Annotated in this window: 58 protein-coding genes, 1 tRNA gene and 1 pseudogene (1 of these 60 running past the window's edge); 26 read left to right on the forward strand and 34 right to left on the reverse strand. The window is 67.1% G+C overall.

Annotation, left to right across the window (positions count from 1 at the left end; all coding sequences use genetic code 11):
- The 6 genes and pseudogenes from Q8S38_RS08390 to Q8S38_RS08415 all read right to left on the reverse strand — a co-directional run.
- A pseudogene (locus Q8S38_RS08390) lies at positions 1–110 on the reverse strand (VOC family protein); the annotation flags it as partial.
- A 96-nt stretch (positions 111–206) separates the two neighbouring features.
- Positions 207–692 (reverse strand): bacterioferritin, encoded by a 486-nt coding sequence (gene bfr, locus Q8S38_RS08395; protein ID WP_305679971.1) that lies wholly within the window; start codon positions 690–692, stop codon positions 207–209.
- A gap of 99 nt (positions 693–791) precedes the next feature.
- Positions 792–1,079, reverse strand: coding sequence for a (2Fe-2S)-binding protein (locus tag Q8S38_RS08400; RefSeq protein ID WP_305679972.1), 288 nt, complete (start codon positions 1,077–1,079; stop codon positions 792–794).
- Positions 1,079–1,639: an iron response transcriptional regulator IrrA gene (irrA, locus tag Q8S38_RS08405; RefSeq protein ID WP_371125859.1), complete on the reverse strand. Its 561-nt coding sequence runs from the start codon at positions 1,637–1,639 to the stop codon at positions 1,079–1,081. The genes Q8S38_RS08400 and irrA overlap by 1 nt, the downstream gene beginning before the upstream one ends.
- A 198-nt stretch (positions 1,640–1,837) precedes the next feature.
- Positions 1,838–3,424 (reverse strand): DHA2 family efflux MFS transporter permease subunit, encoded by a 1,587-nt coding sequence (locus tag Q8S38_RS08410; protein WP_305679973.1) that lies wholly within the window; start codon positions 3,422–3,424, stop codon positions 1,838–1,840.
- A gap of 158 nt (positions 3,425–3,582) precedes the next feature.
- Complete coding sequence (locus tag Q8S38_RS08415; RefSeq protein WP_305679974.1) at positions 3,583–4,791, reverse strand: HlyD family secretion protein; 1,209 nt, start codon at positions 4,789–4,791, stop codon at positions 3,583–3,585.
- Positions 4,792–4,934: 143 nt separating this feature from the next.
- Between Q8S38_RS08415 and Q8S38_RS08420 the strand changes: the two genes are divergently transcribed.
- Positions 4,935–5,600 carry a TetR/AcrR family transcriptional regulator gene (locus Q8S38_RS08420; protein WP_305679975.1) on the forward strand — a complete coding sequence of 222 codons (666 nt, stop codon included), beginning with the start codon at positions 4,935–4,937 and terminating at the stop codon, positions 5,598–5,600.
- Between the two features lie 6 nt (positions 5,601–5,606).
- On the opposite strand, the gene Q8S38_RS08425 is transcribed toward Q8S38_RS08420, so the two are convergent.
- Together Q8S38_RS08425 and Q8S38_RS08430 are read right to left on the reverse strand one after the other, a co-directional pair.
- Positions 5,607–6,536: a DMT family transporter gene (locus Q8S38_RS08425; RefSeq protein WP_305679976.1), complete on the reverse strand. Its 930-nt coding sequence runs from the start codon at positions 6,534–6,536 to the stop codon at positions 5,607–5,609.
- Positions 6,537–6,698: 162 nt separating this feature from the next.
- Positions 6,699–7,733: an aspartate-semialdehyde dehydrogenase gene (locus Q8S38_RS08430; protein ID WP_305679977.1), complete on the reverse strand. Its 1,035-nt coding sequence runs from the start codon at positions 7,731–7,733 to the stop codon at positions 6,699–6,701.
- A gap of 541 nt (positions 7,734–8,274) precedes the next feature.
- On the opposite strand from Q8S38_RS08430, the gene Q8S38_RS08435 reads away from it, so the two are divergent.
- Positions 8,275–9,309 (forward strand): hypothetical protein, encoded by a 1,035-nt coding sequence (locus Q8S38_RS08435; RefSeq protein WP_305679978.1) that lies wholly within the window; start codon positions 8,275–8,277, stop codon positions 9,307–9,309.
- Between the two features lie 143 nt (positions 9,310–9,452).
- On the forward strand, positions 9,453–9,758 hold the full coding sequence (locus tag Q8S38_RS08440; protein WP_305679979.1) for a hypothetical protein: 306 nt from the start codon (positions 9,453–9,455) through the stop codon (positions 9,756–9,758).
- Positions 9,759–9,894: 136 nt separating this feature from the next.
- On the opposite strand, the gene Q8S38_RS08445 is transcribed toward Q8S38_RS08440, so the two are convergent.
- Positions 9,895–12,288, reverse strand: coding sequence for a transketolase-like TK C-terminal-containing protein (locus Q8S38_RS08445; RefSeq protein ID WP_305679980.1), 2,394 nt, complete (start codon positions 12,286–12,288; stop codon positions 9,895–9,897).
- Positions 12,289–12,535: 247 nt separating this feature from the next.
- On the opposite strand from Q8S38_RS08445, the gene Q8S38_RS08450 reads away from it, so the two are divergent.
- The 3 genes from Q8S38_RS08450 (at position 12,536) to serA (ending at position 15,321) form a co-directional block, all read left to right on the forward strand.
- On the forward strand, positions 12,536–13,516 hold the full coding sequence (locus Q8S38_RS08450; RefSeq protein ID WP_305679981.1) for an SPFH domain-containing protein: 981 nt from the start codon (positions 12,536–12,538) through the stop codon (positions 13,514–13,516).
- 12 nt (positions 13,517–13,528) lie between these two features.
- On the forward strand, positions 13,529–13,975 hold the full coding sequence (locus tag Q8S38_RS08455) for an NfeD family protein (protein WP_305679982.1): 447 nt from the start codon (positions 13,529–13,531) through the stop codon (positions 13,973–13,975).
- 89 nt (positions 13,976–14,064) lie between these two features.
- Positions 14,065–15,321: a phosphoglycerate dehydrogenase gene (serA, locus tag Q8S38_RS08460; RefSeq protein WP_305679983.1), complete on the forward strand. Its 1,257-nt coding sequence runs from the start codon at positions 14,065–14,067 to the stop codon at positions 15,319–15,321.
- A gap of 9 nt (positions 15,322–15,330) precedes the next feature.
- Here serA and Q8S38_RS08465 read toward each other — a convergent pair whose 3' ends face one another.
- Genes Q8S38_RS08465 through Q8S38_RS08475 form a run of 3 tightly spaced genes read right to left on the reverse strand, consistent with a single transcriptional unit; the run spans position 15,331 to position 17,728 of the window.
- Positions 15,331–15,537, reverse strand: coding sequence for a hypothetical protein (locus Q8S38_RS08465; protein ID WP_305679984.1), 207 nt, complete (start codon positions 15,535–15,537; stop codon positions 15,331–15,333).
- Between the two features lie 59 nt (positions 15,538–15,596).
- A complete protein-coding gene (locus Q8S38_RS08470; RefSeq protein ID WP_305679985.1) occupies positions 15,597–16,961 on the reverse strand; it encodes an ATP-binding protein in 1,365 nt (454 codons plus the stop codon).
- Complete coding sequence (locus tag Q8S38_RS08475) at positions 16,958–17,728, reverse strand: response regulator (RefSeq protein ID WP_305679986.1); 771 nt, start codon at positions 17,726–17,728, stop codon at positions 16,958–16,960. Before Q8S38_RS08475 ends, Q8S38_RS08470 begins: the two co-directional genes overlap by 4 nt.
- A 165-nt stretch (positions 17,729–17,893) precedes the next feature.
- On the opposite strand from Q8S38_RS08475, the gene Q8S38_RS08480 reads away from it, so the two are divergent.
- From Q8S38_RS08480 to Q8S38_RS08495, 4 genes are all read left to right on the forward strand, one after another.
- Complete coding sequence (locus tag Q8S38_RS08480) at positions 17,894–18,169, forward strand: hypothetical protein (protein ID WP_305679987.1); 276 nt, start codon at positions 17,894–17,896, stop codon at positions 18,167–18,169.
- Between the two features lie 101 nt (positions 18,170–18,270).
- Positions 18,271–18,951, forward strand: coding sequence for an SGNH/GDSL hydrolase family protein (locus tag Q8S38_RS08485; RefSeq protein WP_305679988.1), 681 nt, complete (start codon positions 18,271–18,273; stop codon positions 18,949–18,951).
- A gap of 93 nt (positions 18,952–19,044) precedes the next feature.
- Positions 19,045–20,052 carry an LLM class flavin-dependent oxidoreductase gene (locus Q8S38_RS08490; protein ID WP_305679989.1) on the forward strand — a complete coding sequence of 336 codons (1,008 nt, stop codon included), beginning with the start codon at positions 19,045–19,047 and terminating at the stop codon, positions 20,050–20,052.
- Between the two features lie 70 nt (positions 20,053–20,122).
- A complete protein-coding gene (locus Q8S38_RS08495; protein ID WP_305679990.1) occupies positions 20,123–20,929 on the forward strand; it encodes a transglutaminase-like domain-containing protein in 807 nt (268 codons plus the stop codon).
- 64 nt (positions 20,930–20,993) lie between these two features.
- On the opposite strand, the gene Q8S38_RS08500 is transcribed toward Q8S38_RS08495, so the two are convergent.
- The 5 genes from Q8S38_RS08500 to Q8S38_RS08520 all read right to left on the reverse strand — a co-directional run bounded on the left by Q8S38_RS08500 (position 20,994) and on the right by Q8S38_RS08520 (position 24,897).
- Positions 20,994–21,236 carry a hypothetical protein gene (locus Q8S38_RS08500; RefSeq protein ID WP_305679991.1) on the reverse strand — a complete coding sequence of 81 codons (243 nt, stop codon included), beginning with the start codon at positions 21,234–21,236 and terminating at the stop codon, positions 20,994–20,996.
- A 139-nt stretch (positions 21,237–21,375) separates the two neighbouring features.
- Positions 21,376–22,230 (reverse strand): metal ABC transporter permease, encoded by an 855-nt coding sequence (locus tag Q8S38_RS08505; RefSeq protein ID WP_305679992.1) that lies wholly within the window; start codon positions 22,228–22,230, stop codon positions 21,376–21,378.
- On the reverse strand, positions 22,227–23,087 hold the full coding sequence (locus tag Q8S38_RS08510; protein WP_305679993.1) for a metal ABC transporter permease: 861 nt from the start codon (positions 23,085–23,087) through the stop codon (positions 22,227–22,229). Before Q8S38_RS08510 ends, Q8S38_RS08505 begins: the two co-directional genes overlap by 4 nt.
- Entirely contained in the window at positions 23,084–23,977 is an 894-nt protein-coding gene (locus tag Q8S38_RS08515) for a manganese/iron ABC transporter ATP-binding protein (protein WP_305679994.1), read from the reverse strand. Before Q8S38_RS08515 ends, Q8S38_RS08510 begins: the two co-directional genes overlap by 4 nt.
- A 29-nt stretch (positions 23,978–24,006) precedes the next feature.
- Entirely contained in the window at positions 24,007–24,897 is an 891-nt protein-coding gene (locus Q8S38_RS08520; RefSeq protein WP_305679995.1) for a metal ABC transporter substrate-binding protein, read from the reverse strand.
- 151 nt (positions 24,898–25,048) lie between these two features.
- Here Q8S38_RS08520 and Q8S38_RS08525 point away from each other — a divergent pair, with 151 nt between their 5' ends.
- Positions 25,049–25,498: a Fur family transcriptional regulator gene (locus Q8S38_RS08525; protein ID WP_305679996.1), complete on the forward strand. Its 450-nt coding sequence runs from the start codon at positions 25,049–25,051 to the stop codon at positions 25,496–25,498.
- A gap of 106 nt (positions 25,499–25,604) precedes the next feature.
- On the opposite strand, the gene Q8S38_RS08530 is transcribed toward Q8S38_RS08525, so the two are convergent.
- Positions 25,605–26,567 (reverse strand): glutathione S-transferase family protein, encoded by a 963-nt coding sequence (locus Q8S38_RS08530; RefSeq protein WP_305679997.1) that lies wholly within the window; start codon positions 26,565–26,567, stop codon positions 25,605–25,607.
- A gap of 155 nt (positions 26,568–26,722) precedes the next feature.
- The gene (locus Q8S38_RS08535; RefSeq protein ID WP_305679998.1) at positions 26,723–28,309 is read right to left on the reverse strand and encodes an OpgD/OpgG family glucan biosynthesis protein; all 1,587 of its coding nucleotides are present in this window, start codon (positions 28,307–28,309) and stop codon (positions 26,723–26,725) included.
- 321 nt (positions 28,310–28,630) lie between these two features.
- On the opposite strand from Q8S38_RS08535, the gene Q8S38_RS08540 reads away from it, so the two are divergent.
- Positions 28,631–29,194: a glyoxalase superfamily protein gene (locus tag Q8S38_RS08540; protein WP_305679999.1), complete on the forward strand. Its 564-nt coding sequence runs from the start codon at positions 28,631–28,633 to the stop codon at positions 29,192–29,194.
- 7 nt (positions 29,195–29,201) lie between these two features.
- Here the strand turns inward: Q8S38_RS08540 and vapC are convergent, their stop codons facing one another.
- Entirely contained in the window at positions 29,202–29,591 is a 390-nt protein-coding gene (gene vapC / locus Q8S38_RS08545) for a type II toxin-antitoxin system VapC family toxin (protein ID WP_305680000.1), read from the reverse strand.
- On the reverse strand, positions 29,588–29,800 hold the full coding sequence (locus Q8S38_RS08550; protein WP_305680001.1) for a type II toxin-antitoxin system VapB family antitoxin: 213 nt from the start codon (positions 29,798–29,800) through the stop codon (positions 29,588–29,590). Before Q8S38_RS08550 ends, vapC begins: the two co-directional genes overlap by 4 nt.
- A gap of 566 nt (positions 29,801–30,366) precedes the next feature.
- Here Q8S38_RS08550 and Q8S38_RS08555 point away from each other — a divergent pair.
- The 7 genes from Q8S38_RS08555 to Q8S38_RS08585 all read left to right on the forward strand — a co-directional run bounded on the left by Q8S38_RS08555 (position 30,367) and on the right by Q8S38_RS08585 (position 38,028).
- Positions 30,367–31,512, forward strand: a complete 1,146-nt coding sequence (locus Q8S38_RS08555) for a type III PLP-dependent enzyme (protein ID WP_305680002.1) — start codon at positions 30,367–30,369, stop codon at positions 31,510–31,512.
- A gap of 231 nt (positions 31,513–31,743) precedes the next feature.
- Entirely contained in the window at positions 31,744–32,280 is a 537-nt protein-coding gene (locus tag Q8S38_RS08560; protein ID WP_305680003.1) for a GNAT family N-acetyltransferase, read from the forward strand.
- Positions 32,281–32,480: 200 nt separating this feature from the next.
- A complete protein-coding gene (locus Q8S38_RS08565; RefSeq protein WP_305680497.1) occupies positions 32,481–33,326 on the forward strand; it encodes a carbohydrate ABC transporter permease in 846 nt (281 codons plus the stop codon).
- A complete protein-coding gene (locus Q8S38_RS08570) occupies positions 33,323–34,177 on the forward strand; it encodes a carbohydrate ABC transporter permease (protein WP_305680004.1) in 855 nt (284 codons plus the stop codon). The genes Q8S38_RS08565 and Q8S38_RS08570 overlap by 4 nt, the downstream gene beginning before the upstream one ends.
- Positions 34,178–34,188: 11 nt before the next feature.
- Positions 34,189–35,520: an ABC transporter substrate-binding protein gene (locus Q8S38_RS08575; RefSeq protein ID WP_305680005.1), complete on the forward strand. Its 1,332-nt coding sequence runs from the start codon at positions 34,189–34,191 to the stop codon at positions 35,518–35,520.
- A 110-nt stretch (positions 35,521–35,630) separates the two neighbouring features.
- On the forward strand, positions 35,631–36,458 hold the full coding sequence (locus Q8S38_RS08580; RefSeq protein ID WP_305680006.1) for a phosphodiesterase: 828 nt from the start codon (positions 35,631–35,633) through the stop codon (positions 36,456–36,458).
- Between the two features lie 133 nt (positions 36,459–36,591).
- Entirely contained in the window at positions 36,592–38,028 is a 1,437-nt protein-coding gene (locus Q8S38_RS08585; protein WP_305680007.1) for a homospermidine synthase, read from the forward strand.
- 117 nt (positions 38,029–38,145) lie between these two features.
- On the opposite strand, the gene Q8S38_RS08590 is transcribed toward Q8S38_RS08585, so the two are convergent.
- The 4 genes from Q8S38_RS08590 to Q8S38_RS08605 all read right to left on the reverse strand — a co-directional run bounded on the left by Q8S38_RS08590 (position 38,146) and on the right by Q8S38_RS08605 (position 41,877).
- The gene (locus Q8S38_RS08590) at positions 38,146–39,516 is read right to left on the reverse strand and encodes an MFS transporter (protein ID WP_305680008.1); all 1,371 of its coding nucleotides are present in this window, start codon (positions 39,514–39,516) and stop codon (positions 38,146–38,148) included.
- Positions 39,517–39,653: 137 nt separating this feature from the next.
- Complete coding sequence (locus tag Q8S38_RS08595; RefSeq protein ID WP_305680009.1) at positions 39,654–40,325, reverse strand: LON peptidase substrate-binding domain-containing protein; 672 nt, start codon at positions 40,323–40,325, stop codon at positions 39,654–39,656.
- Between the two features lie 19 nt (positions 40,326–40,344).
- On the reverse strand, positions 40,345–41,244 hold the full coding sequence (trxA, locus tag Q8S38_RS08600; RefSeq protein ID WP_305680010.1) for a thioredoxin: 900 nt from the start codon (positions 41,242–41,244) through the stop codon (positions 40,345–40,347).
- Between the two features lie 81 nt (positions 41,245–41,325).
- Positions 41,326–41,877, reverse strand: coding sequence for a prolyl-tRNA synthetase associated domain-containing protein (locus tag Q8S38_RS08605; RefSeq protein WP_305680011.1), 552 nt, complete (start codon positions 41,875–41,877; stop codon positions 41,326–41,328).
- A gap of 223 nt (positions 41,878–42,100) precedes the next feature.
- Here Q8S38_RS08605 and Q8S38_RS08610 point away from each other — a divergent pair.
- A tRNA-Gly gene (locus Q8S38_RS08610) sits at positions 42,101–42,175 on the forward strand.
- Positions 42,176–42,457: 282 nt separating this feature from the next.
- On the opposite strand, the gene Q8S38_RS08615 is transcribed toward Q8S38_RS08610, so the two are convergent.
- Positions 42,458–43,225 (reverse strand): SDR family oxidoreductase, encoded by a 768-nt coding sequence (locus Q8S38_RS08615; protein WP_305680012.1) that lies wholly within the window; start codon positions 43,223–43,225, stop codon positions 42,458–42,460.
- Positions 43,226–43,234: 9 nt separating this feature from the next.
- Positions 43,235–44,434: a mandelate racemase/muconate lactonizing enzyme family protein gene (locus Q8S38_RS08620; protein ID WP_305680013.1), complete on the reverse strand. Its 1,200-nt coding sequence runs from the start codon at positions 44,432–44,434 to the stop codon at positions 43,235–43,237.
- Positions 44,435–44,640: 206 nt separating this feature from the next.
- Between Q8S38_RS08620 and Q8S38_RS08625 the strand changes: the two genes are divergently transcribed.
- The 6 genes from Q8S38_RS08625 (at position 44,641) to Q8S38_RS08650 (ending at position 49,478) form a co-directional block, all read left to right on the forward strand.
- Positions 44,641–45,396 (forward strand): GntR family transcriptional regulator, encoded by a 756-nt coding sequence (locus tag Q8S38_RS08625; protein ID WP_305680014.1) that lies wholly within the window; start codon positions 44,641–44,643, stop codon positions 45,394–45,396.
- A gap of 42 nt (positions 45,397–45,438) precedes the next feature.
- Positions 45,439–46,425 (forward strand): 2-hydroxyacid dehydrogenase, encoded by a 987-nt coding sequence (locus Q8S38_RS08630; protein WP_305680015.1) that lies wholly within the window; start codon positions 45,439–45,441, stop codon positions 46,423–46,425.
- 72 nt (positions 46,426–46,497) lie between these two features.
- On the forward strand, positions 46,498–47,301 hold the full coding sequence (locus tag Q8S38_RS08635; RefSeq protein ID WP_305680016.1) for a transporter substrate-binding domain-containing protein: 804 nt from the start codon (positions 46,498–46,500) through the stop codon (positions 47,299–47,301).
- A gap of 122 nt (positions 47,302–47,423) precedes the next feature.
- Positions 47,424–48,113 carry an amino acid ABC transporter permease gene (locus Q8S38_RS08640; RefSeq protein ID WP_305680017.1) on the forward strand — a complete coding sequence of 230 codons (690 nt, stop codon included), beginning with the start codon at positions 47,424–47,426 and terminating at the stop codon, positions 48,111–48,113.
- Positions 48,113–48,766 (forward strand): amino acid ABC transporter permease, encoded by a 654-nt coding sequence (locus tag Q8S38_RS08645; protein WP_305680018.1) that lies wholly within the window; start codon positions 48,113–48,115, stop codon positions 48,764–48,766. The genes Q8S38_RS08640 and Q8S38_RS08645 overlap by 1 nt, the downstream gene beginning before the upstream one ends.
- Positions 48,747–49,478, forward strand: a complete 732-nt coding sequence (locus tag Q8S38_RS08650; RefSeq protein WP_305680019.1) for an amino acid ABC transporter ATP-binding protein — start codon at positions 48,747–48,749, stop codon at positions 49,476–49,478. The genes Q8S38_RS08645 and Q8S38_RS08650 overlap by 20 nt, the downstream gene beginning before the upstream one ends.
- 42 nt (positions 49,479–49,520) lie before the next feature.
- Here the strand turns inward: Q8S38_RS08650 and Q8S38_RS08655 are convergent, their stop codons facing one another.
- The 7 genes in view from Q8S38_RS08655 to Q8S38_RS08685 are tightly spaced (at most 51 nt apart) and all read right to left on the reverse strand, a layout consistent with a single transcriptional unit that may run on beyond the window.
- Positions 49,521–50,483, reverse strand: a complete 963-nt coding sequence (locus tag Q8S38_RS08655; protein WP_305680020.1) for a dihydrodipicolinate synthase family protein — start codon at positions 50,481–50,483, stop codon at positions 49,521–49,523.
- A gap of 23 nt (positions 50,484–50,506) precedes the next feature.
- A complete protein-coding gene (locus Q8S38_RS08660; RefSeq protein WP_305680021.1) occupies positions 50,507–51,277 on the reverse strand; it encodes an SDR family NAD(P)-dependent oxidoreductase in 771 nt (256 codons plus the stop codon).
- Between the two features lie 21 nt (positions 51,278–51,298).
- Positions 51,299–52,084, reverse strand: a complete 786-nt coding sequence (locus tag Q8S38_RS08665) for an SDR family oxidoreductase (RefSeq protein ID WP_305680022.1) — start codon at positions 52,082–52,084, stop codon at positions 51,299–51,301.
- 49 nt (positions 52,085–52,133) lie between these two features.
- The gene (locus Q8S38_RS08670; RefSeq protein ID WP_305680023.1) at positions 52,134–52,940 is read right to left on the reverse strand and encodes an aspartate dehydrogenase; all 807 of its coding nucleotides are present in this window, start codon (positions 52,938–52,940) and stop codon (positions 52,134–52,136) included.
- Complete coding sequence (locus tag Q8S38_RS08675) at positions 52,937–53,764, reverse strand: alpha/beta fold hydrolase (protein WP_305680024.1); 828 nt, start codon at positions 53,762–53,764, stop codon at positions 52,937–52,939. Before Q8S38_RS08675 ends, Q8S38_RS08670 begins: the two co-directional genes overlap by 4 nt.
- Positions 53,761–54,075 (reverse strand): NIPSNAP family protein, encoded by a 315-nt coding sequence (locus Q8S38_RS08680; protein ID WP_305680025.1) that lies wholly within the window; start codon positions 54,073–54,075, stop codon positions 53,761–53,763. The genes Q8S38_RS08675 and Q8S38_RS08680 overlap by 4 nt, the downstream gene beginning before the upstream one ends.
- A 51-nt stretch (positions 54,076–54,126) precedes the next feature.
- Positions 54,127–54,773, reverse strand: the 3' end of a protein-coding gene (locus Q8S38_RS08685) for a TRAP transporter large permease (protein WP_305680026.1). Its footprint extends 667 nt past the window's final position; the window shows 647 of its 1,314 coding nt (coding positions 668–1,314); its start codon lies beyond the right edge, outside the window — the gene reads right to left on this strand; it ends in the stop codon at positions 54,127–54,129.

The raw sequence follows: 54,773 nt of genomic DNA on the forward strand, positions 1-54,773 counted from the left end.
GGCGGCTGTCCCAGGGCCTCGAGTACCGCCGCATAGAATGTCGCGGACCGCTCGAGGTCCGCAACGTTGATGTGTACGTGATCAATCAGTCGTCCAAGATGAAACTGCATGAGGGCTACCTCCTGATCCGTTCAATGTGAACAAATCAGGAACAGGGGTCAACCACTTTGCCCACCGGGCTTACCCCGCCGCGCCGTCCCGCCGCATCACTCGGCCTTGTCGGCGGATTCCGAATTCAGCTGGCCGTACTTTTCGACGCCGATGGCGTTGAGCAGCTGCAGCTGGCTCTCGAGGAAGTCGATATGGCCTTCCTCGTCCTTCATCAGAGCCTTAAACAACTCCTCGGACGGGTAGTCGCCGACCTCGCGGCTGTAACCGGCGGCCTCCTGATAAAGGGCACGCGCCTCGATTTCCGCCTTGAGGTCGCATTCGATGACCTCCTTGACGTTCTCGCCGATGCGCAGGGCGTCCAGCGTCTGCAGGTTCGGGAAGCCTTCGAGGAACAGGATCCGGTCGACGAAGCGATCGGCATGGACCATCTCCTCGATCGATTCCTTCTTCCAGACCTTGGCCATCTCCTTCAGGCCCCAGTTGTCCAGCATGCGGTAATGCAGCCAGTACTGGTTGATGGCGGTCAGCTCCGAGCGAAGCCCCCTGTTGAGATATTCGATGACCTTCTTGTCACCCTTCATGGCGATGGCTCCGCGTTACATTAGAATGATGCTAATGTAGGACAGCGCAGTGGAGAAGAAAAGCCCAAAAGCTGAGGCGGCAGGCCGGCGCCGCGACGCTCAGGCGGCGGCGCGGTCGTTCTCGACGACGACGCCGTCCATCATCTGCCCCACGGCGATGTGGACCGAGCACTCGATCTCGCGCGCGGCGCAGGAGCCGCATTGCGTCATGCAGGCCGCGCGCGCCTCGGCGAGGATGGCGCGGACCTCGCGGGCGCAGCGCCCGCAATCGGGGCTGCAGCCCAGGCAGTCATAGGCCTCTCCCGCCGTCCGCGGCCCCGAGCCGTCAGGGGCGATGGTGCCCTTGATCTGCCGGCAGGACAGGACGTTGCAGGAGCAGACGATCATCAGTGACCGCCCGCCGCCAGACGGCCCTCGAGGCTGCGATGCTCGGTGGTCCGGGCCTCGATCTCCTGCCCGTCGGCGTGGCGCAGGCGCACGATGACCTCGACCGAGGAGATCATCATGCCCTCGGGCGCCTCAGGCAGGCCGGCGACCTGGATCGTCGAGCCGGGGATGTCGACGACCGTCTCGTCGTCCTCATTGTAGAAATGATGGTGCTCGGAGACGTTGGTGTCGAAGAAGGTCTTCGGGCCGGAGACCGAGACCTGGCGCAGCAGCCCAGCCTCGGAGAACTGGCGCAGCGTGTTGTAGACGGTGGCGAGCGAAAGCGGCTCGCGGGCGCGCAGCGCCTCCTCATAGAGCATCTCGGCGCTGACATGGCGGTCACCCTTGGCGAAGAGCAGCCAGCCCAGCGCCATGCGCTGCCGCGTCGGCCGCAGTCCCGCCGTCCGCAGGCGTGCCTTGACGGCGTTGATCGGGCAGGACGCAGGGGTTTTCTGGGGCCAGGGGATATGGTCCACCATGGCCCGCTGCGGAGCCAGATCCTTCGGGGACAAAACGCTCATCGAAGACGCCTTCTACTGTGCCGGCTTTTCGGCTCGTAGTTTAGAAAACATCTAAACTACTGATATTGCTATTATATTTGTCGCATATGCCGGTCGCTGTCAATCGCGTCGGCCTGCGTCATCCCGTCGTCGCGACCCTCATGCACAGGCGAGAGACCTGCGGCGCCGCCGCCGGAGCGTCATGCCCAGCACGGCCGCTCAATGCCCTCCCCCGGCGCCCGGCGCAGCCGCCGGCGGCTTGCGCAGGAACAGCGCCAGCAGCACGAGGCTGCAGAAAATCACCGTCAGCCCAAGGAAGACGTCGCCGAAGGCCATGATCAGCGCCTGCTTGTGGGCGCGCTGGTTGATCAACGCGAGCGCCATGGGCTCGGCGGCCGCGCCATAGTCGAGGAAGCGCTGCATCATCTGCGCGATCGCCTCCTCCGCCGCCTGCCGACCGGCCGCGACGCTCTCATGCAGCCGGGCGATGTGCAGGTCGGTGCGGGTGTTGAGCATCGTGTTGATCAGCGCCAGACCGACCGCCCCGCCAAGATTGCGGGTCAGGTTGTAGAGGCCCGAGGCGTTCTTGAGCTGCGCCGGTGGCAGGGTGCCGAGCGCCAGGTTGTTGATCGGCACCATGCACAGCATCAGCGAGACGCCGCGCAGGATCTGCGGGACCAGCAACTCGTGGAAATCCCAGTCCGCCGTGATCCCGGTCGCGATATAGGTGCCCAGCGCAAACCCGGAAAAGCCGATCATCATCTGCACGCGCGGATCGATCTTCGTCGAGAGCTTGCCGGCGATCGGCGCGGTCAGGAACATGAACAGGCCGGTGACGAACATGGTCTGGCCGATCTGCAGCGAGTCATAGCCCCGGATGCGCCCGAGATAGACCGGGTAGAGATAGGTCAGCCCGTAGAGGCCGATGCCCATGCAGAAGGAGAACAGCGAGCCGAAGGCGAAGTTGCGGTTGGTGAAGGCGTAGAGATCGACCAGCGGGTCGTCCCGCGTCAGAGCGCGCCAGAAGAACAGCACCGCGCCGAAGACCATGACGACCGAGAAGAACACGATCTCGTGGCTCTCGAACCAGTCCAGCCGCGTGCCTTCCTCAAGCACATATTCTAGGCTGCCGAGAAAGCCCGCCATGCCGATCAGGCCGAGCCAGTCGAAGCGCTTCAGCAGACCCTTCTGCGGCTGGTCGAAGTCGATCAGGATCCAGGCCGCGATCGAGACGCAGATGCCGGGCACGACATTGACGAGAAACAGCCAGTGCCAGGAGAAGGCGCTGCTGAGATAGCCGCCAATGGTGGGGCCGATCGTCGGCGCCAGCGTCGCCACCAGCCCGATGATCGGCGAGACCACGGGACGCTTGGAGGGCGGGAAAATGGTGAAGGCGGCCGCGAAGACGCCGGGAATCATCCCGCCGCCGATGAAGCCCTGCACGGCGCGCCACAGGATCATCTCCCCGATGGAGGACGACATCGCGCACAGCACGCTGGCGATGGTGAAGCCCGCCGCCGCGACCGAGAAGAACACGCGTGTCGAGAACGCCCGGCTGAGATAGCCCGACAGCGGAATCATGATCACTTCCGCGATCAGATAGGCCGTCTGCACCCAGGCGATCTCGTCCGACGAGGCCGACAGCCCCGCCTGGATCTCCGCCAGCGAGGCCGAGACGATCTGGATGTCGAGGATCGCCATGAACATGCCGAAGACCATCGCCACGAAGGCGAAGATCCGGCGCATCGGAATGGCGTCGTCGGCCGGTGCTGCGCCGGCCGGGCTGGTCAGGGTCGCGGTGGCCATGGCGGCCTTTCCTTCTCGTGAACCTCCTCGTCATCCCGGACAAGCCGCGTCAGCGGCGCCGATCCGGGATCCATGCCGGAGCGCTTCCGGCGAGGCTCAGGAATGGGTCCCGGGTCTCCCTTCGGTCGCCCGGGACGACGTCGCGGTTGGAGTTGAGTTCAGCGCCCGCTCGCAGGCCGCGGATCGATCTTCACCACCACCGACATGCCCGGCCGCAGCACATGGCGCGCCGTGGCCTCGGGCGCGAGCGCGATGCGAACCGGCACGCGCTGGACGATCTTGGTGAAATTGCCCGTCGCATTGTCCGGCGGCAGCAGGGTGAAGACCGAGCCGGTGCCGCCGCTGATGCCGCTGACACGCCCCTCGAAGACCTGGCCCGGCAGCGCATCGACGGTGATTGAGGCCTTGTCGCCGATCTTCAGCGGCCCGACCTGCGTCTCCTTGAAGTTGGCGTCGACATAGACCTGATCCAGCGGCACGATCGACATCAGCCGCTTGCCGGCGCTGACGAGGTCGCCGAGCTGGACATTGGTGTTGGCGACGAGCCCCGAGATCGGCGCCGCGACGCGGGTGAAGCTCAGGTCGCGCTCCGCCTTCTGCTCGGCGATCTTCAATTCGTCCGCCTGCCTAGCCGCCTCGACCCGCTGCGCCTTCAGAACCTCGACATTCGCCTGCGCGGCGGCCACGCCGGCCACCGCGCTGCCCAGTGAAGCCTTCGCCTGGTCGCGGGCGGCAACCGCGGCGTCCAGCGTCGCCTGCGACCCGTAGGACTTGGCCGCGAGGCTGTTGGCGCGCTCGAAATCGGCGATCGTGCGGGTGACGCCGGCCTGGGCGGAGGTCTCCTGCGCCTGGGCCTGCTGCAGGCTGGCGCGCCCGGCCTCGATCTGGCTATCGATGCGCGCGAGCGTCGCCATCGCGGTGGCGGTCTTGGCGCGGGCGCTGTCGAGCGCGATCCGCCAGTCGCCGTCGTCGAGCGCGACCAGCGGCTGCCCGGCCGTGACCTCCTGATTCTGCCTGACGCTGACGCTCGTGACATTGGCCGAGAGCTTGGCGGAAATCGTCGCCATCTCGGCCCCGACATAGGCATCGTCCGTGGAGACGATGAAGCGGCCGTTTAACCACCAGTCTGCCCCGAACCAGAGCCCGGCCCCGATCGCGGCCGTGCCGAACATCAGCAGGCCGGCGCGGCGTGCCATGCGGCGGCGAGGGGACGGTTTCGACGTCGCAGGTGCCTCCGCCTCTGGCGCCGGCTCGCCGGCCCGTCTGGATTCGGCGACCTTGGGGTCGGTTTCGGCGGCGGGTTCGACGAGCTTGAAGCGGTCGCGCCGGACCTCGCCGCGCGGCTCGGGCAGGATTTCGGCAGCCATGGGATCATCCTGACATCAACAATTCGAACCAGACGGTTCGATTGCTATTGAACTAGCGCGCGCCACGCGTCATATCAAGAGCGAATCGAACCAATCGGTTCGATGATTTTGCAGGTGCGCCCTGCGCCTGACGGATGGACGAGATGAACGAAACGGCCGACCAGCGGCCCAGAACGGCAGCCCGTAACCGGCGGATCGCCGGCATGGATCCGCAGAAGCGCCGCCAGATCCTCGATGGCGCCCAGGCGATCTTCCATGCCCAGGGCTTCGACGCCGCGAGCATGAACGAGATCGCCGCGGCCGCCGGCGTCTCGAAAGGCACGCTCTATGTCTATTTCGAGGACAAGGAGCATCTCTTCATCGCGCTGATCGAGCGCGAGCGGGAGAAGCACCGCCAGCACATGTACGAGGCCCTCGCGGAGCATCCCGACCTCGCCCATGCGCTCACCGGCTTCGGCATCAATCTGGTCCGCCTGCTGACGGACCCGTTCGCGCTCAGCGCGCACCGGATCGTACTCGGCGTCGCCGAGCGCATGCCGGACCTCGGCCGCGAGTTCTACGAGCGCGGCCCGCTGCTCGGCGGGCAGCGCCTCGCCGCCTTTCTCGAGCGCCGGATCGCAGCGGGCGAACTCGCGATCGCCGATCCCGTGCTGGCCGCCGCCCAGTTCGCCGACCTCTGCCAGTCGACGCTGCTGCGCCCGCGCCTGTTCAATGCCGAACGCCGGCCGCCAACGGAAGCGGAGATCGCCCATGTGGTCGACGCGGCGGTGACGATGTTCCTGGCGCGATACGCCGTGCGACCGGACTGAGCCGGGTCAGCCCGCGTCCCGGGCCTTGATGCGCTCGCGATGGGCCGTGTAGAGGCCCGAGCCCGCGATGATGACCGCGCCGACCAGCGTCCAGAGGTCGGGCAGCACGCTGAAGACGAAGAGGCCGAACAGCGAGGCCCAGAGCAGCTGGATGTAAGAGAAGGGCGCCAGCAGCGAGGCATCGCCATGGCGATAGGCCAGCACGATCAGCCAGTGGCCCATCGTCGAGGACACGCCGATGAAGACGCCCATGGCGACGATCACCGGCGTCACCGGGGTCCAGACGAAGGGCACGGCGAGGCTGAGCAGGCCCAGGCCGACCAGCGCCGAATAGGCCAGCGTCGTCAGCGGGCTCTCGGTGCGGCTCATCATCCGCGTCATGATCATCGCGAAGGCCCAGGACAGGGCCGAGGCCACGGCCAGGAGCGAGGCGATCTGGAAGCCCGCCCCGCCCGGCCGCACCACGATCAGCACGCCGGCGAAGCCGACCAGCGTCGCCGTCCAGCGCCGCCAGCCGATCGTCTCGCGCAGGATCGGGATCGACAGCGCCGTGACGAAGAGCGGCGCGACGAAACCCGTCGCGGTCGCATCCGCCAGCGGCATGTAGCGCAGCGCCATCACGAACAGCACGGACGACGCCAGGAGGCCGATCCCGCGCAGGATCTGCAGCACCGGACGCTGCGTCGACAGGCGGGCGAGGCCTCCGCGGCGCCAGACGATGCCAAGCATGATCAGGGTGAAGGTGCAGTAGCGCAGCCAGCTCACCTGCAGCGGCGAGATGTGTTGCGTCAGCAGCTTGGAGACCATGTCCGCCGAGGTGAGGAAGATGCTCGCCAGCAGCACGAAGGCGATCCCCCGCAACGGCGCGTCGCGGCGCGGCGGCAGGGCGGCGGGCACCGCCAGTGGCGAGGGTTCGGTCTGGGGAGCGTTCGGCACGGCAGGATCGCAGCGGCAGGGACCGCGACCTTAGAGAGCTTTGCCGGCGATGGGCTACGCAAAGAACGAACAGTGCGCATGCAGCCAGACAGGCCGGCCCAGAATGACGAAGGCGGGCCGCTGGGCCCGCCTCAATGATCGCGCTCGCGTTCGAAGGCCGGTTCAGGCCGCCTTCTGCCGCGGCTGGATCAGCTTGCGGTTGATCAGCACCTCGGCGATCTGCACCGCGTTCAGCGCCGCGCCCTTGCGCAGGTTGTCGGATACGCACCAGAAGGCCAAGCCGTTCTCGACGGTGGCATCCTCGCGGATGCGGGAGATGTAGGTCGCGTCCTCGCCGGCCGCCTCATGCGGCGTGGCGTAGCCACCGGGCTCGTGCTTGTCGATCACGAGGATGCCCGGCGCCGCGCGCAGCACCTCGCGCGCCTCGTCGGCGGTCACCGGCTTCTCGCATTCGATGTTGACGCTCTCGGAATGGCCGATGAACACCGGCACGCGCACGCAGGTCGCGGTCAGCTTGATCTTCGGGTCGAGGATCTTCTTGGTCTCGACCATCATCTTCCACTCTTCCTTGGTGAAGCCGTCCTCCATGAAGACGTCGATCTGCGGGATGAGGTTGAAGGAGATGCGGGCGGGGAACTTCTTGGTCACGACCTCGCCGGCCGAGAACACGGCGCGCGTCTGGTTGAAGAGCTCGTCCATGCCCTCCTTGCCGGCGCCGGAGACCGACTGGTAGGTCGAGACGACGACGCGCTTGACGACATACTTGTCATGCAGCGGCTTCAGCGCCACGACGAGCTGCGCGGTCGAGCAGTTCGGATTGGCGATGATGTTCATCTTGCTGAAGCCGGCCACCGCCGCCGCGTTCACCTCCGGCACGATCAGCGGCACGTCGGGATGCATGCGCCAGGCCGAGGAATTGTCGATCACGACGCAGCCCTGCTGGCCGATCTTGGGCGACCAAACCTTCGAGATCTCGCCGCCTGCCGACATCAGGCAGATATCGGTGTCGGAGAAGTCGTAATGCTCGAGCGACTTGCACTTCAGCGTCCTGTCGCCGAACGAAACCTCCGTCCCGATCGAGCGCGAGGAGGCCAGCGCCACGACCTCGCTGACCGGGAAGGCCCGCTCGGCCAGGATGTCCAGCATCTCGCGGCCCACATTACCCGTGGCGCCGACGATCGCGACCTTGAAGCTCATGATGTGTGTTCCTTTAGGATGAACCCGGTTGGTCTCCCCCCTCGGCACCGTCCGCCCCGTAAGCGGGGCGGGTCCGGCACCATGCCCCCGCCGGGGGGAGAGGGACCCGGAACCGAGGCGAAGTTCAGCGCGGCGTGCCGGTGGTTCCGGTCGCCGGTTTGGTCGTGCGTTTCGTCGTGAGACGGACAGTCACAGGGCCAATCCCGAAAAGGCTGAATCTTCGCAGCGCCATGCGAGCGTGTTTTCCCTCAAGGCGCGCGGCATTGAGAACACCTTGGGCGGCCAAAAGTCAATCAGTCCCTGAGTTTCGCAGCGCGGACGACGGCCGTTAACCGTGCCTGTTGACGCCTGATTCACGCTGCGCGGCGAATGCCCCCGGGCGGTAACCGCGCGCTGACCAGCCCCCCTTCACCCTGCGATCGGGTGAGGACGACCGTGTCGCTGGGGAGCGGCACGGCCATGCGGGTTTGGGGTCTTGTCGGTTCAGGTCTTTTCGCAGCTGCAAGAACGATGGGCCGCCGCGCGGCGGATCGCGTCTGCCTTGCCCGCGATGCCGGGCCGGGCCTGGCTCGCGCAGATACGCACGCGGCTGGCCAGGCTTGACCTTGCCGCGGCGCTGATCCGCTTTGCCGACACCGGCGAGATCGTGTTCGACCGTCTCTGGCGCGGGCTTTCCGGCCTTCGCCATCTGCCGGCGCTGCTGCGATGGCCCGGCGTGCGACTGACGAGCGCGCTCCTCTGGCGCGGGCTGGCGGCGGCGACCGGCATCGGCCTGGCGGCGGCACTCGTCACAGCCCTGTCCTCGGAGAGCGAGGCGACGATCGCCACGCTCTCGGTCTCGCCCGAACCGGAGGCCAAGCCGGTCCGCGATGTTCGCCAGACGCCGCGCCCGAAACCCGCCGGCCGAGAAGGCTGGGTCGCCATCACCAAGCCCATTCCGATGTTCGGGCTGGAATCGCCCGAACTTGACCGCGGCAGCGCCACTCTCGAAGCGCGCCGCAGCCCTGACGGTTCGCAACGCGAGGACATCCTCGGTTACGGCGGCTTCGCCGACGCCAAGCCGCATCTGGTACTGAAGCTTGTCGTCGACCATCAGCCCGACGAGCTTTCCCGGCCTTTCGTCGTCGCGCTGGTGCGCGAGGCCGCGGCGCGCGCCCTGTCGGTGCAGCGCAGCGGGCTGCCGGCCGCGATCGCGACACGCTTCGGCCCGGTCGAGACTGCCGACACGACACTGAGCGACGGCCAGACCAGCCGCGCCTGCATCGCCTTCCGGATGGAAGCCGGCGCGCTGCCGATGGCGCTCAGCGGCTGGTGGTGCGGCGGGGCAGCCAAGCCGGCCGACCGCCAGCAGCTGGTCTGCCTGATCGACCGCATCGATCTGCTCAATGCCGGCGACGACCGCGCCTTGCGGACCGCCTTTGCCCGCACGGAACTGAACCGCCAGCCGGCTTGCGCACCGCCGCGCCTCTCGGCGACCGGTCGCAAGGTGTCCTGGCTCGACGCCGACGGGCAAGCGCCGGCGCTGCGGACGAAGACCGCGACGGTCGCGCCGGCGCGCGCACACCCCAAGCGCTGATCGCCGTTGCTCGTCGTCGCGACGGGACACGATTGCGGCTTTAGCGGCACTGACAAAATCGTTAACTACGGTAGTCTAGGTTCACCACAGAATCTCGTTCTCGCATCAAGCGGACTGCCGCTGTTTCTGGAGATGTCGTCGCCATGGGTTCGCTCAAGCGCCTTGCCGCCGTTTTTGCCCTCTCCGTCGCGGCTTCGACCGTGTTCGTTTCCTTCGCCGAGGCGCAGAACCGCCGCGGCCCCTTACGCGTCACCGTGCAGAAGCGCAGCTATTTCGACCTGGGCAATGTCGTGCCGGTGGGCTCGATGAACCGCTACGCCAGCCAGCACATAAGTGCCTCGCCGGCCTATGCCAGCTTCGGCAGCTTCTATGGCGAAGACACCCTGCCCGGCCGCATCGGCGCCGGCGTCAACCCCTTCGCCAACACCTTCGCGACGCCGCGCTTCTGAGGCTGTCATTCCGGGGCGGCGCGTAGCGCCGAACCCTGAACCCATGACCGGGTGACACTTCCATAGAAGCCCGGTCGATTGGGCTCACCCGGTCATGAGTTCCGGGTTCAGGCCTTCGGCCTGCCCCGGAATGACATCAAGGCAGCGCCTTGAGATACCGCACCGGGCGACCGGGCGCCGCCGCCTGCGCGGCATGGACGATCGCGTTCGCGTCGATGCCGAAATGGCGGTAGAGATCCGCCACGGTCCCGGTCTGGCCGAAATGCTCGACGCCGAGCGCCTTCTGGCGGTGGCCATGCACGCTGCCGAGCCAGGCCAGCGTCGCGGGATGACCATCGATCACCGAGACGATCCCGCAATCGCGTGAGAGATCGCCGAGCAGCCGCTCGACATGGCTGGTGGCGCGATGATTGCCGCGCTGGCGCGCCCGCTCGGCCGCCTGCCAGCCGGCATTGAGCCGGTCGGCCGAGGTGATCGCCAGCAGACCGACATCGCGCCGGTCCTCGCCGAGAAGCCCGACCGCCTTGATCGCCTCCGCCGCGACAGCGCCCGTATAGGCGATCACGACCGAGGCGTTGGGCCCCGGCTTCCGCAACCAATAGGCGCCGTCGATGATCTCGCTCTCGAGTTCCGGCGTCATCGCCCGCTGCGGCTGCTCGAGCTGCAGCGTCGACAGCCGTAAGTAGACCGAGCCGCCGGTCTCGTCGCGCAGCCAGGTCCGCTCGTCGGGGTCGCCCTCGCCATCCTTCTGCAGATAGTCGAAGGACCAGCGCATCATCACCGCCAACTCATCGACGAAGGCCGGCTCGAAGGCGCATAACCCGTCCTGGCTCATGCCGATCAGCGGCGTCGCGATCGACTGATGCGCCCCGCCTTCCGGCGCCAGCGTCACGCCCGACGGCGTCGCCACCACCATGAAGCGCGCATCCTGGTAGCAGGCATAGTTCAGCGCATCGAGCCCGCGCGAGATGAAGGGGTCGTAGAGCGTGCCGATCGGGATCAGCCGCTCGCCGAAGGTCGCGTGCGAGAGGCCGAGCGCCGAGAGGTTGATGAACAGGTTCATCTCGGCGATGCCGAGTTCGACATGCTGGCCCTTGGGCGAGAACTCCCATTTCTGCATCGAGGGGATGCGCTCGTCCTTGAAGGTGTCGGCCATCGAGGCCTTGGCGAAGAGCCCGCGCCGGTTCACCCAGGGGCCGAGATTGGTCGAGACGGTGACATCGGGAGCGGTCGTGACGATGCGGTCGGCCAGCGGGCCGCCAAGCTTCGCCAGTTCGTCGAGGATCTTGCCGAAGCCCATCTGCGTCGACATCACCGGCTGGATGCCGGCTTCGAGCTTGGCGGGCACCGGCAGCACCGGTGCGCTCAGCCTCCGGCGCCCTTCCGCGAAGAAAGGCACGGCGTCGAGGAAGGCGCGGATCTCGCTCTCGGGCAGGGACAGCCCCTCGAACAGATCCCACTCATGGCCGGGCCGGACGCCGTTGGCGCTCTGGAAACCGGCCATCTGCTCCTTGGTCATCAGCCCGGCATGGTTGTCCTTGTGCCCCGCCAGCGGCAGGCCGAAGCCCTTGACGGTATAAGCGAGGAAGCAGACCGGCCGGTCGTGGTCGATCGCCTCGAACGCCTCCAGGATCGAGGGCAGGTCGTGCCCGCCGAGATTGCACATCAGCTTCGAGAGGTCGGCGTCGGAGCGGGCCTCGATCAGCCTCGTCACCGGGCCCTGATCGCCGAGATCGTCCATCAGCCGCTTGCGCCAGGCCGCCCCGCCCTGGAAGGTCAGCGCGGAGTAGAGCTGGTTGGGGCAGGAATCGATCCAGCCTTTAAGCCGCTCGCCGCCCTTCTCCTTGAAGGCCGCCTGCTGCAGCGAGCCGTATTTCAGCGTCACGACATCCCAGCCGAAATTGCGGAACATCGTCTCGAAGCGGTCGTAGAGCCCCTCGCGGATGACGGCGTCGAGCGACTGCCGGTTGTAGTCGATCACCCACCAGGTGTTGCGCAGGCCATGCTTCCAGCCCTCCATCAGGGCCTCGAAGATGTTGCCCTCGTCGAGCTCGGCATCGCCGATCAGCGAGACCATGCGGCCCTCGGGACGCTTCAGCCCCCAGCCATGCGCCCGGACATAATCCTGCGTCAGCGACGAAAACAGCGTCTGCGCCACGCCCAGGCCGACCGAGCCGGTCGAGAAATCGACGTCGTCGATATCCTTGGTGCGGGAGGGATAGCTCTGAGCGCCCTTGTAACCGCGGAAGTTCTCGAGCTTCTCGCGGGTCTGCAGGCCCATCAGATAGTTGATCGCGTGGAAGATCGGCGAGGCGTGCGGCTTCACCGCCACCCGGTCCTGCGGCCGCAGCGCCGCCATGTAGAGCGCGGTCATGATCGTCGCCAGCGAGGCCGAGGAGGCCTGGTGGCCGCCGACCTTCATCCCGTCGGCGCTCTCTCGCAGATGGTTGGCGTTGTGGATCGTCCAGGACGCCAACCAGAGGATCTTCTTCTCGAGTTCGGCGAGAATCGGCAGGCGCGGATCGGACATGGTGCGGCTCTCCAGCAGATGCCCGATCATGCGGGAAGCGCGGCGCGATGTGAACCGTAATCGCGGGTTCGGCAGAGGCATCCTGAGCAGTTTCTGCCAAGCAGCAACCGCTGACGGCGAAGAACTGCCAAATCGGCTGACAAGGTCGCCCGCACTGCCGCGACCTTGCATTCGCCTGTCGCAATCGTCAGGTTGCATGCCGCCAGCCCGCGGCGGGGCGGGCCCGGCGACAGGAGACGCTCACCTCATGGACACGCTATCGGGCTTCAGCATCTTCGTGATCGTGCTGGTGATGCTGGTCGTCATCACCATCGCCTTCCTGGTGAAGACGGTGCCGCAGGGTTACAACTACACGGTCGAGCGGTTCGGCCGCTATTCGCGCACCCTGAGCGCGGGCCTCAACCTGATCGTCCCCTATATCGACCGCATCGGCCACAAGGTGAATGTCATGGAGCAGGTGCTCGACATTCCCTCGCAGGAGGCGATCACCAAGGACAATGCCGGCGTCCGCATCGACGCTGCCGCCTTCTATCAGGTGCTCGACGCCGCCAAGGCGCGCTACGAGGTCTCGGCGCTCGACGAGGCGTTGATCACATTGACCATGACCAACATCCGCACCGTCGTCGGCTCGATGGATCTCGACCAGCTGCTCTCCCATCGCGACGAGATCAACGAGCGGCTGTTGCGCGTGATGGACGCCGCCGCCTCGCCCTGGGGCGTCAAGGTCACCCGCATCGAGATTCGCGACATCCTCCCACCGGCCGACATCGTCGGCGCGATGAACCGCCAGATGAAGGCCGAGCGCGAGAAGCGCGCCGCCGTGCTCGAGGCCGACGGCATGCGCCAGGCCGAGATCCTGCGGGCCGAGGGGCTCAAGCAATCGCAGATCCTCGCCGCAGAAGGCCGCAAGGAGGCCGCCTTCCGCGACGCCGAGGCGCGCGAGCGCTCGGCCCAGGCCGAGGCCTCGGCGACCGCCATGGTCTCGGAGGCGATCAGCAAGGGCGACATCCAGGCCGCCAACTTCCTGATCGCGGAGCGCTACACCGACGCCCTGAAGGCGATCGCCAGCGCGCCCAACAGCAAGGTGGTGATCGTGCCGATCGAGGCAGCAGCGCTCGCCGGGACCGTCGGCGGCATCGCGCAATTGACGCGGGCAGTGTTCGGCGACGACGCGGTCGAGGGCCGGCGGACGGGTTCCGTGCCGCCGACCGGCCGCAGCGGCGTCTGAGGGGCACGAACGATGGCGTCTTCGATCACATGGCTGGGCGGCTGGAGCTGGGTCATCCTCGGCCTCGTCCTGATCGGCGGCGAGGTCTTCGCGCCCGGCGTCTTTCTGATCTGGTTCGGTCTCGCGGCGCTGCTGACCGGCGCAGTCGTCGGCCTGACCGATATCGGCTGGCAGATCGCGGCGCTCGTCTTCGCCGGCTTCAGCCTGGTGAGCGTGTTCGTCGGACGCCTGATGATGCGTCACAAGGGCGAGGAGCCGGATGCCGCCACCGGCCTGAACGACCGCGGCCGCCAGCTCATCGGCAAGGTTTTCAAACTCGAGGCGACGATGCTCGGCGGCGAAGGCCGCATCCGCGTCGGCGATTCCTCCTGGCGCGTGACCGGCCCGGAGCTGCTGGCGGGCAGCGAGGTCAAGGTGGTGCGGGTCGAGGGCGCGACGCTGGTGGTCGAGAAGGCGTGACATCCTGCCGCGAGCCGGCGCCAAAATCAGGTTGTGTCGGGCCGCCAGCGGTCTATAGCGGACGCTCCGCCGTCAGACCGAACCTTCCCATGACCACACACAGCGAACGCCTGTCCCTGTCCAAGGATCGCATCAAGGTCCTGCTGCTGGAGGGCATCAACGATTCCGCCGCCGACCTCCTGGTCAATGCCGGCTACACCAACATGACGCGCCTGCCCAAGGCGCTGGACCAGGACGCCCTGGTGAAGGCGCTGGAAGGCGTCCATGTGCTCGGCATCCGCTCGCGCACGCAGCTGACCGACGCGGTCTTCGCCCGGGCCGACCGGCTCTTCGCCGTCGGCTGCTTCTCGGTCGGCACCAACCAGGTCGATCTCGAGGCGGCGCGCAGCCGCGGCGTGCCGGTCTTCAACGCGCCCTTCTCCAACACCCGGAGCGTCGCCGAACTGACGATCGGCGAGATCGTCATGCTGCTGCGCAAGATCACCGACCGCTCGGTCTCGGCCCATGGCGGCGGCTGGGACAAGTCGGCCGAAGGCTCCTTCGAGGTGCGCGGCAAGGTGCTCGGCATCGTCGGCTACGGCAATATCGGCAGCCAGCTCTCGACGCTCGCCGAGGCGATGGGCATGCGGGTGATCTACTATGATCAGACCGATCGCCTGCGCCACGGCAACACCGAGCCCGTCGACAGCCTCGCCGAATTGCTGGGCACGGCCGACATCGTCTCGCTGCATGTGCCGGAGACGCCGCAGACAGCCGGGATGATTGGCGCCGAGCAGCTCGCCGCCATGAACCCCGGCAGCTACCTGATCAACAATTCGCGCGGCACGGTGGTCGATCTCGACGCGCTGGCCTCTGCCCTCAAGAGCGGCCATCTCGCGGGCGCGGCGGTCGACGTCTTCCCCGTCGAGCCGGCCTCGAACGCCGACCGTTTCGTCTCGCCGCTGCAGGGCCTGCCCAACGTGATCCTCACCCCCCATGTCGGCGGTTCGACCGAGGAGGCGCAGGAGCGCATCGGCGCCGAGGTCGCGCGCAAGCTGGTCGATTATTCCGACGTCGGCTCGACCGTCGGCGCGGTGAACTTCCCGCAGGTACAGCTCACGCCGCGCCCGGTCGGCACGCGCTTCATCCATGTCCAGCGCAACGTGCCGGGCATGCTGCGGCGCCTGAACGACGTCTTCGCCAATCGCAACGTCAACATCGCCGCCCAGAACTACCAGACGGATGGCGAGATCGGCTATGTCGTGATGGAGGCCGAAAGCATCGGGGCGGATGCCCGCGATGTGCTGCGGGAAATCCGGGCGCTGGACGGCACGATCAGGGCGCGCCTGCTCTACCAGCGCGCCTGATCGCAGGCGTCAGGACGTCTTGCTGTCCGGGTCGGGCGTGTCGTCGCTAGCCCCGGGGGTCATCGGTGCCTGCGCCGCGACCGGGTCACTGGCGGGAAACGTATCCTCCAGCGCCTTGTCCAAGAGCGCATCCTTGCCATGCTTGGCAACGGTTTCGCGCTGCTCCTGCTGTTCCTGACGCAGGCTTTCCGTGGCGGGATTGGTGGTTGTCGTCATCGGGGGCCCCCTTTGAATGATGGCGCAGCCCGCAGGGCGGGCGATGTCACGACAACGCCTCAGGGCCGGCCGCGTTCCGCAACCAGGCGGCGAGGCCAGGAGATCCGGGCCCGCAGGCCGCCGCCGTCGCGGTCCGCCAGCGTCAGCTCGCCGCGATGCGCTTCGGCGATCGCGCGCACGATCGACAGGCCGAGCCCGAAGCCGCTGCCCTGTTTCAGGGTCCGCGCCAGATCGCTGCGGTAGAACGGCGCGAACACCTTCTCGCGTTCGTCGGGCGGGATTCCGGGGCCGTCATCCTCGACATCGACCGCGATCACCGCAGAGTCGGAATCGTCGAGCCGGACGAGAACGCTGCCGCCGAACTTGATCGCGTTGTCGACGAGGTTGGTCACGGCGCGCATCATCTGGTCGGCGTCGCACAGCGCCGAGGCCCGGATCGGCCCCTCATAGACCACGATATGCCCGAGATCGGCGAAGTCGTCGCAGATCGTCTGCAGCAGAGCTGGGACATCGGTGGCGACGATGCTGCCCGAGGCCCGGCCGTCGCGCAGATAGGACAAGGCCCCGCCGACCATGCGCTCCATCAGGACGAGATCGGCCACGATCGCCCGGCGCTGCTTGTCGTCGGCGATTTCATCGGCCCGCAGCCGCAACCGCGTGATCGGCGTGCGCAGGTCGTGGCTGACGGCGGCCAGCATGCGCGTGCGGTCGTCCACCAGGCGCCGGATGCGTGCCGCCATGCCGCCGAAGGCACTGGCGAGCCGCTTGACCTCGATCGGCCCCTGTTCGGGCGCTGCGATGTCGTCGCGGTCGGGGTCGAAACGATCGACCGCCTCCGCCAGGCGCGACAGCGGCGAGGCGACGGCCCGCGCCGCCCAGAGCGACAGCAGGCCGACCAGCGACGCCAGCAGCGCAATCATCACGGCGAGATAGAAGATGAAGGCCTGGCCGCGCGGCGGCGGCGTTCGCGGCTCGGGGGCCATGGCAAGGCCGCTGCCATCGGCAAACCGCAGGGCGAAGGGCGGCGGGCCGCCCTGGCCCGGCAGGCTGTCGAGCATCAGTACCTGGACCGTCGACCCGAACTGATCCTTGAGATTGTCCAGCATCTGGCGGTCGGGCCAGGACGGGTCGCGCAGGCTCGGCTGCGCATCGGGAGGCAGCCGCGTCAGCCTGGGGTGGGAGACGAGGGCGGCATCGATGATCGTGGCTTTCGCAGCCGGTGTCGGCGCGGCCTCGATCGTGCGCGAGATCGCGACCAGTTCCGTCACATAGGGCAGGTTCGGCACACGCTTGAGTTCGGGCGGCAGCAGGACGAGCAGCACCGCGATCGTCACCGCATTGGCGAGCACGAGCGAGCCGATCACGATGACCGTGATCTGCGCAGCCGCCCGTGCCGGCAGAAGCCGCAGCAGCAGCCGTTTCATCGGCTCCCGCTCGCCGGCAGCGCCGGCTGTTCAGGCGCGGCCTGCATGGCAGGCGCGACCTGAATCTCGGGGGAGAACATGTAGCCGCCGGAGCGGATGGTCTGGATCAGTTCCGGCTCACGCGGATTGCGCTCCATCTTCTGGCGCAGGCGGCTGACGAGCACGTCGATCGAGCGCTCGAAAGGCGCCGCCGCACGCCCCTGCGTCAGGTCGAGAAGCTGATCGCGTGACAACACACGGCGCGGGCGCTCGCAGAAGGCGAGCAACAGGTCGAGTTCCGCCCCGGTCAGCGCCACGCGCTCGCCCTGAGGATTGAAAAGCCGCCGTACCGCCTTGTCGAGGCGCCAGCCCGCGAAGGCGAGCAGCGAACTCTCGCCGACCTCCGGCGCGGGCACTCCGCCCGCACGCCGCAGCACGGCACGGATCCGGGCGAGCAATTCGCGCGGGTTGAACGGCTTCACCAGATAGTCGTCGGCGCCCATCTCGAGCCCGAGGATGCGGTCGATCTCTTCGGCCTTGGCCGTCAGCATGATGATCGGGATCGCCCCGTCATTGCGTAAGCGGCGGCACAGGCTCAGCCCGTCCTCTCCCGGCAGCATGAGGTCGAGGACGATCAGGTCGAAGCGGCCGTCGCGCAATGCGACGTCCATCTCCCGCCCGTTGGGCACGGCCCTGACGCGGAAATCATTGTTGCGGAGGAAGCGCGACACCAGGGTCGCGATCTCGCGGTCGTCCTCGACGATGAGGATATGCGGCGTTCTGCTCATTCAGAGCCTCTAGCGCCGGTCTGCGCCGAGGTCGTGACCGGATTTGTTTCCAAATGTTTCCATCGCCGGGATTGGAAAAGCAAGGATACCTGAATCACCTCTGCAGACGTCATCCAGAAACGTGATCGGCGCAGGAACGGCAAAGGCCGCACGTTTCATCGCGACATGATCGATCTCACACCCTCCGCCTCGCAAGCCCGACTTCGGCGCCCGGCGCGGGCACGCGCCCTGACCGCCATCCTGGTCACGGGCGCTGTGCTGCTCTGGCTTTGGGCGCTGCCGAGTCTGGTGACGCGCGGCGGCTTCACCCGCAGTGCGAGCGAGCTCTGCTCCCAGGCCAGCTACCGCGACCCGGTGTCCGGCCGCACCCAGGCCGCGCCGGCGCCTCACGCGTCGGCTCCCGCGCCCTGCGGCGCGACCGTGCCGGGAGCCCGGCCATGATGTGTGTCGGTCGCCTGGCCCGCAGCGACGACGGGGCACGCGGCCGGCGCGTGGGCGTCTGCCCCCGCCTTCGTCTGGTGGGCCTCGCCGTCGCGGTTCTCATGGCTTTGATCCTCGGTTCGCTGGCGGGCGGACTCATTGGCCATCTGGCGGCGCCCTCGTATCGCGACCAGCGCCTCGCTCATATCTCGGCCGAACTGCGCGGCGTCCCGGGCGACTATCTCCTGGCCATCGGCGACTCCCATGTCGCGCTCTGGCACGGCCGTGAGCTGTGCGGCCTGCCCCTGGTCAATGCCGGCCTGCAAGGCGCGACGACAGCCGACACCGAGGCGTTGCTCGCTCGCTTGTCGCTCCCGCACCGGCCCCGCGCGATCATCCTCGCCGTCGGCACCAACGATGCCAACCGCAAGCGCTTTCGCGAGCCGCCCGAGGCCGTCATCCGCTTCCAGCAGGCCTTCCGCGCGCTGCTGCGGCAAGTGGTCGGCAGGTCGGATCTCGTCCTCGTCGCCACCTTGCCGCGGATCGAGGCCAGTCAGGATGCGGTCTTCTCGGCACAGGTCGCCGCCGCCATCGCCGGCACGGCCGAGGGCGCCTGTCGCAAGGAGGCCTCCTGCCGCGTCGCGGACCGCTTCGGCCATGCCATTCCGAGGATGGATGGCTTGCATCTCGCCGACTACGAGCGCGCCTATCGCGACATCGCCCCCGCCATCTGCGACGCGATCACCGGTGACGTCACCGCCGGTCCGCCACCAAGGCAGAACGTCGGCGCAGGGAGGCCATGACGGTCCGGCCACCCCACTGGATCGACGCCCGTCCCGGCCCCATCTAGGCTCCATCGCAGCCGGCCTTGGGCCGGAGCCCCGTGAGAGCCCGCCATGGTCGCCATTTCCGTCCTCGACCTCGTACCCGTCCGCGAAGGCCAGGAGCCGGGCGATGCGCTGCGCGCCTCGATCGACCTCGCCCGCCACGCGGAAGCCCTCGGCTACACCCGCTACTGGGTCGCCGAACACCACAACATGGTCGGCATCGCCAGTGCCGCCACCGCGGTCGTCATCGGACAGCTCGCCGCCGCCACCAAAACGATCCGCGTCGGCGCCGGCGGTATCATGCTGCCCAACCATGCGCCGCTGATCATCGCCGAACAGTTCGGCACGCTGGAGGCCCTGTTCCCGGGCCGCATCGATCTCGGGCTCGGGCGGGCGCCCGGCACCGACCAGATGACGATGCGGGCGATGCGGCGCAGCCCGATGGCCTCCGACCAGTTTCCGCAGGACGTGCTGGAGGTGCAGGCCTTCTTCGCCCCGGCCGGGCCCAATCAGGCGATCCAGGCCGTGCCGGGAGCGGGGCTCAATGTGCCGCTCTGGATTCTCGGCTCCAGCCTGTTCGGCGCGCAGCTCGCCGCCGAACTCGGCCTGCCCTATGCCTTCGCCTCGCATTTCGCGCCCGACGCGCTGATGCAGGCCTTTGCGATCTACCGCGATCGGTTCAAGCCGTCCGAGCAGCTTGCGCGGCCCTATGCCATGCCTGGCATCAACGTCATCGCCGCCGAGACCGACGCCGAGGCGCGCCATCTCGCCACCTCGCTGCAGCAGCGCTTCGTCGGCATGGTCCGCGGGCAGCGCGGCAAGCTGCAGCCGCCGATCGACGACATCGAGACCTACTGGTCGCCCGCCGAGAAGGCCCATGTCGCCGGCATGCTGCGCTATGCCTTCATCGGTTCGCCCGAGAGCTTGAAGCGCCAGCTCGGTGCCTTCATGGAGGCGACACGCGCCGATGAGATCATGGTGACGGCGCCGATCTTCGACCATGCCGCGCGGAAGCGCTCCTACGAAATCCTGGCCAGCATCGCACCCGCAATCGGGCTCGACGCCAAGGCGGCCTGACGACGAGGAACTTCCGCCGCTGCGTGACGTTGGCCGGTTTTCCGACAGACGGTGAATCCGGGGGCGACCAATGAAACTCAACGTGGCGGCGACGCTGCTCTATGGCTTCGACAGCGACACGCAGGTGATCGCGGCGATCGAGGCGGCGCGCTCCGCCGACCAGACCATCATCTCCGAGAGCCTGGAGATCTCGTCCGGCGCCCAGCTGGTGCGCGACCAGGACCCGGTCACCGGCGAGCGGCGCTTTCGCACTGCGCTCTCGGGCCAGGTCGAGATCAGCTACCGGGCGCTCGTCGACAATGGCGAGCGGGCGCCTCTGACGGCCCATGCCCGCCAGCATGACTGGTCGGAGCTGCCGCAGGACGCCCTGCCCTATCTGCTGCCGAGCCGGTTCTCGCCCTCCGACGAATTCATGCGCTTCGCCCAGCGCGAATTCTGCGCGATCGAAGGCGGCGGCGCGCGCATCCTCGCCGTGCTCGACTGGCTGCACGAGCATCTCGACTATGTTCATGGCGTCAGCCACGCCCAGACCACCGCCGAGCAGACCTTCATCGACCGCGCCGGGGTCTGCCGCGATTTCACCCATCTCGGCATCGCGCTGACGCGGGCGCTGAATATCCCCGCGCGCGCGGTCAGCGCCTATGCGCTCGACCTCGACCCGCCGGATTTCCACGCCATCTTCGAGGTCTATCTCGACGGCCGCTGGTGGCTGGTCGATCCGACAAGACTCGCGCCCGTCGAGGGGATGGTGCGGATCGCCAGCGGCCGCGACGCCGCCGACATCGCCTTCCTGACCAGCCAGTTCAACTGCCAGTGCCTCGCCCAGACGATCACCGTCACACGCGCGGACGACAACGCCGGACTGCAGGCGGCCTGATCAAAGCAAAGACCCCGCGGCTCGCAACGAGCCACGGGGTTAAAGCATTCACGATCGGCCGACCTCAATCGTCGTCGTCATCGTCATCCCGCCGACGCGAGCGCCGTCGGCGCGAACCGCGGTCATCATCATCATCGTCGTCGTCATCTCGCCGCCTGCGACGGGAGCGCCGGCCCCGCCGGTCGTCGTCATCATCATCGTCATCCGCCCGCGCCGTCGTCGCGGCGGCTCCGAATGCGGCCACGATCGGCAACCCCAGCAAGATCCGCAACAGGTTGCGGCGGCTTTGATCCGCATCGAATGTCATATCGACTCCTGGAAGGCGGCCCGGATAGACAATCACTCCGCGCCTCGATCCCGATCCTCGAGCGAGGCATCGGCGAGCACGAAACGCTCAAGGCGGCTCGATTATTCCCTCGACCGGACATCACGGATGCGCGAGGGCGTCAGGCGACGGCAGCGCGCCGGGCCGCACGGCGGAGGTTGAGACCCAGCGCCGCCAGAAAGAAGACGGCCTGGACCACGACGATGCAGGGGCCTGTCGCGCCGTCGAGATGGAAGCTCAGGATGGTGCCGAGCACGCTCGACAGGGTCGCGGCTACGACCGCTACCGCCAGCATCGCATCGAAGCGCCGCGTCGTCAGGAAGCCGATGGCGCCCGGCGCGATCAGCATGGCGACGACGAGGATGATGCCGACCGCCTTCAGCGCCGCGACGATCGTCAGCGCGAGCAGCATCAACAGGCCGAAATTCAGCCAGCGCACCGGCAGGCCGATCGCACGGGCATGGGCCGGATCGAAGGCGACCAGCAGGAAGTCGCGGCGTTTCGCCAGCATGATGGCGATGGTCGGCACGGCGATGGCGGCCGTCTCGGCGATGTCGGCCCAGCGCACGCCGAGCATGTTGCCGAACAGGATGTGGAGCAGGTGCTGGTCGCTCTCGACCTTGACGAACATCACGAGGCCGAGCGCGAACATGCCGGAGAAGACGATGCCCATCACCGTGTCCTCCTTCACCCGGCTGTTCTCCTTGAGATAGCCGATGGCGAGCGAACAGCTCAGGCCGGCGACGAAGGCTCCGGCCGCCAGGGGCAGACCCAGGATCTGCGCCAGCACGATGCCGGGGAGGACGGCATGGGAGACCGCGTCCCCCATCAGCGACCAGCCCTTCAGGATCAGGAAGCAGGAGAGGACGGCGCAGACGACGCCGACGATGACCGCCACGACGAGGCCGCGCTGCATGAACTCGTGCGTCAGCGGCGCGATCAGCCAGGAATGGAGCGAGGCTTCGATCAGGCTCATGGCGCCGTTTCCGACATGGCCCGGGCCGCCCGCGCCGCGGCGAGGCGGCCATGCTTGGGCGCGAAGACGAAGGCGAGGAGGAACAGGATCGTCTGGAACACGACGATCAGCCCGCCCGTCGAGCCGTCCAAGAAATAGCTGGCATAGGCGCCGGCCGCGCTGGTGACGACGCCGAGCGCCACCGCGAGACAGATCAGCCGGCCGAAGCGGTCGCAGAGCAGATAGGCGGTGGCGCCCGGCGTGATCACCATCGCGATCACCAGCACGGCGCCGACCGTCTGCAGCGCCGCCACCGTGCAGGCGCTGAGCAGGACGAAGAACAGGATCTTCATCCGCGTCGGCGAAAGGCCGACCGCGCGCGCCTGGTTCTCGTCGAAGAAGACCAGCATCAGGTCGCGCCAGCGCGCGATCAGGACGACGAGCGAGACGGCGGCGATGATCGCGACCTGGACCACGTCCTCGTCCGAAATGCCGAGGATGTTGCCGAGCACGATCGACTGGACGTTCACCGAGGTCGGGTTGATCGAGACGATCAGCAGCCCCGCCGCGAAGAAGGTGGTGAAGACGATGCCGATGACGGCGTCCTCGCGTAGCTGCGTGCGCACCCGCACCAGCGCCATGGCGAGCGCCGCCAGCATGCCGGAGAAGAAGGCGCCGGCGGCATAGGGCACCTTGAGCAGATAGGCGAGCGCGACGCCCGGCACGATCGCATGGGCCAGTGCGTCGCCCATCAGCGACCAGCCCTTCAGCATCAGGAAGCAGGACAGGAAGGCGCAGACCCCGCCGACCAGCGCCGAAACCCAGATCGCCCGGACCATGTACTGATAGCCGAAGGGTTCCAGCAGAAGGTCGATCACGGCGCGCGATCCTTTGCCGTGTCTGACGCCTCGCTGTTGGTCTGTCCGCCCGCGACGCGCTCGCTGTCGCGCTTGCCGTAGAGCACCAGCGGGCGCTCGTCGTCGGTGATGACGGTGACGCGCCGGTCGTCCTCGTCGTCATGGAGATCGGCGCCGCCGAGGCGGAAATGCCGCAGCGCGCCCCCAAAAGCGCGCTGGAGATTGTCATGGGTGAAGGTCGTCGCGGTCGGCCCGGCCGCCAGCACCGTCTTGTTGATGATCACGACCTGGTCGCAGAAATCCGGGATCGAGCCGAGATTATGGGTCGAGACCAGCATCAGCCGGCCCTCGTCGCGCAATTCGCGCATCAGTCCAACGATCGCATCCTCGGTCTTGACGTCGACGCCGGTGAAGGGCTCGTCGAGCAGGATGACCTGCCCGCCCTGCGCCAGCGCGCGCGCCAGGAAGACGCGCTTGCGCTGCCCGCCGGACAATTCGCCGATCTGGCGGGTGCGGAATTCCAGCATGTTGACGCGCGCGAGCGCCTGTTCGACCGCCTCGCGATCCGCCTGCCGCGCGATCCGCAGGAAGCCCATATGGCCATAGCGACCCATCATCACCACGTCCTCGACCAGCACCGGGAAGGTCCAGTCGACCTCCTCGGCCTGCGGCACATAGGCGACGAGCCCGCGCTTCAGAGCCTGGCCCACGGGGAGCCCGGCGATCGAGACCGACCCGCGCGCCGGCTTGAGGAAACCCATCAGCGTCTTGAACAGCGTCGATTTGCCCGAGCCGTTGATGCCGACGAGCGCGCAGATCGTGCCGGCCCCGAGGCTGAAGGAAGCGTCGGTCACCGCGGTGACGCCATTGGTGTAGCGCACGGTGACGCCCTCGACCGTAATCGAGGGCATGCCCTCACGCAGAGCGGTAGCCGGCGCGCTCAATGGCCGAAACCCGTGGCGACTGTCCCGACCGTGGTTTCGAGCAGCTTGAGATAGGTCGGCACCGGCCCACCATCGGCAGACAGCGAGTCGACATAGAGCACGCCGCCATAGCGGGCGCCGGTCTCGCGCGCGACCTGCCGGGCCGCCTTGTCGGAAATCGTGCTTTCGCTGAACACGGTCGGGATCTTGTTCTTCCTCACCAGGTCGATCAAGCGCCGCACCTGCTGCGGCGTGCCCTGCTGGTCGGCATTGATCGGCCAGAGATAGGCCTCGCGCCAACCATAGTCACGGGCGAGATAGGAAAAGGCCCCCTCGCTGGTGACGAGCCAGCGCTGCGCGGCCGGCACCTTGTCGAGCCGCGCCCGCAGCGGCGCATCGACGGCCTTGATTTTGTCGGCGTAGGCCTTCGCATTGGCAGCGTAGATCTCGGCCCGCGCGGGATCGGCCGCGGCCAGCGCCTTGCGGATGTTCTCGACATAGATCAGCGCATTGCTGGTCGACATCCAGGCGTGCGGATTGGGCCGGCCCTGATAGGGCCCGTCCGTGATGCCCATCGGCTCGACGCCTTCGCTCACCACGGCGCTGCGGACGTTCTTCACATTGTCGAAGAAGCGCTCGAACCAGCGCTCGAGATTGAGCCCGTTCCAGAGCACGAGATCGGCCGATTGCGCCTTCACCACGTCGAGCGGCGTCGGCTGGTAGTCGTGGATCTCGGCGCCGGGCTTGGTGATCGACTCGACGATGGCGGCATCGCCCGCGACGTTCTGCGCGATGTCCTGGATCACCGTGAAGGTGGTGACGACGCGCAGCTTCTTGTCCTGCGCGAGGGCCGCGCCGGACCCAAGCGCCAACCCGCCCGTCAGCAGGCCCGTGGCGCTCCATTTCATGAAAGATCGACGCGATCGCATGTCCGCTCCCACTGCAGTCCGGCTCACGGCATCACGCTATTGCAACTCACTTGCATTTGTCAACGCTGTTGCAATCTATTTGCAATAAGGGCCTTTTGCACATGCGAGGCAAAGTTGCTATGCCGGCGACATGACAGGAATCGAACAGCGCGTGGCCGGCTTCGAGGGCCAGCTCCGCGGCGCCGGGCTGCGGATGACGCAGCAGCGCCGGCTGATCCTGCGCGTGCTGGCCGAAGCCGACGACCACCCCGACGCCAAGGGCATCTTCACCCGCGCCTTCGCGCATGATCCGACGCTTTCGCTCTCGACCGTCTATCGCACCATGAAGGTTCTGGAGACGCAAGGCGCGATCGAGCGCCACGCCTTCGAGGATGGCGTCTCCCGCTATGAACATGCGGACCAGGAGCATCACGATCACCTGATCGACATCGAAACCGGTGACGTGATCGAGTTCTCCTCCGACGCGATCGAGGAACTGCAGCGCCGCATCGCCGCCGAACTCGGCTACGAGCTCGTCCGCCACCGGCTCGAGCTGTACGGGCGCAAGAAGCGGCCGGGCGCGCGGGGGAAGAAGACTTAGAGCGCGACATGGTCGGGCTTGCCCCGACCATCTCGGAAACCAGCCCTTTCTGGTCGGGAGATTCTCGGGTCTGCGCTTCGCTTCGCCCGAGAATGACGGCCTGGGCTCAGTCCCCGATCAGTTCGGCCAGATCCGGCCCCGCCGGCACGATCCCTGTCGGATTGATCGTGTCGTGGCTCTCGTAATAGTGCCGCTTGATATGGTCGAAATTCACCGTCTCCTTCACGCCCTCGACCTCGAAAAGAGCCTTCAGATAGGCGCTGAGCCGCGGATAATCCGTGATGCGCCGGATGTTGCACTTGAAATGCCCGACATAGACGGCGTCAAAGCGGATGAGCGTCGTGAACAGCCGCCAGTCGGCTTCGGTGAGATCCTCTCCCGCCACGAAGCGCCGCGTCGCCAGCCGCTCCTCCAGCCAGTCCAGCGTCTCGAACAGCGGGCCGACTGCCTCTTCATAGGCGTCCTGCGTGGTCGCAAATCCGGCCTTGTAGACCCCGTTGTTGACGGTGGCGTAGACGCGCTCGTTGACCGCGTCGATCTCGGGCCGAAGCGCAGCGGGATAGAAATCGCCCGGTTTCGCACCGACCCCGTCGAACGCCGTGTTGAACATCCGGATGATCTCGGACGATTCATTGTTGACGATCGTGCCCTGCTGCTTGTCCCACAGCACAGGCACGGTGACGCGCCCGCTATAGTGCGGATCGGCGCGCGTATAGACCTCGTGCAGGAATTGCGCGCTGCCGATCGGATCGGGCACGACGCCGGGGCATTCGGCAAAGGTCCAGCCCTTGTCGCGCATCAGCCAGTGGACGACCGAGACGTCGATCATCGCCTCGAGACCCTTGAGCGACCTGACGATCAGCGCGCGATGCGCCCAGGGGCAGGCGAGCGAAACATAGAGATGGTAGCGCCCGGCCTCGGCCTTGAAGCCGCCCGCGCCCGTCGGCCCCGGAGCGCCATCCGCCGTGACCCAGTTGCGGAAGGCACTGTCCTGACGCTGGAAACGCCCACCGCTCTTGGCGGTGTCGTACCATTGGTCGCGCCACTGGCCATCGACAAGCAGACCCATCTCACCATCCTCCGCAGCGAAAACCCCTCCAACGGGGCACCGGTCCGAAGATCACGCCGGCCGGCGGGCCCCGATCACGGAACCACTTCGACAACGGTCACGGCGCGCCGGCGTTCCCGCCATCGGCGGCGGCGTCTGGACGCAGGCGCGGCGCCTTATGCCTCAGCCCGCCACGGATAGCTCCAGGTTTCCGTCAGCGTCTTGTCGCCGCTCCGGAGGAACGCGCGCATTTCGGCGAGTTGGCCTGGCTCGACGACGATGTCGATGAAGGCCCGGAACCCTTGCGTCTTCGGATTGGGCACGATGAAGGCCCGGTCGATCCGGCCATAGGCGATCGAGGGCACGATCTCGACCTTCTCGGGCTGCTTGAGGTGGTAGTCGAGATCGCCGCCGGCAAAATCGACGATGAAGCGTCGCGCCCCGGCATTGACCGGCTCGCCCGAACCCAGCGCCTTCGGCTTGGCCTGATAGGTGTTGATGATGCGCCCGCCCGGATGCAGATCGTTGGAATCCAGCATCGCGGTGAGCTTGTAGCCGAAGCTGAATTCGCGACCGGGCTCGAGCGGGGTCTTCGGCGCCCACAGCGCGACGATGTTGTCGTTCGTCTCGTCGGTCGTGGGGATCTCGATCAGCTCGACCACCCCCTCGCCCCAGTCGCCCTGCGGCTCGATCCAGTAGGACGGCCGCAGCTCATAGCTCAGGTCGAGGTCCTGGTAATGCTCGAAGACGCGGTCCCGCTGCATCAGGCCGAAACCACGCACATTGCGCTCGACGAAGGAGGAAATCGCCTGCTGCCTGGGGTTTCGCAAAGGCCGCCAGATCCATTCCCCGGTGCCGGAATGGACCATCAGCCCGTCGGAATCATGCAGCTCGGTGCGAAAATCGTCGTGGAAGCGGCGGTCGTTCTCGCCGGTGAAGAACATCGAGGTCAGTGGCGCCAGCCCGAGCTTCTCGATCGGCCTCCGCGGAAACAGCGTCGCCGCGACATCCGCCACCGCGTCGACGTCGGGATAAACGTGGAAGCGATAGGCCCCGGTCACGGAGGCTGAATCGAGCAGCGCATAGACCGTGACCCGCTCGGCGTTGGCTTGGGGCGCCTCGACCCAGAACTCCCGGAACATCGGGAACTCCTCGGCAGGTCCGCCGGCTCCGATCGAAAGCCCGCGCGCCGACAGGCCGTAGCGCTGCTCGCGGCCGAGCACGCGGAAATAGCTCGCGCCGATGAAGGAGATCAGCTCGTCATAGATGCGGGGATCGTTCAGCGGGTAATGCAGCCGGAAACCGGCGAAGCCGAGATTGACCGGCAGCGGCTTCTCGAACTTGACCCGGCCGTAATCGAAAAGATTGGCCGCATAGGGCACCGGCGTCGGCACGCCGTCGCGCACCACATTGACCACCACGGGGCGGGTGAAGAGGAAGCCCGGATGGAACATCTGCATCCGGAACGGGCTGCCGTTCTGGGCCAGCAGCGCCCGCTCGGGCCGGAAGCGGATGTCGCGCCAGGCATCGAAATCGAGCCGGGACAGCGGCTCCGGCAGGTTGGGGCCGGCGTCATAAGGCACGGCCGCGATCGCGCGCGCCCGGCTCACCACCTGCTCGAAGCCGAAGCGCGGCTGCGGCGGCTGCGCCGACGCCTCGGGCTGTGCCGCCGGCTGCTGCGCGAGCAGGACGGACGGCGCCGCGGAGAGGCTGAAGGCAGCTGAAAGCCCCGCCAGGACGCGGCGGCGGTCGGGAAGGGTCATGATGGGTCCGTCGTCTTGTCTTGGCCGCCTGCGGAGGCAGTCCATCAAAGGCTTGCCTGCCAGTGACTTAGGCGAGGAATTGGGGCCGGTCTAGGGCAGGATTTCACGATCGCTGCGGAGGCTCGTCCAAGACCGCCCGTTGACAGGCAGCGGCGGCGCTTTCTAACATTCTCATCGGCCGGATGCAGCCAGCCGCTCGCGCCCGCAAGGGTTTGGTGAATGCATCCCGAAATGGTTTCCCTGATCCCGATCGCTCGGTGGACGGCCCTCAGCAATGCGAGCCCTGATCGTTCCGTCCGCTCAACGAGAAGGATCACGACCATGCGCAGCTTTAGCGATGCGAAGCTGATAGCCAGGTCTCTGCGCGAGGCGATAGCCACGCGGCAGATCGATCTGTCCCACTCCGAAACCCTCGAAATCGTGGCGCGGCAGTTCGGCTATGCCGACTGGAACACGGCCTCGTCCAGACTGAACGCAGACCGCGATCAGCCGGGCCCGGCACCGGCCGATGGCTCCGGCATCGGCCTCGAAGCGGGCATTCCGATCCTGCGGATTTTCGACCTCGAGAAGGCGCGGGAGTTCTACCTCGACTTCCTCGGCTTCACGATGGACTGGGACCACCGCTTCGCCCCGAATTCTCCAACCTACATGCAGATCTCGCGCTCTGGCCTGACCCTGCATCTCTCCGAGCACCATGGCGACGCCAGCCCGGGCGCGACGGTCTTCGTCAGGATCGAGGGCGTCGACGTCTTCCACGCCGAACTGATCGGCAAGGACTACGCCTATTCCAAGCCTGGCATCCAGGACGATGCCCCTGGCGGGCGCCTGCTAGAGGTGCCCGATCCGTTCGGGAACCGCATCCGCTTCAGCGAGGCGCGGGACTAGGCGGCGCTCAGGCCGTCATCAGGCCGAGATGCTCGGCAAACGGTCCGAAATCACGATCCGCGTGCAGCAGGGCGTGCCCGCGCTCGATGCAGAAGGTGGCGATGATCAGATCCGCCGTCTTGCGCACGGTCACACCGAGCCCCCGGAGCCTGCGATAATTGCGGGCTCCCGCACGCGCAATCTCAGGGTCGAACATCTGCACGAGTGGAAAGCGGCGCATTCGCTGGTCGATCGCAGAGGCATGCCTGTCATCGCGCGCGCCCTGCAACAGCTCGAGCAAGACCAGATCGCCAATCAGGAGATCGGACGACTCGATCAGCGCATCGAGCCTGGCAACGGACGGGATCTCCTGGCCCCTGAGATGAGCGATCCAGACGGAGCTATCCGCGAGGATCAAGGCAAGAGCTCGACATCACGTCCCGTACGCATCTCGTCGAGGTCCCCTTCCCATCCCATGCCTTTCAACTCGTCGAAGGCCCTGCGTCGACGATGGTTTTCGACAAGGCGGCGAAGCGCTTCTTCGACGACCGCCTTCTTGGTGGAAAGTTCGGTCACCTCCATCGCCTCCTTGAGGAGCGCGTCATCGATGTCGATATTGGTGCGCATCGCGTCCCCATGTGTATGGATCGGGATTATCATACACATCGACGGTCTCGTCCGCAATTTCGACCCCGCGCCCCAAAAAACCTCTTGTCGTCGGGGGCCATCATCCGTATATGCCCTCTACCCAATTCGCACGTGCCTGTGGCCGCGTGTCAGTCGGTGGGCATCCGGACAAGAGGCCGGACAGCCGCCAGGTGTTGGAGACGGATGGAGGGGGATGGATATCCCCTCAAATCACGCTCCCGGTTCCCTTCTCCAGGGAACTGTCACCGAACAGCGACTGGCAGCCGGAGGCGAAACCGGCGAACCCCGAATCTCCACGGGGGACGCAGCTTAAAGCAACGACGGAACGGGCTTTTTTTGGTCTCGCTGGTCCTCCAAAGACCAGCACCGAAGAGGCTTGTCCTTCATTGCCGGGCGTGCGGGGTCTCCCCAAGCGACGGTTATCAGAGTCCGGACGTTTCGTTCGGTGGCCCGCGGCGTTTCCAACGCGCTGTGGCTCGCCTGATCGACTCAAGCCGGCTTCATGTCGCATCGGCGCCGCCAGCGCCGTAAGGGAGACGCGTCTCATGACCGAGCGCATCCGTGATTTTCTTCGCACCCGTCGCGACGACGGTCCTTGCGTCGTCATCGATCTCGATGTCGTCGGCGAGAACTACCATGCCTTCTCGCGGGCCCTTCCCGACACGCGCGTCTTCTACGCCGTGAAGGCGAACCCGGGGCCCGAAGTGCTTGCGTTGCTGGCTAAGCTCGGCTCCTGCTTCGATTGCGCCTCGGTCGTCGAGATCGAGCTCGCGCTCGCCGCCGGTGCGACCGCCGACCGGATCTCCTTCGGCAACACGATCAAGAAGGAGCGCGACGTCGTCCGCGCCATGGAGCTCGGCGTGCGCCTCTTCGCCGTCGACTGCACGGCGGAAGTCGAGAAGGTCGCCCGCTCGGCCGAAAAGACCGCCGCCAAGGACGCGCGCATCTTCTGCCGCATCCTGTGCGACGGCGCCGGTGCGGACTGGCCGCTGTCGCGCAAGTTCGGCTGCGTGCCCGAAATGGCAGCCGACGTGCTCGAGCATGGCCATCGTCTCGGCCTCGCGGCTTATGGCGTCTCGTTCCATGTCGGCTCGCAGCAGGCGAATGTGAACGCCTGGGATTCCGCTCTGGCCTCGGCCTCGGCGGTGTTCAAGGAGTGCGCCACCCGTGGTCTCTCGCTGTCGATGGTCAACCTCGGCGGCGGCTTCCCGGCGCGCTACCTGAAGCCGATCCCGGGCGTGCCGTCCTATGGCGATGCGATCTTCCAGGCGCTGTCGAAGCATTTCGGCAACCAGCTCCCGGAGACGATCATCGAGCCGGGTCGCGGCATGGTCGGTAATGCCGGCCTGATCGAGACCGAGGTCGTCCTGATCTCGAAGAAGGCCGCGGACGACCAGGTCGCCTGGGTTTATCTCGACATCGGCAAGTTCAACGGCCTGGCCGAGACCATGGACGAGGCGATCCGCTACCCGATCCGCAGCGCCCGCGACGGCGATGCGACGGTGCCCTGCATCCTGGCCGGCCCGACCTGCGATTCGGTCGACGTCATGTACGAGAAGACCCCGTACATGCTGCCGTTCAGCCTCGAGATCGGCGACAAGCTGCTGATCGAGGGCACGGGCGCCTATACGACGACCTATTCGGCCGTCGCCTTCAACGGCTTCCCGCCGCTGAAGCAGTACGTCATCTGACGTGATCGGGGCGCCGCAAGGCGCCCCGCGAGATCGGGTCCGGCGAAGCGCCCTGCCATGATCGGCAGGCCGCCCGCAGTTTCGGGCGGAGCGTCCGCGCCTCCAGAAGGAAGCGCGGCGGACGTGGCTCCCGCCGGACCCTCTTCCACACATCCCTGTTGCTTGTGGCCGCGTTCGCGCGCGGCGCCGGGAAGGTCTGCTGCGCGCAGGCGCTCCGGCCGGAGGTGCGTCATGATCACGATCCGCGATGAAATCGCTGCCGACATCCCCGCCCGCGAGGTGCTGCTCGACCGCTGCCTCGGCGAGCGCCGCACCGCCAAGTCGAGCGAGCGGCTCCGCGAGGGTCGTTTGCCGGCTGAAGGCCTGGCCTTGACCGCCGAGTGCGAGGGCGTCGTCGTGGCGACGGTGCGGCTCTGGCATGTCGAGGCCGGCGACAAGGCCGCGCTCCTGCTCGGCCCGCTCGCGGTCGCGCCCGAACTGCAGGGCGAGGGACTCGGCCGCGCGATGATGCGCGAGGCGATCTGGCGCGCCGCCTGCCGCGGCCATGGCGCCGTCCTGCTCGTCGGTGACGCCGCCTATTACGAGCGCTTCGGCTTCTCGGGTGATCTCACCCGCGATCTCGCCATGCCCGGCCCGGTCGAGCGCGAGCGCTTCCTCGGCCTCGAACTGCGCGACGGCGCGCTGGCGGGCGCCGTCGGTGTCCTCGTCGCGACCGGCCGTCCGGCCGAGGCCACGCCGGCCGCTGAGCCCGCGCGCCGCGCCGCCTGAGGATAACCATGACGGCCCCGGCGCTTCGTCGGGGCCGTCATGCATCCGTCATCGCACTGTAGCCACTCCGTCGTCACCGCCCGCCATGACCCCGCCCGAAGGTGGGGTCCATGGCGCAGGCGGTTTTCACGGCAGACAAGGCGAGGGAATGGAGCGCGCCGCGCTGGCGGCCGCGCCGGACGACCCTGCTCGCCTTCGCGATGCTCGCACCCTCGCTGCTGTTCCTGGCACTGTTCACCTACTGGCCGGTCGTCCAGGTCCTCTGGCAGTCGCTGCACGGGCAGGTCCGCGTCGGCGGCCCGCAGGCCTATGTCGGCGCGCAGAACTTCCTGAAGCTCTTCGCCGATCCGGCCTTCCGCAAGGCGCTGGCCAACAACCTCGTCTATGCGCTCGGCACGGTGATCCCGAGCCTCGTCCTGGCGCTCGGCTTCGCCATGGCCTTGGCGCGGTCGAGCCGGGTCAATGCGCTGTTCCGGGCGCTGTTCTTCCTGCCGGTCCTGATCCCGCTGGTCGCGGCGGCCTCGATCTTCCTATTCCTGTTCCTGCCCAATGTCGGGCTGCTCGACTACCACCTCGCCAAGCTCGCCATCTCCGGCCCCAACTGGCTCGGCGATCCCGATGTGGCGCTCTGGTCGATCATGGCGCTGACGATCTGGAAGAACGCCGGCTACTACATGCTGTTCTTCCTCGCTGGCCTCCAGGCCGTGCCGGCGGACGCCTATGAGGCGGCGATTTTGGACGGCGCCGGCCCCTGGCAGCGCCTGCGCTACGTCACCTTGCCCTATCTCAAGCCGACCATCGGCTTCGTGCTGGTGATCGGCCTGCTCAACGTCGTCACGCAGGTCGACCATGTCTTCGTGCTGACCAAGGGCGGCCCGTCGGACTCCACCAACCTGCTGCTGTTTTATGTCTACCAGCAGGCGGTCGAGAACTACGACGCCGGCCGCGCCGCCGCCGGCACGCTGGTGATGCTGGCGCTGCTGCTCGCCGTCACCGCCTTCTCGCTGCGCACGCTCGAACGCTCCTTCGGGGAGAAGGAGGCATGAGCGCCGCCACCATGAGCACCGGCGTTTCGACCGGCGAGATCACGCCGAAGCTCGGCTATGTCGCGACGCTGCTGATCGCCAGCCTCTGGATGGTGCCCTTCCTCTGGATGCTGGTCGCGGCCTTCAATCCTGAAAGCATCGGGGCGGGCATGGCCTCGCTGGTGCCGTCCTACGTCCCGACACTCGCCAACTTCCGCGAGGCCTGGGCCTCGGCCGATTTCCCGCGCTATGGCCTGAACACGCTGATCATCACGCTCGGCATCCTCGCCGTGCAGGTCGTCACGATCACGCTCGCCGGCTACGCCTTCGCCAGGCTGGAGTTCCCCGGCCGCACGGTCTGCTTCTATCTGTTCCTGCTCCAGCTCATGCTGGCGCCGGTCGTGCTGATCGTCCCCAATCTCACGACGATCGCGCAGCTCGGCCTCTATGACAGCCTGCTCGGCGTGATGGCGCCCTATTTCGCCTCGGCCTTCGGCACCTTCCTGATGCGCCAGGCCTTCCGGGCGATTCCGCGCGAGCTGGAAGACGCCGCCCTGATCGACGGCGCCAGCGTCTTCCAGCGCATCGGCTTCATCTACCTGCCGCTGGCCAAGCCCTCGCTCGTCGCCTTCTCGATCGTCTCCGTCACCGCCCATTGGAACGAGTTCCTCTGGCCACTGATGGTGATCAACTCGCCCGATCTGCGCCCGCTCACCGTCGGCCTCGCCTCCTTCACCCGCGGCGCCGAGGGCGCGCAGGCCTGGGGCGTCATCGCGGCGGGAACCCTGCTGGTCAGCGCCCCCCTGCTGATCGCCTTTGCGCTGTTCCAGCGCGCCTTCGTCAACTCCTTCGTCTCCTCCGGCATCAAGTAAGGGAAGCCACCATGACGACCACCCGCCGCACTGTCCTCGCCGGCGCCGCGCTCGCCGCGAGCTTCGCGCTCTCGCCCGCCTTCGCGCAGGCCCCCACCGAGATCGAGCTGTTCTTCCCCGTCCCCGTCGACGGCCAGCTCGCCCGCGACATGGCCGCGATGATCAAGGAGTTCAACGAGAAGAACCCGTCGATCAAGGCGACCCCGGTCTATACCGGCTCCTATGACGAGACCCTGATCAAGACCCGCGCCGCGATGAAGGCCGGCAAGCCGCCCGCCGCCGTGATCATGTCCGCGAACTTCCTGCTCGACCTCAAGATCGAGGGCGAGATCCAGCCGATGGACGGCCTGATCAAGGCCGACGGCAAGACCAACGACCAGTTCATGGGCCAGTTCTTCGACGCGCTGCACGGCAATGCCGTGCTCGACCGTCAGGTCTATGGCGTGCCCTTCCACAACTCGACGCCGCTGCTCTACGTCAACACCGACCATCTCAAGGAAGTCGGCCTCGACCCCGACAAGCTGCCGGCGAACTGGGAAGAGCTGGTCGCGACCGCCAAGAAGCTGACCAAGCGTGACGGCGACCGCGTCACCCGCTGGGGCATGATGATGCCCTCCAACTATGATTACGGCGGCTGGATCCTGCAGGCCCTGACCCATTCCAATGGCGGCCAGTGGTTCAACGTCGATTACGGCGGCGAGGTCTACTACGACACCCCCTCCATGCTCGGCGCCCTGACTTTCTGGTCCGACCTCATCGCCAAGCACAAGGTCCATCCGGCCGGCGTCCAGGCGGGCGGCGCGGTCTCCTCGGCCTTCCTCTCGGGCCAGGCCTCGATGATGCTGCTCTCGACGGGCTCGCTGACCCATATCCGCAACAACGCGAAGTTCCCCTACAAGGTCGCCTTCGTGCCGAAGAACGTGAAGAACGAGGTGCCGATCGGCGGCGCCTCGCTGGTCATCCCGACCGGCGTCGAGGGCGAGCGCCGCAAGGCCGCCTGGACGCTGATCAACTGGATGACGAGCCCTGAGAAGTCCGGCTGGTGGAGCCGCGCCACCGGCTATTTCGCCCCCAACAAGGCCGCCTACGACCTGCCGGAGATGAAGGCGTTCATCGCCAAGAACCCCGACGCCGGCATCGCGGTGAGCCAGCTCGCTTTCGCCAAGCCGTGGTTCGCCACCTACAAGACGGTCCCCGTCCGCAAGGCCATCGAGGACGAGCTCGCCGCCGTGCTCTCGGCCAAGAAGACGCCGAAGGAGGCGCTGGTTGCTGCCCAGAAGGGCGCCGACGAGATCATGCGTCCTTACGTCGAGCAGACCGCGCTGAAGCTGCCGACGAACTGAACGCCTGCTCGACGTCATGCCCGGCCTTGAGCCGGGCATCTCATCATCACCCTTCTGCCTGAGATGGCCGGGTCAAGCCCGGCCATGACGGCGTGCTGGATACCACGCACATGCTCATCGCCCAGATCACCGACCTGCACATCCGCCCGCGCGGCAAGCCCGCCTATCGCGTCTCCGAGACCAATGCGCTGAGCGAGCGCGCGCTCGATGTCGTCGCCAGGCTCTCGCCCCGCCCCGATCTGCTGGTGATCACTGGCGACCTCACCGACTGCGGCCTGCCCGAGGAATACGCCATCCTGCGCGCGATGCTTGATGGCCTCGGCATTCCCGTCCTCGTCGTGCCAGGCAACCATGATCGCCGCGAAACGCTGACCGCGGGGCTGGCGCTCGATTCCCGCCAGGTGCTGGACGGCGGCTTCGTCCAGTTCGCTGCGGATCTTGGCCCGATGCGCCTGATCGGCCTCGACACGCTTCTGCCGGGCAAGAGCGCCGGCGCGCTCTGCCCCGCGCGGCTCGCCTTCCTCGACAAGGCGCTGACGGAAGCCGACGGCAAGCCGGTCGCGATCTTCATGCACCACCCGCCCTTCGATTGCGGCATCCGCCACATGGATGCGATCCGCCTCCTCGACGGCGCGCAGGAATTCGCGGCCATCGTCGCGCGTCATCCCAACATCGAGCGCATTCTCTGCGGCCATCACCACCGGCCGATCGTGACGCGCTTTTCCGGCACGATCGCGCAGATCGCCCCGAGCGTGACCCATGCCGTCACGCTCGACCTGTCGGAGGCGAGCCCCTCGACCTTCCATATGGAGCCGCCGGCCTATCTGCTGCATTCCTTCCGCGAGGGTGCCGGCTTCGTCACGCACACGGCCTTTGTCGAGCGCTCGCCCGGACCCTATCCCTTCGTTCTGGACGCCGATTATCCCGGCAGCCACTAGGCCTTCGCGGGGTGCGCTCGCGACCGCGTCTGTGGTTGATGTTTGACTTGGGGGACGCTTCCCCCCTAGGAGCCGGGGTGGCTCCGCGCGGCCACCCTCTCAACAGCGCCTTTCCCAAGGAGACAACCCGAGAATGAGCACCTGGCCCGTCTATGGAGAGATCACCGGCCCGATCGTGATGATCGGCTTCGGTTCGATCGGCCGCGGGACGCTGCCGCTGATCGAACGGCACCTGAAGTTCGACAAGAGCCGCTTCGTCGTCATCGCGCCCGATGACCAGAACCGCCACCTCCTCGACGAGCGGGGCATCCGCTTCATCCAAGAAGCCGTGACGCTCGAGAACTACAAGGACATGCTGTCCCCGTTGCTGACCGCCGGCGGCGGCCAGGGCTTCTGCGTGAACCTCTCCTGCGACACCGGCTCGCGCGACATCATGGAGCTCTGCTCCAGCCTCGGCGCGCTCTACATCGACACGGTCAACGAGCCCTGGCTCGGCTTCTATTTCGACGAGACCAAGGGCCCGGGCGAGCGCTCGAACTATGCCCTGCGCGAGATGACGCTTGCCGCCAAGCGTGCCCGGCCAACCGGCTCGACCACGGCCGTCTCCTGCTGCGGCGCCAATCCCGGCATGGCCTCCTGGCTCGCCAAGAAGGCACTGCTCAACGTCGCCTCCGACATGCGCCTCAACGTGCCGCAGCCGACCACCCGCGAGGAATGGGCCGGGCTGATGAAGCAGGTCGGCGTCAAGGGCATCCACATCGCCGAGCGCGACACCCAGCGTTCGAAGAACCCGAAGCCCCCTGGCGTCTTCGTCAACACCTGGTCGGTCGAGGGCTTCATTTCCGAGGGCGTCCAGCCGGCCGAACTCGGCTGGGGCACCCATGAAAAATGGATGCCAGAGAACGCCCGGACCCACGAGACCGGATCCCAGGCGGCGATCTACCTGATGCAGCCGGGCGCCGAGACCAAGGTCCGCAGTTGGTGCCCGACGCCGGGTCCGCAATACGGCTTCCTGGTCACGCACAACGAGTCGATCTCGATCGCCGACTATTTCACGGTGCGCGACGACAGCGGCAAGGCGATCTATCGCCCGACCTGCCACTACGCCTATCACCCCGCCAATGACGCGGTGCTCTCGCTGCACGAGATGTTCGGCAATGCCGGCCGGCCGCAGGAGGAGCATCACATCCTCGACGAGGAAGAGGTCATCGACGGCATCGACGAGCTCGGCGTGCTGCTCTACGGCCACGACAAGGGCGCCTACTGGTTCGGCTCGCAGCTCTCGACCGAGGAGACCCGCAAGCTCGCCCCCTACCAGACCGCGACCGGCCTGCAGGTCACCTCGGCCGTGCTCGCCGGCATGGTCTGGGCTCTGGAGAACCCCAAGGCCGGCATCGTCGAGGTCGAGGAGATGGATCTCGACCGCTGCCTCGAAATCCAGATGCCGTATCTGGGACCCGTGCAGGGCTATTACACCGACTGGACCCCGCTCGACGGCCGCCCGGGGCTGTTTCCGGAAGACATCGACGAGAGCGATCCCTGGCAGTTCCGGAACATTCTGGTTCGGTGAACAGCCGTCATTCTCGGGCGATGCGCAGCATCGACCCGAGAAACTCATGACGAAAAGGCACTGGTTTCTAAGATGCTCGGGTCAAGCCCCAGCATGACGAGCCGGATCGAACGGGCGCTACGGCGCCCGTTTGACGTTCACCCCCGCCAGCAGCGCCCCGCCGGTCAGGAAGAACAGGATCAGCACGGCAAGCCCCGCCCTCTGGCTGGCGAACACCGTCGTCGCCAGCGCCACCAGCGTCGGCCCCAGGAAGGACGTCACCTTCCCCGACAGGGCAAACAGCCCGAAGAACTCGCCGACGCGGTCGGGCGGCGCCAGCCGCGCCATCAGGCTGCGCGAGGACGCCTGCAGCGGCCCCGCCACCAGCCCGATCAGCAGGCCTAAGCCCAGATAGACCTTCTCCGGCAGCGAGCCGAACAGCCCGTCGCCCGGCGTCGCCGGCGCCGCCTCGACCACGAACAGGATCCGGTCGGGCGCCAGCGAGAGAATGCCGAGGCAGGCCAGCAGCAGGCAGCCGATCGCCCCCAGCACCACCGTCTTCCCGCCGATCGCATCGTCGACCCGGCCACCGATCCAGGCGCCGAACGTGCCGGTCACCGTCAGCAGGATGCCGAAAACGCCGATCTCGATCGTCTGCCAGCCGAAGACACCGGCGGCATAGATGCCCCCAAACGCAAACAGCGCCACCAGCGCGTCCTGATAGACCATGTTGGCGAGCAGGAAGCGCCCGAGCGAGGGCAGCCGCGGCAGCTCCCGCAGCGTCGCCATCAGACGCCCGACGCCGCCCTGCGCCGCCGCCCGCAGGCTCAGACCCGAGCGCACCGTATCCGGCGTGAACAGGAACATCGGCGCGACGAACACGACGAACCACAGCGCCGTCAGCGGGCCGGAGAAGCGGTCCCCCTCGCGCGCGGCGGCGTCGAGCCCGAGGATCGGTGTCAGCCCCACCAGCGTCTTGCCGGTGAGCGGATCGGCCGCCAGCAGCGCCAGCGTCAGCGCGAGCGAGATCAGCCCGCCGAGATAGCCGATCGCCCAGCCCGTCCCCGAGAGCCAACCCAGCCGTTCGGGCGGCACCAGCCGCGTCATCATCGCGTTGTTGAAGGTGGTCGCGAACTCGGCCCCGATCGTCGCCAGCACGAAGCCGCACAGCGCGATCGGCACGGCCCAGGGCGAGCCCGGCACGGCAAACCAAAGCGCACCCGACCCCAGCACCAGCATCGCGCCGAACACCGCGATCCACGGCTTGCGCGGCCCGGTCCGGTCGGCGATGCCGCCGAGCAGCGGCGACAGCAGCGCGATGCACAGGCCCGCGAATCCCGTCGCATAGCCCCACAGCGCCTGCCCCTGCGCCGGATCGGCGGCGAGCGCCGCGGCGAAGAATGGCGCGAAGACGAAGGTCGTGATCAGCGTGAAGAAGGGCTGCGCCGCCCAGTCGAAGAACAGCCAGGCGGTGACCGCGCGGCGCGGGGGATACGATGTCGGTTGCACCGCTCAGCCCTCATCCTGAGGAGCAAGGCGCAAGCCTTGCGTCTCGAAGGATGCTCCAGCGGCGTCGGGAACCTCCTGAACCATCCTTCGAGACGCCGCTCCGCGGCTCCTCAGGATGAGGGCGGCGGACACCCACTTCACTGCAGCGTCGTTTCGGGGTCGCCGCCATTGCGCGCCAGTTCGATCTCGGTGATCGCGACCAGCACCTCGGCGCGCTGCCTGAGATTGGGCGCCTCGAGCAACGCCTGCTTCTCGCGCGGGCCGAACGGGCACATCATCGAGAGCGCGTTGACCAGCGCCTCGTTCGGCGCCTCGTTGACGCCCTTCCAGTCGATCTTGAGGTCGCTCGCCTTGGCGAAGGCGCGCAGCGCCTTGAGCAGGCCGTTGCGATCGACCTCGTCCTCGCCGGCGCGGGCGGTGAAATCGAGCAGGAAATCGTCGTAAGTCACGCGGCATTGCCGGTAAGGCGTCGTCGCCGGCAGCTCCTCGGCGATGCGGAAACGGGCGATTCCCGTCAGCGTCAGGATGTAGCGATCGTCGCCGGTCTCGGCGAACTGCGTGATGCGCCCGAGGCAACCGACCTGCAGCAGCCCCGGCGTCGCCGCCTGGCGGCCGCTCTCGGGCTCGGGCTGGACGATGCCGATGACGCGGTGCGTGCGGATGGCGTCGTCGACCATCGCCAGATAGCGCGGCTCGAAGATGTTGAGCGGCATCTGTCCGCGCGGCAGCAGGAGCGCGCCGCCCAGCGGGAACATGGGCACCACGGCCGGGCAGTCCTCAGGCCCCTCATAGACGGCGTTCATGCCCATCGGCCGCTCCTCTCGGGTTTCAGGAAAACAACAGGGTCGAGAGCTTGCGACGCCCCGCCATGCTGTGCTCGTCCATCGGGCCCCAGGCCTCGAAGAGCTGCAGCAGCTGCTTGCGGGCGCCGTCCTCGTTCCACGTTCGATCCGCCTTGATGATGGCGATCAGATGATCGACCGCCTCCTCGCGCCGGTCGCGCGCATTCAGCGCCAGCGCGAGATCGAACCGCGCCTGGTGATCCTTCGGATCCGCGGCGACCTTCGCCTCCAGCTCCGCTGTGTCGCCGAGCGCCGCCGCCTGCTGCGCCAGCTCGATGGCGGCGCGCACGGCCACGACCGCGGCATCCCCCACCTTGGCTTCGGGCACCATGCTCAGAATGCCGGTCGCCCCCTCAAGGTCGCCCATGTCGAGATGCAGGCGCGCCAGCCCGGCGATCGCCGCGACATTCTCGGGCTCGAGTTCGAGCACCTGCGCATAGAGTTCGCTCGCACCGGCGGCGTCGCCCGCCTCGGCCGCCGCCTTCGCCGCGGTGATCAGCTCCTCGGTCGCGCCCGGCCCCATCTTGCCGACCAGCTTCTCGATGAAGGCCTTGACCTGGCTTTCGGGCTGGGCGCCCATGAAGCCGTCGATCGGCTGGCCCTGCTTGAAGGCGATGACGGCGGGAATCGACTGGATGCCCAGCTGGCCCGGGATCTCCGGGAACTCGTCGATGTTCATCTTGACGAGCCGGACCTTGCCGCGCGCCTCCTTGACGACCTTCTCGATCACCGGGGTGAGCTGCTTGCAGGGACCGCACCAGGGCGCCCAGAAATCGACCAGCACCGGCTGCTTCATCGACTCCGCGACGACATCCTGCCGGAAGCCTTGCGTCGTGGTGTCCTTGATCAGGCCGGGTTGTTCGGCCGCCTCGCTATTGACCAGCATCGATCGTCCTTCGTCGCGCTTTTGATCAGAAAAATGGTGCGTTGCGGCCACGACCGCATCCGGCCCCATAGATGGGGAGGATCAGCCGCTCTGTCCATCGTCGGGAACCGGCAAATCGACGATCATCGGCTCGTGATCGACGCCGCGCAGGAAGGCGAGCATGTCGTCGCGGGCGATCCGCAGGGTTGCCGTGTTGACCAGCGGATGGAAGTTCATGTCTTCGCCGGTCACGAGGTTGCGGTCCAGCACCATCGTCACGACGCCGTCCCGGTCGTTGATGACGGCAAAGGCCGTGACCGAGCCCGGCGTCACCCCCAGCCGCTCCATCAACTGCTCCGCCGAGCAGAAGGAGAGCCGCCCGCTGGCGCCGAGCGTCTCGTGCAGGCGCTTGAGGTCGATGCGGGCGTTCTCGCGCGCCGATACCAGGAACAGCCGGCCCTTCTTGTCCTTCACGAACAGGTTCTTCGAGTGCAGCCCCGGCAGGGTGCCACGCAGGCCCTGCGATTCGGCCACCGTGAACACCGCCTCGTGGTCGACGCGGGCGAAGGCGAGCCCCTGCGCGCTCAGATGCGCGCAGAGTTCGTCGGGCGTCAGCGGGGTCCGGGTGAGCGGGGCGGAGCGGCTCTGCGGCATGGGTCGGCATCGGCTCGGCTGGAAGAAGGGGCGCAGGGCGATGCCTAGCGCCCGGCCAACCCCGCCACAAGCGCCGTTTGCGGTCCGCCTTGAGCCGACATCGGGCGGGTTGCGACGGCATTTCGCAAAAGATGAAACTTCCGCAACAAGGCGCTTGCACTGCGCGCCGCTTTGGGGCAATAAGCCGGCCTCCGCGGCGGAAACGGCGCGGCCATGTCCTGATGCGGGAGTAGCTCAGGGGTAGAGCACAACCTTGCCAAGGTTGGGGTCGAGGGTTCGAATCCCTTCTCCCGCTCCAGGACATCACAGCGTTAGAGACTGTCGCAGGCGTCGGTTTATCCGGCGCTTTTTGCGTTTTGACGCTCACGATCGATGATCAGATCATGGCGTCTTGAATGTGCCGCTCCGAAAGTTGATGCGCCCGTCGTGAGGACGCGCCGTCATTCCGGACAAGCCGCGAAGCGGCACTGCTCCGGAATCCATCATAGGCATTGTCGCGCTACAATGGGTTCCGGGTCTTCGCTTCGCTCGCCCGGAATGACGGCGCGCTCAGGCGCCGGCGGACCGTACGGACTCTGACTCACAACACCGACGACATCCCGCCATCGACATAGATGATCTGGCCGTTGACGTAGTTCGAGGCCGACGACGCCAGGAAAACCGCCGTGCCGATCAGCTCGTCCGGCTTGCCCCAGCGCTTCGCCGGGGTGCGGCCCTTGACCCAGGCGTCGAAGGTCGGATTGTCGATCAGCGCCTGGTTCATGTCGGTGATCATGTAGCCGGGACCGATGGCATTGGCCTGGATGCCGTGTTCGGCCCATTCCGCCGCCATGGCCCGCGTCAGCATCTTCATGCCGCCCTTGGCGACCGTGTAGGGCGCCACCGTCGCCCGCGCGAGTTCGCTGGTCAGCGAGCCGATATTGATGACCTTGCCATGGCCCCGCGCGATCATTCGCTTGGCCGCCTCGCGGCCGATCATGAAGGCCGAGGTCAGGTTGGTGTCGATGACGCGCTGCCAGTCGGCCGTGGCGAGTTCGACCATCGGCTTGCGGAACTGGATGCCGGCATTGTTGACGAGGATATCGACCGTGATGCCGGCCGCGTCGAAGGCCTCGAAGGCGCGCAGGATGGCCGCCTCGTCGGTGACGTCGAAGGCCGCCGGCTCGGCCGCGTGGCCGGCGGCGTGGAACTGCGACACGGCCTCGGCCACCCGCAGCGGATCGGTGCCGTTGATCAGGATGCGCGCGCCGGCGACCGCCAGCCCTTCCGCCATGGCGCGGCCGAGGCCGCGCGACGAGCCGGTGACGAGGGCCGTCTTGCCCGAGAGATCGAAGAGGGGATTGGTCATGTCACATCCTCACAAGCTGGAGCGGCGGAGGGTCAGGTCCGTGCGATCGAACACGGCCGGCAGCAGCTCGACGCCGAGACCGGGGCCTTCCATCGGCAGGACATAGCCGTTCTCGATGGTCGGCATCGTCGTGACGAGTTCGTTGTACCAGCCGGTGTAGAAGGCGCGAACGGATTCCTGGATCAGCGTGTTGGGCTGGCTGAAGGAGGCGTGGATCGCCGCGATGAAGCCGACCGGGCCGATGCAGTCATGCGGCGCGAAGGGACGGTGATAGGTGTCGGCCATGGCCGCGATCTTGCGGCCCTCGGTGAGCCCGCCGGTCCAGCACAGGTCGGCCATGACGATGTGCATCGCGTCGCGGTCGAGCATGTCCTTGTAGGGGAAGCGCGAACCCAGCGTCTCGCTGGCGCAGACCGACACCGTCGTCGAGCGCGCGAACTCGCTGAGCGCCTGCGGCGAGTTCATCCGGATCGGATCCTCGTACCAGGTCGGGCTGTACTGCTCGAGCACCCTAGCGATCTTGATCGCGGTCGGCAGGTTCCAGAGCGAATGGAACTCGACCATGATCTCGATCTTGTCGCCCACGGCCTTGCGGATTTTCTCGAACGGCTCGCACGCCTTTCGCATCTGCTCGGGGGTGATGAACATCCCCTGGTTCTCGATTGCGGGCGGATCGAACGGCCAGATCTTCATGGCGGTGATGCCGCTCTCCAGCAGGCTCTCGGCCACCGCGTCGGCCCGGTTCATGAAGCCGCCGAGATCCTCATAGGGACCTTCGGTCTCGCCGAGATTCCAGGTCGAGACCGGCTTGATGTTGTGCGAGCGAACATAATTGTAGCCGGCGCAGGTGTTGTAGATACGCTGCTTGTCGCGGCACAGCCCGCCGAGCATCTGGTGGACCGGCTGGCCGCAGACCTTGCCGAAGACATCCCACAGCGCGATGTCGACGGCCGACGTCGCCCGCGATTCCACACCGGTCGAGGCCTGCGCCATCGGCAGGTTGGTCATCTCGCGATGCAGCGCCTCGATGTGCAGCGGGTTCTTGCCGAGCAGCCGCATGGCGAGCGTGTCGTGCAGATGCGCCTCGACGGCGCCCGCGCCATAAAACGTTTCGCCCAGCCCGATGATGCCGGCATCCGTATGGACGCGCACCCACAGCACATTGGCGAACTCTTCCGTCCGCAGCGTCTCGATGGCGGTGATCTTCACAGCTTGCCTCCCGGGCGGCGCGCGCTTTTGTGGCGGCAGCACGCCGCTGAGCGCTGTGGTTGATGGCGGTCCGCCAGAGCGGCACCGCGGGTGCCGGACCGGACAGAACGGAACGCAGCATAGGAGCGCTTGTAAAATATCACAATATGTTTAGTCTGCTCGCCAAGCTGGGGCCGCTTGAACGAGCTCCGCGACGGAGGAACGAGATGGCGCAGCGCGCTGGCCGGCTGACAGTGGTGGAGGCGCATGATGCGCCGCCGCGGCGCAACCGCGTCAACCTGTTCGAACTGGCCTATCAGCGCATCGAGGAGATGCTGGTGCGCTGCGAACTCGCGCCCGGCCGCTTCCTGGCGATGCAGGATCTCCAGGACCTCACCGGCTTCGGCCGCACGCCCGTCCATCATGCGGTCAATCGTCTCGCCGCCGACACGCTGATCGTCGTCCGCCCGCGCCACGGCCTCCAGATCGCGCCGATCGACCTCGCCCGCGAGCGCGTGCTGCTGCATCTGCGCCGCGACATCGAGCGCTTCGTCATTCGCCTCGCGGCCGAGCGCGCCGGGCCGTCGCATCGCAACCAGATGCTGCATATGGAACGCCTGCTGCGCGAGCGCCGCGACGGGCTGACCCTGGCCGAGTTCAACACCCTCGACCGCCGCATCGACCAGATGGTGCTGGCTGCGGCGGGCGAGCCGTTCCTCGAACACACGCTGCGGCCGCTGCACACGATCTTCCGGCGCATCGGCTTCATCTATCACGCCCATATGGCGGCCAGGCCCAGCCTGGAAGGCACGATCGACCACCACATTGCTGTGCTCAACGCCGTCGCCACGCGCAATGTCGAGCGTGCGGTCGCAGCGTCCGACGCGCTCATCGCCTTCGTCGATGGCATGTTCGACGAGATGGAGACCCGGATCGACCCGTCCCTCCTCGATTGCAGCGTCGAGCCGCTGCTGAGCACCTGACGCACCCGCCACCCCATCGAGACCAGCGAGAAAACGCCGACCATGCGCATCATCTTCCACGGCGACAACGCCGCCTCCTTCAGCCAGGGCTTCGCCGACCTCGTCGGCGGCGACGCGCAGGTCACCATCTTGCCGGACGTGCTCGCCACCCCGGCGGAGCAACAGTCCTATGCGCAGGCCGATGCGATCATCGGCGTGAAGTTCGATGCCGGCCTGCCGATGCCGAAAGACCTGAAGCTGTTCCATGTTCCCGGAGCAGGCTACGATGCCGTCGATCTCGCGCTGCTCCCGCCGCAGGCCCATCTCTGCAACTGCTTCGGGCACGAGCAGGCGATCTCCGAATATGTGATGAGCGCGCTGCTCGCCCGCGCCATTCCCCTCGCCGATGCCGACGCCAGGCTGCGCCGCGGCGACTGGGCCTACTGGGCCGGCTCGCCGGACCGCGTCCATGGCGAGATCGCCGGCCAGACCATCGGCCTGCTCGGCTTCGGCCATATCGGCAAGGCCATCGCGCGGCGCGCCAAGGCCTTCGAGATGAAGGTCCATGTCGCCAATCGCAGCCCGGTCGCGACCTCGGACCTGGTCGACCGCGCCTTCACGCTCGATGACCTCGCGGCCTTCTGCGCATCGGTCGATGCGCTCGTGGTGTCGGTTCCGCTGACAGCCGAAACCACCGGCATCGTCGATGCGGCGGCACTGGCCGCGATGAAACCCGATGCCGTGATCGTGAATGTCGGCCGCGGCCCGACGATCGACGAGACGGCGCTGTTCGAAGCCCTCGAAGCACGCCGGATCGGCGGGGCGATCATCGACACGTGGTATCGCTACCCCAATCCGGCCGAGCCTACTATTTTACCATCGAAACTGGCTTTCCATGAGCTTTCAAACGTTTTAATGACACCGCACATGTCAGGCTGGACGGATGGCACCATTCGCCGCCGCCAGCAGACGATGGCAGACAACATCAAGCGGTGCCTGTCGGGCGCCGCTCTCACCAACGTCGTGCGGAAGGGCGCGTCCCGCGTCTGACCGCCAGCAAACCGGCCGCACGAAGCCGGAGCAACAACACCTGCCCCGACGCCAAACCGAGGAAACGGCACCATGAACCTGATGAAGCATCTCAAGATCGCCGGCACGCTGCTCGCGCTCGGCGCCGGCATGCTCGCCGCCAGCCAAGCCTCCGCCCAGACGCTGGCCGACATCACCAAGCGCGGCAAGGTCCGCATCGGCGTGCTGATCGGCGCCCCCCCCTATGGCTCCGTCGACTCGACCGGCAACGCCATCGGTTATGACGCCGACGTCGCCGCCCTCGTCGCCAAATATCTCGGCCTGCCGATGGAAGTCGTGCAGCTGACCCCGCCCTCGCGCATCCCCGCGCTCGAAGCCAACAAGGTCGACTTCCTGGTCGCCACGCTCGCCCCGACGCCCGAGCGCGCCAAGGCGGTGATGTTCACCATCCCCTACAGCGCCTTCCAGATGGGCATCTACGCCAAGAAGGGCACGCCCATCAAAACCTGGGCTGATCTCAAGGGCCGCAAGGTCGGCGTCAACCGCGGCTCCAGCGTCGAGCGCGAATTCGTCAACCGCGAGAAGGAGCTGAACCTCACCATCCTGCGCTTCGAGGACGACTCGACCACGATGCAGGCGCTGTTCTCCGGCCAGGTCGACGCCATCGCCGGCCCCGACGCCCAGGCCAACGCCGCCATCAAGGCCCGCGGCGAGACCGAGACCGAGGTGAAGTTCTTCTTCGGCATGCAGCCGAACTCGATGACCGTCCGCAAGGACGCCTACGAGCTGAAGCAGTGGCTCAACAATGTCATCTACTTCATCAAGCAGAACGGCGAGCTGAACGCGATTTCGGAAAAGTGGGTCGGCGGCCCGCTGCCCACGCTCCCGACCTTCTGATTGCAGCCTTGCGCCGGCACGGGAGCGATCCCGTGTCGGCCCTTCATGCTCACGACGGCCGCCCGGTCCCGACCGTGCGATAACCGATCCGGTGCGGCCCCCGAGTTGGGGAGGAGCCATCCTTGCAGTTCGATCCTGTTTTTGCCGAATCGCAGTTGATCATCGACGGGATCATGCTGACGATCGGCCTCTCGGCGGCCGCGATCGTGCTCGGCTCGATCCTGGCGGTGCTGCTCGTGGCGCTGCGAACCCTGGCGGGCCGCTGGGCCGGCTTCGTCGTCGACGCCTATGTCGAACTGATGCGCAACACGCCCTTCCTGATCCAGCTCTTCATGGTCTTTTTCGGTCTGCCGCTGCTCGGCATCCGGATGTCGGGCGTCGAGGCGGCCCTGCTGACGATGACGCTCAATCTCGGCGCCTACTCGACCGAGATCATCCGGGCCGGCATCGATTCCATTCACAAGTCCCAGTTCGAAGCCGGCGTCTCGCTGGCGCTCTCCCGCCGTCAGGTCTTCCAGTATGTCATGCTGCAGCCGGCTTTCGCGCGGGTCTGGCCGGCACTGTCGAGCCAATTCGTGCTGATGATGCTGGCCTCCAGCATCTGCTCCTTCATCTCGGTGCAGGAGCTGTCGGGCGCGGCCGCGCTGATCGAGCAGCGCACCTTCCGCAGCTTCGAGACCTATATCGTCGTGACGATCGTCTATCTGGTGATGGCGCTGTCGCTGAAGGTCTTCCTGCTCTGGCTCGGCCGCCGGCTGTTCCCCCAGGTCTCGGGCCTCGCCCGGCTCGACGCCAAGGCGGAGTCAGCCTGATGCAGACATTCGGTTGGCCCGAGGCCATGTTCATCTTCCGGGCGGCAGGCTGGACCCTGCTGCTCACCGTCATCGCATTCGCCATCGGCGGCGTCGTAGGCGGCGCGCTGGCGATCATGCGCCTGTCGCGCATCGCCGTGATCCGGCGCTTTGCCGCCACCTATATCCTCGTGATCCAGTCCCTGCCGGTGCTCATGGTGCTGTTCATGAGCTATTACGGGCTCTCGGTCATCGGCATCGAGCTGCCGCCCTTCTTCGCGGCCTCTGCCTCGCTGGCGGTCTATGTCTCGGCCTATCTGGCGGAGATCTGGCGCGGCTCGATCGAATCCGTGCCGTTCCAGCAATGGGAGGCCTCGTCCTCGCTCGCCCATTCCCGCGCGCAGACCTATCGCTATGTCATCCTGCCGCAGGCGGTGCGCATCTCGCTGCCACCGACGGTCGGGTTCCTCGTTCAATTGGTCAAGAACACCTCGATCGTCTCGGTCGTGGGCTTCGTCGAACTGTCCCGCGCCGGGCAGCTCGTCAACAACGCGACCTTCCAGGCCTTCCAGGTCTTCTCGCTGGTGGCGGTGATCTATTTCGCGATCTGTTTCCCGCTGTCCCGGCTCAGCCGCCATCTCGAAAAGGTGATGAATGCCAGCCGTTCTCATTGACGACGTCCACAAGAGCTTCGGCGATCTCGAAGTGCTCAAGGGCGTTTCGCTCACCGTCGACGCCGGCCAGGTGGTCGCGCTGATCGGCCGCTCCGGCTCCGGCAAGAGCACGCTGCTGCGCTGCATCAACGGGCTGGAGGCGATCAATTCCGGCCGCATCGAGGTCGCCGGCCACGTCGTCGACCAGGATCAGAAGCATCTGCGCGAGCTGCGCAAGGATGTCGGTATCGTCTTCCAGAGCTACAATCTGTTCCCGCATCTGACCGTCGGCCAGAACATCATGCTCTCGCCGCGGATCACCCAGAACGTGCCGCAGGCGCAGGCGGAAAAGCGCGCCCGCGACGTGCTCGCGCAGGTCGGGCTCTCCGAGAAGTTCGACAGCTATCCCGACAATCTCTCCGGCGGCCAGCAGCAGCGCGTGGCGATCGCCCGCTCGCTCGCCATGCAGCCCAAGGTCATGCTGTTCGACGAGGTCACCTCGGCGCTCGACCCCGAGCTGACCGGCGAGGTTCTGCTGGTGATGGAGAAGCTCGCCAAGGACGGAATGACCATGCTCCTGGTCACACATGAGATGGCCTTCGCCCGCAATGTCGCGAGCACGACCATCTTCATGCATCAGGGCAAGATCTGGGAAAGCGGCTCCTCGCAGGAGCTCTTCGCAAATCCGCAGACGCCGGAACTGCGCAATTTCGTCAGCGCCGGCGCCAAGTGAGACGCAAGGCGGCGCTCCCCTTCGGGCGCCGCCTTTGATCCCTCAGGCGGCCAGCGGCAGGGCGCCCTCGCGGGTGATCCCCGCCTGATCGAGCGCCTGCTTGATGCGCGCGATCTCGTCCTCCGGCAGCTTCATCAGCGGCGGCCGCACCACCGCCCTGTCAAGCCGGCCGAGCAGCACGAGCGCCTCCTTCATGCGGTTGTGCATGTCGAGGAAGGGCGGCGCATAGAACGCCTGCGACAGCGGCACGATACGGTCGTTGACCGCCTGCGCGGCCTTGAGGTCGCCGGCCTGCACCGCCCGCCACAGCGCCACCTGCAGATCGGCGATCACGCTGCCCGAGCCCGAGAGCAGCCCGTTGCAGCCCAGCGTCAGCGAGGCCATCAGCCAGGACGAATGGGTGGTGAGAACGTTCACCGGGCGGACGAGAGCCTGGAAGGTCCGGATATGCTTTTCATGCAGCATCGGATCGTTCGACCAGTCCTTGATCGCGACGATCGTCGGCACCGCCTCGAACAGCGCCAGCAGCGTCTCGAACGGATAGCCGAGCCCGCCACCCATCGGATACTGGAAGGCGATGATCGGCAGATCCGTGGCGTCGGCGATGCGCCGGTAATGCGCGATCGCCATCTCCGGCCGCAATTGCCCGCCCATCGCCATGCTGTTGGGCGGGAAGACCAGCAGCGCAGAGGCGCCCTCGCGCTCGGCCATCGCCGCCAGCCGGGCCGCTTCCATCGAACCATCGGCATAGACGCCGTTGATCAGCGGCACCCGGTCGCCGACCTCGGCCAGCGACGCCGCCAGGATCTGCTGCTGCTCGTCGAAGGAGCAGGCATGGACCTCGGAGGCATGGCCGTTGACGGTGACCGCGCTGACCCCGTCGACCAGCGCGCAGTCGCGCAGATGGCGGCGCGTCTGGCGCTCGTCGATGCTCATGTCGTCATGGAGTGCGAGCAGCGTCGCCGGGATCACGCCGGCAGGCCGGAAGTCCTTGAAGCGAGGCATGTCCGTCTCCTGTTGTCGGCGGGTCAGTCGTTCCAGATGCCGCCGGTGACGCTGATCGTTTCGCCGGTGATGTAGTCTGCCTCGTCGGAGGCCAGGAACGCCACCGTCTTGGCGATGTCTGAGGGCAAGCCGGCGCGGCGCAACGGAATCGTCTTGGCCCGGTCCTTCGCCGTCGGCAGCCCCTCGGCCGCGCGCTGGATCTCGGATTCGTCGCGCATCCTGGTCTCGACGATCAGCCCCGGCGCAATCGCGTTCACCCGGATGCCGTATTCGCCGATCTCGAGCGCCAGCGACTGCGTCAGCGACACCACCGCGAATTTCGAGGCGCAATAGGCGCCATAGGCCGCCACGCCCGACTTGCCCATCCAGGAGGCGATGTTGACGATCGTGCCGCTGCGGCGCTCGACCATGCCCGGGGCGACCTGGCGGGTGACGTGGAACAGCCCGTCGACATTGATGCCGAAGGTCGCCTTCCACTCGGCCTCGCTCGTCTCCAGCAGCTTGCCGACCTTGCAGATACCGGCATTGTTGACGAGGATATCGATGGGGCCGAGCGCCGCCTTCAGCGCGCCGATGCCGGCCGCGACATCCTCCCGCGACGAGACATCCCCCGCCGCCACCACGACCCGGCCGCCCTCGGCGGAGAGCGCGTCGGCGGTGGCCTGCGCCGCCGCGCGGTCGAGGTCGAAGAGGCCGACCTCGCAGCCTTCCGCCACGAGCCGCGCCGCGATCGCCCGGCCGATGCCGTGCGCTCCCCCGGTGACGATCGCCTTGCGGCCGTTCAATCCATACATCTGTCAGCCTTGTGTCTTGGGTCAGGGTTCGATTTTGGGTTTGCGGTCTCCCTGTGCCGTCCAGCCGCCATCGACGACCATGACGGAGCCGGTGCAGAAGGAGGCGTCGTCGCTGGCGAGCCAGAGCATCGCCTGGGCGATCTCGATCGGCTGGCCGAGGCGCTCCATCGCCTGGCGTTCCTCGAGGCCGCGACGCAGCACCGCGCCGTCGGGCCCGCTCAGGATCTTGGTGAAATAGGGCGATTCGATCGTGCCGGGCGCGACCGCGTTGATGCGAATGCCGCCCGCGACATGGTCGATCGCCATCGCCCGCGTCAGCGCCGCCACCGCCCCCTTGGAGGCGACATAGGCCGCGCGATCATGGATGCCGATATTCGCCGCCGCCGAGGCCGTGTTGACGATCGCACCGCCGCCCTGCTTCTCCATCACGGGAATCGCATGCTTGCAGCCGAGGAAGACGCCGTTGACGTTGACCGCCATCAGCGCGTTCCAGTCGGCCTCCGAGGTCGACACCACGGTGCCGGAGATGCCGTAGCCGGCATTGTTGACGAGGATGTCGAGCCGGCCGTGATCGGCGACGACCTTCGCGATCATCGCCGCCACCTCGACCTCCCGGCTGACATCGACGGTGTGGGCGCTCGCCTGGCCGCCCTGCCCCACGATCTCAGCCGCGACGCGCTCAGCCGCCGCCCCGTCGCGGTCGGCGACGATCACGCGCGCGCCTTCGCGGGCGAACAGCTTGCAGGCCTCATGGCCGATTCCGGAGCCGCCCCCGGTGATGATCGCGATCTTGCCGTCGAGCTTCATGGCCTTGGCCTCCCTTCGAGGATCCCGTGACGATCCCGGCGCTCCGCGCTCACATCATCACCACGGGAGAAAAATGCTGCTCGACCGCAGCCAGAATGGCCTGCGCGACGATCCAGGACGATTTCGGATTGGTCGGCGAGGGCTGGTTCGCGATCTCGAGCGACATGGTTCCGAACTCGCTGCTCACCCTGACCACATGCGTGTTTCCGGTGGCGGCGGGATCACAGACGACGTCGACGCCGGTCGCCTCGAAACCCGGCCCCGCCAGCGCCAGCGCCGCCGCGACGTTGAGGTTCTGCGGGTAGCGCGCGGCCGCTTCGCGCGCCGTGCCCGAAAACAGCGTCACGGGCCGGGACAGCGCGGCCGGGTCATGGCCGAGCGCGCGCAGTTCGCCGCTCCAGGCGGCCGGCGGCTTGCGCGATTCATAACGCAGCTCGAGCTGCTTGGCGTGGCGCACGGCCCGGACATAGTCGAGCCCACCGAGCGCGCCCGACGCCAGCAGGAGCCGCCCGCCGCCCCGGCGCGCCGTGGCGACGAGTTCGGCAAAGAAAGTCTCGTCATGCAGCGCGCCGATCGACGAGATCAGCACCGGCAGCCCAAGCGCCAGGCAGCCCGGAACGCTCTCGCGCACCGCGCCATGGCCGGCGGCCTCGATCACCAGATCGGGAGCGAAGGCCGCGACCGCGTCGAGCCCCGATAGAACCACGACGCCCTCCGGAACCCGCCCGGCCGACGACGAACCCGGCCGCAGCAGCACGGCCAGCGCATAGCCGGGCTCACGCGCCGCGAGCAGCGCCGCAGTGATGTCGGCGGCGATGGCGCCATAGCCGATCAGGACGACGCGGCGCGCGCTCACCCGTGTTCTCCGATCCACTCCGCGACCTTGGCGGTGAAGGCGTCGGGCCGCGAGACCGGGAAGAAATGTCCGCCCGAATCGAGCAGGATCTTGCGGGCGCCGGGCAAGGCCGTGGCCAGGTCCTCCTGCAGGAAGGCGGGCACGATCATGTCGTCGCGCGCGCCCAGGACCAGCGTCGGCATGGTCAGCGCGGCGATGTCGGCCGAACCGTCGAAGGAGAGCAGCGCGTCGATGCGCTCGCGCACGACCTGGCGGGCTTCCGCCGAGACGGGCGCGGCCGCGATGGCCGCCTCATAGACGCTCCAATGCGCCTCCAGCCAGGCCGGCGGATAGGAGATCAGCACGGCGGTGGCGGCATAGGCCTGCGGGTTCTCGGCGAGAATGGCCCGCCGCGCTCCGAACAGCGCGCCCATGTAATGGCTCGGCTTCAGCCAGGTCGCGCTCAGGATCAGCCCGTCGAGCCGCTCCGGCGCGATCCGCGCGAGCGCCTGGCCGATGCAGCCGCCGGTGGAATGGCCGAGCAGCACGGCCCGTTCGACGCCAGCCGCGTCGAGCACGCTCAGGCAGTCGCGCGCGAGCTGGTCGATCGTGCAGGGGGCGCTGCCGCGGCTGCTGGCGCCGATGCCGCGCTGGTCGAAGCGGATGACACGGTGGGAGCGCGCGAGCGTCGCCGTGTTGCCCTTCCAGAAGCCCGCCGTGCCGCCGAGCCCGCTGACGAGCAGCAAGGCCGGCCCCGCGCCCTCGGAAAAGGCGTGCAGCACCGCCCCGTCCGGGGTCGTCACGGAAAAGAAGCCGGGCGTGCCGGTCGGGAGAGCGGCGCTCATTGCAGCGGCGAATAGGCGACGGGCGTCAGGATGCGCGTATCCTGAAGATCGATCAGGCCGTCGACGCGCTTGAGATAATCCTGCCAGCGCGGATCGACCAGCATGGTCTTGCGCTTGGCGGCGCGCTCGTCGAGGCTGTTGTAGCTCCACAGCGCCACGACATGGTTGAGCTCGCCGATCTCCGTGGTGAAATAGGCGATGAAGGTGCCCAGATGCTCCTTCTGCAGCGGCAACCCGTATTCGCCATAGAGCTTCACGAACTCGGCCAGCTTGCCCGCCTTGATGCGATAGTCGCGCTCTTCATAGATCATCGTTCGTCTCGCTCATTCAGCGGGCAATGCGGCCCCGCAGGTGCCGTCAGGCTAGCCATACATGACCTTCGGCAGCCAGGTCGCCAGCGCCGGGAAGAACAGCAGCAGCGCCAGCACCACCAGCTGGCAGAGGATGAACGGGATCACACCCCAGTACATGTCCGTCAGTCGGATGGTTGGCGGCGCGATCGCCCGCAGATAGAAGATCGAGGGCGACATCGGCGGCGTCAGATAGCTGGTCTGCAGCACCACCAGCATCACCACGGCAAACCAGAGCGGGTCGATGCCGAAGCCTTTGACCAGCGGCACCGCGATCGGCACGATGATCAGAATGATCGAGATCGAGTCCACGATGAAGCCGAGGATGAAGGTCACCACAAGGATCACCGCCATGACGGACCAGGGCGAGAGCCCGAAGGCGTCGAGGATGCCCTTGGTCGCGGTCATGCCGCCCGAGGCGAAGAACACCCCGGAGAACATGCCGCCCGCCAGCACGATCGCCAGGATCATGGCCGTCAGAGAGACCGTCTGCTTGGCCGCCTGGAACAGCAGCGACCAGGTCAGGCGCCGGTAGAGCAACGCCAGCAGAAGCACGCCGAAGGAGCCGCAGGCCGCCGCTTCGGTCGGCGTCGCCAGCCCCATGAACAGCGTGCCGAGAACGGTGAAGATCAGGAAGGCCGGCGGCACCAGCGCGACCA

Source organism: Allobosea sp. (assembly GCF_030695125.1).
Lineage (GTDB): Bacteria > Pseudomonadota > Alphaproteobacteria > Rhizobiales > Beijerinckiaceae > Allobosea.

Bases quoted from the DNA above. Each gene is read 5' to 3' on its own strand.
- Q8S38_RS08680 (WP_305680025.1), bottom strand. From the start codon at position 54,075: ATGATCTATGAAGAGCGCGACTATCGCATCAAGGCGGGCAAGCTGGCC.
- Q8S38_RS08410 (WP_305679973.1), bottom strand. From the start codon at position 3,424: ATGGCCACCGCGACCCTGACCAGCCCGGCCGGCGCAGCACCGGCCGAC.
- Q8S38_RS08625 (WP_305680014.1), top strand. From the start codon at position 44,641: ATGGCGCAGCGCGCTGGCCGGCTGACAGTGGTGGAGGCGCATGATGCG.
- Q8S38_RS08665 (WP_305680022.1), bottom strand. From the start codon at position 52,084: ATGAAGCTCGACGGCAAGATCGCGATCATCACCGGGGGCGGCTCCGGA.
- Q8S38_RS08555 (WP_305680002.1), top strand. From the start codon at position 30,367: ATGACCGAGCGCATCCGTGATTTTCTTCGCACCCGTCGCGACGACGGT.
- Q8S38_RS08440 (WP_305679979.1), top strand. From the start codon at position 9,453: ATGGGTTCGCTCAAGCGCCTTGCCGCCGTTTTTGCCCTCTCCGTCGCG.
- Q8S38_RS08650 (WP_305680019.1), top strand. From the start codon at position 48,747: ATGCCAGCCGTTCTCATTGACGACGTCCACAAGAGCTTCGGCGATCTC.
- Q8S38_RS08580 (WP_305680006.1), top strand. From the start codon at position 35,631: ATGCTCATCGCCCAGATCACCGACCTGCACATCCGCCCGCGCGGCAAG.
- Q8S38_RS08595 (WP_305680009.1), bottom strand. From the start codon at position 40,325: ATGGGCATGAACGCCGTCTATGAGGGGCCTGAGGACTGCCCGGCCGTG.
- Q8S38_RS08505 (WP_305679992.1), bottom strand. From the start codon at position 22,230: ATGAGCCTGATCGAAGCCTCGCTCCATTCCTGGCTGATCGCGCCGCTG.
- Q8S38_RS08400 (WP_305679972.1), bottom strand. From the start codon at position 1,079: ATGATCGTCTGCTCCTGCAACGTCCTGTCCTGCCGGCAGATCAAGGGC.
- Q8S38_RS08530 (WP_305679997.1), bottom strand. From the start codon at position 26,567: ATGGGTCTGCTTGTCGATGGCCAGTGGCGCGACCAATGGTACGACACC.
- Q8S38_RS08540 (WP_305679999.1), top strand. From the start codon at position 28,631: ATGCGCAGCTTTAGCGATGCGAAGCTGATAGCCAGGTCTCTGCGCGAG.
- Q8S38_RS08455 (WP_305679982.1), top strand. From the start codon at position 13,529: ATGGCGTCTTCGATCACATGGCTGGGCGGCTGGAGCTGGGTCATCCTC.
- Q8S38_RS08645 (WP_305680018.1), top strand. From the start codon at position 48,113: ATGCAGACATTCGGTTGGCCCGAGGCCATGTTCATCTTCCGGGCGGCA.
- Q8S38_RS08415 (WP_305679974.1), bottom strand. From the start codon at position 4,791: ATGGCTGCCGAAATCCTGCCCGAGCCGCGCGGCGAGGTCCGGCGCGAC.
- Q8S38_RS08520 (WP_305679995.1), bottom strand. From the start codon at position 24,897: ATGAAATGGAGCGCCACGGGCCTGCTGACGGGCGGGTTGGCGCTTGGG.
- Q8S38_RS08635 (WP_305680016.1), top strand. From the start codon at position 46,498: ATGAACCTGATGAAGCATCTCAAGATCGCCGGCACGCTGCTCGCGCTC.
- Q8S38_RS08655 (WP_305680020.1), bottom strand. From the start codon at position 50,483: ATGCCTCGCTTCAAGGACTTCCGGCCTGCCGGCGTGATCCCGGCGACG.
- serA (WP_305679983.1), top strand. From the start codon at position 14,065: ATGACCACACACAGCGAACGCCTGTCCCTGTCCAAGGATCGCATCAAG.
- Q8S38_RS08660 (WP_305680021.1), bottom strand. From the start codon at position 51,277: ATGTATGGATTGAACGGCCGCAAGGCGATCGTCACCGGGGGAGCGCAC.
- Q8S38_RS08565 (WP_305680497.1), top strand. From the start codon at position 32,481: ATGCTCGCACCCTCGCTGCTGTTCCTGGCACTGTTCACCTACTGGCCG.
- Q8S38_RS08420 (WP_305679975.1), top strand. From the start codon at position 4,935: ATGAACGAAACGGCCGACCAGCGGCCCAGAACGGCAGCCCGTAACCGG.
- Q8S38_RS08515 (WP_305679994.1), bottom strand. From the start codon at position 23,977: ATGCCCTCGATTACGGTCGAGGGCGTCACCGTGCGCTACACCAATGGC.
- Q8S38_RS08480 (WP_305679987.1), top strand. From the start codon at position 17,894: ATGATCGATCTCACACCCTCCGCCTCGCAAGCCCGACTTCGGCGCCCG.
- Q8S38_RS08605 (WP_305680011.1), bottom strand. From the start codon at position 41,877: ATGCCGCAGAGCCGCTCCGCCCCGCTCACCCGGACCCCGCTGACGCCC.
- bfr (WP_305679971.1), bottom strand. From the start codon at position 692: ATGAAGGGTGACAAGAAGGTCATCGAATATCTCAACAGGGGGCTTCGC.
- Q8S38_RS08560 (WP_305680003.1), top strand. From the start codon at position 31,744: ATGATCACGATCCGCGATGAAATCGCTGCCGACATCCCCGCCCGCGAG.
- Q8S38_RS08450 (WP_305679981.1), top strand. From the start codon at position 12,536: ATGGACACGCTATCGGGCTTCAGCATCTTCGTGATCGTGCTGGTGATG.
- Q8S38_RS08550 (WP_305680001.1), bottom strand. From the start codon at position 29,800: ATGCGCACCAATATCGACATCGATGACGCGCTCCTCAAGGAGGCGATG.
- Q8S38_RS08535 (WP_305679998.1), bottom strand. From the start codon at position 28,309: ATGACCCTTCCCGACCGCCGCCGCGTCCTGGCGGGGCTTTCAGCTGCC.
- irrA (WP_371125859.1), bottom strand. From the start codon at position 1,639: ATGAGCGTTTTGTCCCCGAAGGATCTGGCTCCGCAGCGGGCCATGGTG.
- Q8S38_RS08500 (WP_305679991.1), bottom strand. From the start codon at position 21,236: ATGACATTCGATGCGGATCAAAGCCGCCGCAACCTGTTGCGGATCTTG.
- trxA (WP_305680010.1), bottom strand. From the start codon at position 41,244: ATGCTGGTCAATAGCGAGGCGGCCGAACAACCCGGCCTGATCAAGGAC.
- Q8S38_RS08630 (WP_305680015.1), top strand. From the start codon at position 45,439: ATGCGCATCATCTTCCACGGCGACAACGCCGCCTCCTTCAGCCAGGGC.
- Q8S38_RS08445 (WP_305679980.1), bottom strand. From the start codon at position 12,288: ATGTCCGATCCGCGCCTGCCGATTCTCGCCGAACTCGAGAAGAAGATC.
- Q8S38_RS08615 (WP_305680012.1), bottom strand. From the start codon at position 43,225: ATGACCAATCCCCTCTTCGATCTCTCGGGCAAGACGGCCCTCGTCACC.
- Q8S38_RS08485 (WP_305679988.1), top strand. From the start codon at position 18,271: ATGGCTTTGATCCTCGGTTCGCTGGCGGGCGGACTCATTGGCCATCTG.
- Q8S38_RS08525 (WP_305679996.1), top strand. From the start codon at position 25,049: ATGACAGGAATCGAACAGCGCGTGGCCGGCTTCGAGGGCCAGCTCCGC.
- Q8S38_RS08465 (WP_305679984.1), bottom strand. From the start codon at position 15,537: ATGACGACAACCACCAATCCCGCCACGGAAAGCCTGCGTCAGGAACAG.
- Q8S38_RS08570 (WP_305680004.1), top strand. From the start codon at position 33,323: ATGAGCGCCGCCACCATGAGCACCGGCGTTTCGACCGGCGAGATCACG.
- Q8S38_RS08475 (WP_305679986.1), bottom strand. From the start codon at position 17,728: ATGAGCAGAACGCCGCATATCCTCATCGTCGAGGACGACCGCGAGATC.
- Q8S38_RS08495 (WP_305679990.1), top strand. From the start codon at position 20,123: ATGAAACTCAACGTGGCGGCGACGCTGCTCTATGGCTTCGACAGCGAC.
- Q8S38_RS08575 (WP_305680005.1), top strand. From the start codon at position 34,189: ATGACGACCACCCGCCGCACTGTCCTCGCCGGCGCCGCGCTCGCCGCG.
- Q8S38_RS08430 (WP_305679977.1), bottom strand. From the start codon at position 7,733: ATGAGCTTCAAGGTCGCGATCGTCGGCGCCACGGGTAATGTGGGCCGC.
- Q8S38_RS08490 (WP_305679989.1), top strand. From the start codon at position 19,045: ATGGTCGCCATTTCCGTCCTCGACCTCGTACCCGTCCGCGAAGGCCAG.
- Q8S38_RS08585 (WP_305680007.1), top strand. From the start codon at position 36,592: ATGAGCACCTGGCCCGTCTATGGAGAGATCACCGGCCCGATCGTGATG.
- Q8S38_RS08675 (WP_305680024.1), bottom strand. From the start codon at position 53,764: ATGAGCGCCGCTCTCCCGACCGGCACGCCCGGCTTCTTTTCCGTGACG.
- Q8S38_RS08470 (WP_305679985.1), bottom strand. From the start codon at position 16,961: ATGAAACGGCTGCTGCTGCGGCTTCTGCCGGCACGGGCGGCTGCGCAG.